This is a genomic window from Streptomyces sp. NPDC090994 (assembly GCF_044768905.1).
In the GTDB taxonomy this organism is placed as follows: domain Bacteria; phylum Actinomycetota; class Actinomycetes; order Streptomycetales; family Streptomycetaceae; genus Streptomyces.
In genome coordinates this window covers 57,009-113,184 of sequence record NZ_JBIVWS010000013.1, presented here as the reverse complement: position 1 = coordinate 113,184, position 56,176 = coordinate 57,009, and the positions used below count along the sequence as shown (strand labels likewise).

The following is a 56,176-nucleotide window of genomic DNA, read 5'->3' as shown; positions in this document are numbered from 1 at the left end:
ACCAGGTGCCGGACGGCGCGCAGCATGAAACGCCGGTTGGCGAGGGCGCCCGCCCGCACCTCCGGCGCCGCCTTCATGAACTCCTCGGCGGCTTCCTGGTCGACCTCGTAGTTGTTCTTCCCGCCGAGGAAGTAGTCGTACATCCGCGCCGGGTGCGGCCTGCTGGTGTCGATCCGGTGGGCGGGGGTGTCACTCCGGCCGTCACTGCCGAGGGAGGTCATGATGCCAGGCTCCGTCCTGAACTCGCGTGCCGCAGCCGCGTGTTGCCGGGGGTGAGCGGCGTCGGCTGCCGGTACGCATCTTGGCATGCTCCGGGGCCCGGTCGAACACATGACGGGCCGGAACCCGTACACCGCGCTTTGTACGGGCGCCGACGGCGTTGCGCGCGTATCCCGCCCGGAGGCCTGGCCGTTGTACCCGCCACAACGTGTGCCACACGGCGGAGAAGGGGGTCGGCGGTCATGGCGAACAGTGGGGCGGTCGAGACGTCCGACAGTCTCAAGGCGTTCGGAGCGGCGTTGAAGGCGTTCCGGGAACGGGCGCGGCTGACACAGGAGCGACTCGCGGAAATCATCGAGTACTCGGTCGCCACCGTCGCCTCGGTCGAGCAGGGGCGGCGGCTGCCGTCGCCCTCGTTCATCGACCGGGTGGAGGAGGTGCTGGACGCGTTCGGTGTGCTGCGGGCCATGGCCCGGCACATCGGACGGGTGCGGGGGCTGGCGGTCTGGTTCCGGGAGTGGGCCCAGCTGGAGGAGACCGCGGTCATCCTGTGCACCTACGAATGCCGGGTCGTACCGGGGCTGTTGCAGACGGAGGCGTACACCCGCGCGGTCATGCTCAATGTGCCGCCACCGCCCAGCGAGGAGCAGTTGGAGGAGCGGATCGCCGCGCGGCGGGCCCGGCAGGAACTGCTGCGGCGCACTCCGCCGATCGCGTTCAGCTTCATCGTCGAGGAGGCGGTGCTGCTGCGGCACATCGGAGGGGAGGAGGTCACCCGTGAGCTGATCGACCACCTCCTCGCGTGTATGGAGTTGTGGAACGTCGAGTTGCAGATCATGCCGCTGCGGCAGCCTCATCACGCGGGTACGGATGGGCCCATGCGGCTGCTGGAGACTCCCGAGCGGCAGTGGGTGGGGTATTCGGAGGGGCAGAAGACCGGGCAGCTCGTCACCGACCGAGAAGCGGTCAGTGTCATGCAGATGCGCTATGCGAAAATGCGTTCACAGGCCCTGTCTCCCGCGGACTCGGCCGAGTTGCTGCGACGGATGCGAGGAGCGCCATGAGCGAGCTTGACTGGTTCAAGAGCAGCTACAGCGGGTCCGAGGGCGATGACTGCGTGGAGATAGCGCACGCCTCCGGTGGTGTGCGGGTCCGTGACTCCAAGGCGGCGGACGGGCCGTCCTTCGCCGTCACCCCCGCCGCCTGGGGGGATTTCATCGGGTTCGTCGGCGACTGACCGGGGCGGGAGCCGTCACCCGACGCTCGCCGTCCTCACTTCACCCGCAGGGGGGTTGTCGTGCACCGCACCGGCGCACCGCTCATCGAAGAGTTCTCCGTGGCCGGCAAGGAGGCCGGGCCCTACGGGATCGCGGCCGGGCCCGACGGCGCCCTGTGGCTCACCTTCGTGCACGCCGGTCGCGTCGCGCGTCTCACGCCCGACGGGGGAGTCACGGAGTATCCGCTGGACTCTCCCTCGTGCCGGCCCACCGTGATCACCGCCGGGCCGGACCGGGCGCTGTGGTTCACCCGGTCCCAGGACCACCGCGTCGGCCGCCTCACCCCGGACGGGGAGCAGGAGTCGTTCGCCTTGCCGACGCCCGACAGCGGGCCTTACGGGATCGCGGCGGGTCCGGACGGCGCGTTGTGGTTCACGGAGATGAACACCAGCCGTGTCGGCCGTATCACCACCGGGGGAGAGGTGACCGAGTTCGGCCTTCCGGTCACCGGCGCCTTCCCTGCGGCGATCACGGCGGGCCCGGACGGCGCCCTGTGGTGCGCGCTCAACCAGGCCAACGCCATCGGGCGCGTCACCACCGGCGGGAACGTCACCGTCCACCCGCTGCCCACCGCGGACGCCGCGCCCGTGGGGATCACCAGTGACGGCACGGCCCTGTGGTTCGTCGAGATCGGGGCGGGCCAGGTCGGCAGGATCTCGGTGGACGGCGACATCACGGAGTTCCCGCTGCCCGACCGCACGGCCCGGCCGCACGCCATCACGGCCGTCGCGGCCGGGGACTGCTGGTTCACCGAGTGGGGTGCGGGCCGCGTCGGGCACCTCACCGCCAGCGGCGACGGGACGGCGGAGATCACCGCGTACGACCTGCCGTCGCCGTCGTCCGAACCGCACGGCATCACCCTCGGGCCCGACGGCGCGCTGTGGGTGGCCCTGGAGACAGGGGCGGTCGCACGGGTGGTGCCGTAGCCGGTCTTCAGCGCTCGCGTACGCGGCGGACGGCGCCGAAGGCGACGAGGGCCAGGGAGACGGCCGCGGCGGCCCATCCGGCGCCGTCGTCCGGATCGGCGTCCGCCAGGATGCCCGCGGCGAGCAGGGCGAAGAAGGCGCCCGCGGTCAGCGGGCCGGTGCCGGGCGGCAGGGGCGCCGCCGTACGCCGGCGTCTGCGCGGGAGCCAGAGGCGGAGGAGTTCCACAGCGGCCGCCAGGGCGACGAGCCGTGTGCCGGCCCTGAACCACGCGGGTGCCGTGGCGTCCGGCTCGCCCACGCCCAGGAGCGCGGTGAGGCCGAGGAAGACGATCGGGATCAGCCAGAGGAGGGTCGGGCGGGGGTGAGGGTGCGGGTGGGGGCCGGGGGCCGGTGCGTACTGGTCTGCTCTGTCCGTCTGATCCGTCTGATCCGTCTGGTCCGTCTGGTCCGTCTGGTCCGTCTGGTCCGTCTGGTCGTCCGCTGACGGAACCGGCGTACCGGCAGGCGGCCCCTCCGGTGCCGGGCGCAGGGCCCGTGTCTGTGCGCGGCGGATGCGGCGGCCGATGCCGGCGTCGCCGTACCGGTCGCGGTGGGCCGCCAGCTGCGCCTGGAGGGCGCGCAGCTGTTCGGCCATCGCGTCGAACTCCGCGCGCCGCTCGGCCGCCCGGTCCGCCGCCGCGCGGTGGCCGCCGCCGAGCCGGTCCAGCGTCGCGGCGTAGTCCTGTCCGGCCTCGGCGCGGGCGGCCTCGGCGGTGCGCGGCACCTCGGCGAGTTCCGCGCGCAGACGGGCGCGTCCGGCCTCGATGATCTCGGCGATGCGGTGCCGCTCGTCCGGCGGCAGGGTGCGGGGCGCCCGGGCCTCGGCGCGGGCCACCGCTGCCTCGCGCCACGCCATCAGCGGCCGGCCGCGGTGCTCGCCGATGCCGTTGATGTGGACCCGGCCGCCCTGGGTGCGGTGGATGTACAGCACCTGGCCGCCCCGGCCGCCCGGCGCCTTGCCCCAGCTGACGCGGTCGAAGTCCGCCGCCGTCCGGATGCCGTGGGCGGCCAGGTCGCGGACCAGTCCGGTGCCGATGCCGTTGATCTCGCGGGCGTCGAGGCGGGTGCCGCCGAGCGCGCGGGCGACGGACTCCCGGCGCAGTACCGCGAGGGCGCGCTGCTCCTGGCTCTGCTGCTTGCCGTCGAGCCCGGCGAGCTGCCGGGTCAGGGAGCCTTCCTGGCGTGCCCGCCGGGCCTCGGCGCGGCGCACTGCCTTGGCGTGCGCGGCGGCGGCGCGGTCCAGGTCGCGTTTCTCACGGTTGAGGCGACGCCGGTCGGCGATCTCGAAGGCGGGGCGCTTGCCGAGGAGGCGGCGCAGGGCGCGGACGGACTCGACGAGACGGCGGCGCTCGGCACGTACCTCGGCGGGGGAGGGGGCGGGGCCGTCCCGCCGGGTGGTGGTGCTGTGGGTCAACGGGGTCTCTCAGCGGATGGTGAGCCGGGAGCCGTGACCCCGGGCGGAGCGCGGGCTGCCCAGGGACTGCATGGACGCGCACAGATCGACTCGAAAGCAGGTGAAAAGGTTGTACGCGGGGCCGAAAGGTCTTCAGGGGGCCACTGATCAGGGCATACAGGTTTAATGCATATGATGCGCAAGTGCGCGAACACCACTACAGCATCCGTCCGGCGACCCCTGGCGACCTCGACGCCGCCCGAGCCGTCATGCTCGACACCGTCTACCGCGACTTCGGCAGCGGGTACGTGCCCCGGTGGCACCGCGACATCATCGATCTGGACGGCGCCTATCTCACGCCCGCGCGGCACACGCTCCTCGTCGCCGTGGACGAGGCGGGCGAGGTCGTCGCGACCGGGGCGCTCGACAGCCGTGGGCCCGCGCACCCGCCGAACCCCGCGCACGTCGCCGAGAAGTACCCCTCGGGCGTGACGGCGCAGCTGCGGCGCGTCTACGTGCGGCCCGAGCACCGGCGGCGCGGACTGGCGCGGCGGCTCGTCGACGAACTGCTCGCCTTCGCCGCCGCCGACGGCGGATACCGGGCCGTCTACCTGCACACCGACCCCGCCGTCACCGGTGCCGAGCCCTTCTGGAGGTCGCTCGCCAAGGTGGTCCACGACGAGCGGGAGGACGCCGGCGGGGGACAGGGGATCGTGCACTTCGACGTCCCCATGCCCTGACCATGCCCTGACCATGTCCTGACCATGGGGTGACCATGGGGTGACTGTGTTCGTGGAAATGGTTTCCACGTAGGCTTGACCCCGCACCACCGCCACCCGCCGCCACCCGCTGCCACCTGTCCGACCTGCCCGAATCCGATCGAACCGAGGACCATGCGTTCCCACCGCCGCCTTCGGCTGCTCGCCCCCTTCCTGCTCCTTCCGCTGATAGCCGGCTGCTTCTCCTCGGGCGGCGGCTCGGACTCCGGGTCCGACGACGGTGACGGCTCCCGGCTGCGGGTCGCACTCGCCTTCCCGCCCGCCGAGAACCTCTCGCCGTACGGTGCCGACGCCACCCTCCTCAGCCGGCTCGGCGTCACCGAGGGGCTGACCTCGCTGGACGCCAACGGCAGCGCCGCCCCCGCGCTCGCCGCGTCCTGGCAGCAGAAGAACAGCACGACGTGGACGTTCACGCTGCGGGAGGCCACCTTCCAGGACGGCACGGAGGTCACCCCGGCCGCCGTCGCCGACTCCCTCGCGCACGCCGTCGCGGCGGAGCCCGCGCCGGCCGCCCTGTCCGGCGTCGGCCTCACCGCGAAGGCCGGCGGCGACCGGACGGTCACCATCACCACCGACGAGCCCGACCCCGTACTCCCGCTCCGGCTCTCCAGCCCCTCCCTCGCCATCCTCTCCGCGAAGGCGTACCGGAAGAGCGACAAGGCCGACCCGGTCGGGACCGCCACCGGGCCCTTCGAGATCACCAAGGTGAACGGGACCACCTCCGCAGCCCTCGACCGGTTCGACGACTACTGGGGCGGCCGGGCCCAGGCGTCCGGCATCGACGCCCGGTTCATCGCCGACGGCACCGCCCGCGCCAACGCCCTGCGCACGGGCGAACTGGACATCGCCGAGGCCGTGCCCGTCTCCCAGGCCGCCACCCTGGACAAGGGAACCCGGCGCGACACCGCCACCACCCGCACCACCAGCCTCCTCCTCAACGCCTCCTCCGGCCCCCTCAAGGACGCCGGACTGCGCGCCACCGCCCGCGCCGCGATCGACACTTCCGTCTTCGCCAAGGACGTGTACGAGGGGTACGGGGACGCCGGAGCCGGTATCTACGGGCCCGCCGTCACCTGGGCCGAGGGCAAGCGCCAGAAGCCGGTCGGGCGCGTCACCGCCGAGAAGGCCGACGGGCAGACCATCACCCTCGCCACCTACGACAACCGGCCCGAACTGCCCGAGGTCGCCCAGGTGGTGAAGGAGCAGCTGGAGAAGGCCGGGTTCACGGTGAAGCTCACCGTGCGCGAGTACTCGCGGCTGGAGAGCGACGCCCTGGACGGGAAGTTCGACGCGTTCGTCCTCGCCCGCAACACCCTCCTCGACACCGGCGACCCGGTCTCCATCCTCGCCAGCGACTACACCTGCGACGGCGACTTCAACATCGCCCAGCTCTGCGACAAGGACGTCGACCAGGCGGTCGCGAAGGCCGAGCAGGTCACCGACACCGACAAGCGGCGCGACGCCGCCATGGCCGCCGAGGCCCGCGTCCTCGGGACCGACGCGGTGGTGCCGCTCGTCCACCAGCGGATCATCACCGGTGTCGCCGACGGCGTGCAGGGTGTCGTCCTCGACCCCTACGAGCGCACCCTCGTCGGCACGGGAACGCGGCGCTGAGCCGTGCGGCAGCAGGTGACGGCCGCCGCGTGGCGGGTACTGCTCGCGGCCGGACTGGTGTGCGGGATCGGGCTGCTGCCCTGGCTCACCCGCACCGACCCCGCGCTGACCGTCCTCAAGGCACGGTCGGCCGAGCGGGACCCCACCCCCGAGGTGCTGGACGCCGTCCGCGAGCAGCTCGGGCTCGGTGACGGCCCGCTGCCGCTGCTCGGGAAGTGGCTCGGCGGACTGCTGCGCGGGGACGCCGGGCAGTCCTGGATCTCCGGCTCCGACGTGCTGCCCGGCGTGCTCCAGGCGCTGGGCGTGTCGGTGCTGCTGATGGCGGTGGCGCTGGTCGTCGCCGTCCTCACCGCCGGCGCGGTCTGCGCCCGTACGCTCCGGCTGGGCGCCCGGCGGCGGCTCGACGGCCGGCGGTCCCGCGGCACGGTCTCCGCGATGGTCGCCGCGCTCCCCGAGTTCCTCCTCGCCTCCGTGCTCGCCACCGTCGTCGGCGTCCAGCTCGGCTGGCTGCCCGCGCTCGGCTGGTACGGACCGCAGTACACGCTGCTGCCCGCGCTCGCCCTCGGCCTGCCCGCCGGGGCGGTCCTCGGCCGGCTCCTCGACGACCTGCTGCCCGGCGCCTTCGCCGAGCCGTGGGCGCTGGCCGCCGCCGCCCGCGGACTGACCGGCCGGCGCGTCGCCCGCCACGCCGTACGCCGCTGCGTGCCCGCGCTGCTGCCCAACTTCGGCCTGTTCGTCGTCGGCCTGACCGGCGGGGCCGTCGCCGTCGAGCAGATCTTCGACATCCCCGGCCTCGGCCGCACCACCCTCCAGGCCGCCCTCGCCCAGGACCTGCCCGTCCTCCAGGCCGGCACCCTCGCCCTGGTGCTGCTCGCCGCCGTCGCCACCGGCGGCGCCCGGCTCGCCGCCCACCTGCTCACCGGGCCCGCCCTGCGCGACGGCGCCCTGTCCACCCTGCACCGGCCCACCCCGCCCGCCCGGGGCCTGCTGCCGCTGGGCCTGGCCGCCGTCCTGCTCGCCGTCGTCGCGCTCGGCCTGCCCCGCGACCCCCTCGCCGTCGAGACCGGCGCCCGGCTCAGCCCGCCCTCCCTCGCCCATCCCTTCGGCACCGACTCCCTCGGCCGCGACCTGCTCGCCCGGGTCGGCCACGGCGCCCTGTCCACCCTGCTGCTCGCCCTCACCATCAGCGCCGCCGCCCTGGTCGCGGGCGTCCTGCTCGGCCTCGTCCCCCGGATCTCCGGGCCGCTGGTGGACACCGTCAACGCCGTCCCGCCGGTCCTGCTCGCCCTCCTCGTCACCGCCGTCGCCGGCAGCGGCACCGCCACCCCCGTCCTCGCCGTCACCGCCGTCGCCTGGGCCCCGCTGGCCGCGCACACCGCCGCCCTGCTCCAGCAGGAACGCGCCACCCTGCACGTCCTGGCCACCCGGGGGATCGGCGCGGGCCGCTGGCACCTGCTGCGCCGCGAACTCCTGCCCGCCGTCCTGCCGCCCGTGCTCCGGCACGCCCTGATCCGGCTGCCCGGCGTCGCCCTCGCCCTCGCCTCGCTCGGCTTCCTCGGCCTCGGCGCCCAGCCGCCGTCCCCCGAGTGGGGCCTGCTGCTCTCCGAGAACCAGCCCTACGCCGAACGCGCCCCCTGGGCCGTCCTCGCCCCCGCCGTCGTCCTCGCCCTGCTCGGGGCGCTGGCCGTCACCGCCGCCGGGGGAGTACGCCTGCCCCGCCGACGCCGTACGCACCGTACGGACACCTCGGAGACCGCCACCCCGGAGACGGCCAAGGAACTGGTGGGGGCGAGGTGACCGCGACCCCCGCCGGCGCGCTCCGCACGGCCTCCGGCCGCACCCGGCTCTCCCCGCTCCTGCGCCTGCTCGTCCTCACCCAGCTCGCCTTCAACGTCGGCTTCTACGCCGTGCTGCCCTTCCTCGCCGAACACCTCGGTCAGGGCATCGGCATGGCGGGGTGGCTGGTCGGGTTCGTGCTGGGGCTGCGCACCTTCAGCCAGCAGGGACTGTTCGTGGTCGGCGGGGCGCTCGCCGACCGGTACGGCATCCGGCCCGTCGTCCTCGCCGGGTGCGTGCTGCGGATCGCCGGGTTCGCCTGGCTCGGGTACGCCGACGCCACCTGGGCGGTCGTCGGCGCGGTGCTGCTCATCGGGTTCGCCGCCGCGCTGTTCTCGCCCGCCGTCGAGTCGGAGGTGGCCCGGCAGGCCGTGCTGTGGGAGGAGGAGAGCGGCGAGGACCGCACCCGGGTGCTCGCGCTGTTCACGGTCGCCGGGCAGGCCGGGGCGTTCGTGGGACCGCTGCTCGGCGCGCTGCTGCTCGCCGTCGACTTCCGCACCGCCTGCCTGGCCGGCGCCGGGATCTTCGTCCTCGTCCTCGCCGGGCACGCCTGGCTGCTCCCGCAGCGCGTCCCCGGCCGGGCCCGCGTCCGCGCCACGGGCGGCGCGCGGCTGCTGCTGCGCAACCGGCCCTTCCTGGCCCTGTGCTGCGCGTACGGCGCCTACCTCCTCGCCTACAACCAGTTCTACCTGGCGCTGCCCGCCGAGGTGGAGCGGGCGGCCGGTTCCCAGTCGCCGCTGGCCTGGCTGTTCGCGCTGTCCTCGCTGCTGGTCGTCACCGCCCAACTGCCCGTCACCCGGTGGTCGGGCCGGCGGCTGACCCCGCGCCGGTCCATGACGGTGGGCCTGGCGCTGGTCGCGGCCGGGTTCGCGGCGGTGGCGGCGGCCCGCCCCGCCGACTGGACCGGCACGGCCGGGCTGCTGCCCGCCGCCGCCTTCGTCGTCCTGCTCACCCTCGGCCAGATGCTGGTCGCGCCCGTCGCCCGGGCCTGGGTCCCCGACCTCGCGGAGGACGGCCGGCTCGGCCTGTACACGGGCGCGCTGTCCTCGGTCTCCGGGCTGATCGTCCTGCTCGGCAGCTCCCTGACCGGCTCCCTGCTGGACAGCGGGCTGCCGGCGGCGGTGCCGTGGCTGGTGCTGGCCGCGGTGCCGGTGGCGGCGGCGGTGCTGCTGCCCCGCCCGCGGAGGGCGACCGGCGCCGGTACGGCCGCCTGAGCCGCACCGGCCCGGGAGGTGCGCCGCAGCCAGAGCACGTCCCGGCCGAACGACCACACCAGCAGAGCCAGCGCCGTCAGCACCAGTCCCGTGTTCACCGCGCGCGGCAGCAGCTCCGCGCCCGCCGCCAGCAGCAGGACGCCTTGCAGCGCGGCCACCGTCTTGCGGGCCCGGCTCGGCGGCAGGGGCGCCGACAGCCAGGGCCGGACGCGGGCGGCGCCGACGAAGACGTAGCGCATCGCGCCGATCAGCAGCACCCACGGGCCCAGTCGGACGGACACGTACACGCTGAGGACCAGGATCAGGAACGCGTCCACCTCCATGTCGAAGCGGGCGCCCAGGGGGGTGGAGGTGCCGGTGCGGCGGGCGACGTGGCCGTCGACGCCGTCCAGGAGCAGCGCCACGGCGGTCAGGCCGACCAGCAGGGAGACGGGCGGCGCGGCGCGGAAGGAGTCCGCGACCAGGGCCGTGACGGCACCGACCAGGCAGGCCCGGCCGAGGGTGACGCGGTTGGCCGGGCCGAAGACGGCCGGGCGGGTGCGGTGCAGGGCCCGGGAGAGCACCGCCCAGGTGGCGCCCGCGAAGACGAGCCCGGTCAGCCAGCCGGCCGGACCCATGCCGTGCGCCGCGCCGAGCAGCGCCAGCAGCAGGACCTGCGCGCCCGCGCCGGCGGCGGTCTCCCACCGCGCGGGACGGGCGTCGTACATGTCGTTCAGGGCCACCGAACATCCTCCGGCCGTGTGACAGAGTCGGTCAGCGCCGCCACCCAGCGGCCTGTGCCCCCTCGGTACGTGGGCCGCCCGCCGACCGTTCAGGAGGAACCCGATGACGCGCACCGCCGCCGCCTTCTGGCTCGACTCGCCGGGACAGGGCGCGATCCGCCCGGTGCACCTGCCCGAGCCCGGCCCCGGGGAGGTGCTGGTGCGCACGCTCTTCAGCGGGGTCAGCCGGGGCACCGAGACCCTCGTGTTCGACGGCCGGGTGCCCGCCGGCCAGTACGCGGCGATGCGGGCGCCGTTCCAGGAGGGGGAGTTCCCGGGCCCGGTGAAGTACGGCTACCTCAGCGTCGGGGTGGTGGAGGAGGGGCCCGCCGCGCTCGTCGGCCGTACCGTCTTCTGCCTGTACCCGCACCAGACCCGCTACGTGGTCCCGGCCGCCGCCGTCACCGAGGTGCCGCCGTCCGTGCCCGCCGGGCGGGCCGTGCTCGCCGGGACCGTGGAGACCGCCGTCAACGCGCTGTGGGACGCGGCCCCGCTGATCGGCGACCGGATCGCCGTGGTCGGCGGCGGCATGGTCGGCTGCTCGGTCGCCGCGCTGCTGGCCCGGTTCCCCGGCGTGGACGTCCAGCTGGTCGACGCCGACCCGGCACGAGAACAGGTGGCCGCCGCGCTCGGCGCAGGGTTCGCCCTGCCCGGGGACGCCCTCGGCGACCGCGACCTCGTGGTGCACGCCAGCGCCACCGAGGCGGGCCTGGCCCGCTCCCTCGAACTGCTCCGGCCCGAGGGCACGGTGCTCGAACTGAGCTGGTACGGCGACCGCGACGTCGCCCTGCCGCTCGGCGAGGCCTTCCACTCCCGCCGCCTGACCGTGCGCGGCAGCCAGGTCGGCACCGTCTCCCCGGCCCGGTCCGGCAGCCGCACCCACGCCGACCGGCTCGCCCTCGCCCTGGACCTGCTCGCCGACCCCGCGCTGGACGCCCTCGTCACCGGCGAGTGCGCCTTCGAGGAACTGCCGGACGTCCTGCCGCGGCTGGCCACCGGAGAACTGCCCGCGCTGTGCCACCGGGTGCGCTACGACCGCTGAACGGGAGGCGGGGGCGGGCCGTACTACCGGACGCACCGCACCCGAACCGCCGGGCGCACTGCACCCGAACCGCCGGGCGCACTGCACCCGAACCGCCGGGCGCACTGCACCCGAACCGCCGGGCGCACCGCACCCGGAGAACACATTCGGAGACGCACCACACCTGGAGGGTCGCCCGTTGTTCAGCATCACCGTCCGCGATCACATCATGGTCGCCCACAGCTTCCGCGGCGAGGTCTTCGGCCCCGCGCAGCGCCTGCACGGAGCGACGTTCCTGGTGGACGCCACGTTCCGGCGCGAGCACCTGGACGCGGACAACATCGTCGTCGACATCGGGCTGGCCACCCGGGAGCTGGGCGCGGTGGTCGCCGAGCTGAACTACCGCAACCTCGACAACGAACCCGACTTCGCCGGGATCAACACCTCGACCGAGTTCCTGGCCAAGGTCATCGCCGACCGGCTCGCCGACCGGGTCCACCGGGGCGCGCTCGGCGAGGGCGCCAGGGGCCTGGCCGGCCTCACCGTCACGCTGCACGAGTCGCACGTGGCGTGGGCGAGTTACGAGCGTGCGCTGTGACCGACACGACCGCCGCCGAGCGGGGCCGGCTGGCGCATGTGCCCGCGCAGCGGAACGTCCCGAGGAACGGGGAGACCGTCCCCATGTCCCTGCGCTCCGTCCACTTCGTCCTGCCCGGCGGCGTCGACGACCCGGCCGCGCCCAGCGGCGGCAACGCCTACGACCGGCGGACCGGACTGGACCTGCCCGGCTTCGGCTGGCGGGTGCGGCCGGTCGCCGTGGCCGGCGACTGGCCCCGGCCCGGCCCCGACGCCCGCGCCGAACTCGCCCGCGCGCTGCGGCGGTTGCCGGACGGCGCGGTGGTCCTGCTGGACGGGCTGGTCGCCTGTGGCGTACCGGAGATCGTCGTCCCCGAGGCCGCACGGCTGCGGACGGCCGTCCTCGTCCACCTCCCGCTCGCCGACGAGACGGGCCTGGACCCGGCCGTCGCCGCGGACCTCGACGCCCGGGAGCGGGCCGTCCTGCGGGCGGTGTCCGCGACCGTCGCCACCAGCGACTGGGCGGTGCGCCGCCTGGTCGCCCACCACGGCCTGGACCCCGGCCGCGTCCACCTCGCCGCCCCCGGCGCCGACATCGCGCCCCTCGCCCCCGGCACCGACGGCGTCTCCCGGCTGCTGTGCGTCGCCGCCGTCACCCCGCGCAAGGGCCAGCACCGGCTGGTGGAGGCCCTCGCCGAGGTGGCCGACCTGCCGTGGACCTGCGCGTGCGTCGGCGGACTCGGCCAGGACCCGGCCTACGTCGGCGGGCTGCGGGCGCGGATCGGCGCGCACGGGCTGGGCGACCGGATCGAACTGGCGGGACCGAGGACCGGCGCCGCCCTCGACGCCGCCTACGCCACCGCCGACCTCATGGTGCTCGCCTCGCACGCCGAGACCTACGGCATGGCGGTGACGGAGGCACTCGCGCGGGGTGTCCCGGTGCTGGCCACGGACGTCGGCGGACTCCCGGAGGCGGTCGGCCGGGCGCCCGACGGCACGGTGCCCGGCCTCCTCGTACCGCCCGAGGACCCCGCCGCCCTCGCCGCCGCGCTGCGCGGCTGGTTCGGTGAGCCCGGCCTGCGGCGCCGCCTCAAGGCCGCCGCCCGCGCCCGCCGTACGTCCCTGCACGGCTGGGCGTCGACCGCCCAGTCCCTGGCGACCGTACTGGGACGGCTGCCCGACCTGTCCGGGAGGCCGGCATGAGGCGGACGGAGACGGTGGCCGAGGCGGTCCGCTATCCCCCCGAGTGGCTGCGGCTGCGCGAGCCCGCCGACGCCGCCGCGCGCGCCCGGGACCTGCTGGAACCGCTCCGGGCCGCGCGGCCGGCCGGTCCGCCGGCCATCCACGACGTGGGCTGCGGCACCGGCTCGATGGGCCGCTGGCTCGCCCCGCTGCTCGACGGGCCCCAGCACTGGACCCTGCACGACCGCGACCCCTACCTGCTGCACTTCGCGTCCGCCGACCCTCCGCGCGCCGCCGCCGACGGCAGCCCGGTCACCGTCGAGACCCGGCGCGGTGACATCGGCCGGCTCACCCCGGACGCGCTGCGCGGCGCCTGGCTGGTCACCGCGTCCGCGCTCCTCGACGTCCTCACCGCCGACGAGGTCACCACCCTCGCCGCCGCCTGCGCCGGAGCCGGCTGCGCGGCGCTGCTGACCCTCTCGGTCGCCGGACGCGTCGAACTGGCCCCCGCGCACCCGCTGGACGCCGAGATCGCCGCGGCCTTCGACGCCCATCAGCGGCGCAGCGGCCTGCTCGGCCCGGACGCGGTGGCGGTCGCCACGGACGCCTTCGCGGCGCACGGCGCCACGGTCCACGTACGGCCGAGCCCCTGGCGGCTGGGCCCCGACGAGGCCGCGCTCACCGAACGGTGGCTGCGCGGCTGGGCCGGTGCGGCCATGGAACAGCGGCCCACGCTGCGCGGACCGGCCGCGCGGTACCTGGCCGAGCGCCTCGCGGCCTGCCGTGCCGGGGAGTTGGCGGTGACCGTCCATCACGACGACCTGCTGGCGCTGGGCCGGCCGGCGGGCGGTGACACGTGAGCACCCCCACCGGGCGGCTCCGCCGCCACCTCGGCTCCCTCGCCGGCGTCGCCGTCCTGGCGGTCCTGCTGGGGCGGACCGGCGGCGGTCCCTTCCTGGACGGGCTGCGCCGGGTCGACGGACCGGCGCTGCTGGCGGCGCTCGCCCTCGGCCTGGTCACCACCGTGTGCAGCGCGTGGCGCTGGACGCTGGTCGCCCGCGCCCTGCGCATCGCCCTGCCGCTGGGCCCCGCCGTCGCCGCCTACTACCGTTCCCTGTTCCTCAACGCCGCGCTGCCCGGCGGCGTCCTCGGCGACGTGCACCGGGCGGTACGGCACGGGCGCGGCGCCGGTGACCTGGGCCGGGGCGTGCGGGCGGTGGTCCTCGAACGCGCCGCCGGGCAGGTGGCGCTGGCCGTCGTCGGGGCGGTGGTGCTGGTGACGATGGAGTCGCCGGTGCGGGACGAGGCCCGGCAGCTGGCACCGCCGGCCGCCCTCGCGGCGCTGGGCGCGCTGGCGGTCCTCGCCGCGCTCCGGATGAACCGGAGGCCCGTCCGCCGCCCTGTCCGCCGCCCGGTCCCGCGCGACTGGACCGGCGTCGCGGTGTCGTCGGCGGTCGTGCTGGCCGGGCACCTGGCGCTGTTCGTGCTCGCGGCCCGCGTCGCCGGCAGCGCCGCGTCCGTCGCCGCGCTGCTGCCGCTGGCCGTGCTGGCGCTGCTCGCGATGAGCCTGCCGCTCAACGTGGGGGGCTGGGGGCCTCGGGAGGGCGTCACGGCCTGGTCGTTCGGCGCGGCCGGGCTGGGCGCGGAGCGCGGGCTCGCCGTCGCGGTGGTGTACGGGGTGCTCGTCCTCGCGGCGAGCCTGCCGGGCGCGGCGGTCCTGGCCGTCCGTGGGCGGCGGCCCGCCCCGTCCGGGCGCGGGCCCGACGCCGGGGCCGTGTCCACCGGGCGCCTCCCGGCCCGTGCCCGTCTCGGCACCGCCGGCCGGCCCGCACTTGACCGCGGCCCGCACACGCCCCCGCGCTCACCCGGCGCGGCTGCGGCGACGGCGGCGGCTGCGGCGACCGTGGCGGCCGAGGCGATGGCGGCGGGTACGGCGACCGTGGCGGCCGAGGCGATGGCGGCGGGTACGGCGACCGTGGCGGCCGAAGCGACGGCGGCGGGTACGGCGACCGAGACCGCTGCGGCGACCGAGGCGACTACGGTGACCGAGGCGACCGAGGCGACCAAGGCGACCAAGGCGACTACGGCGATGGCTGCGGCGACCGCGGCGACGGCGACCGCGGCGGCTGCGGTCCGGGCCGGACGGAAGGCACCGGTGGCGTTCGTCGGCGGACCCGTCGGAAGAGGGCCGGCAGGTCCGCCGAAGCCCGGCGCCGAGGCGGCTGCCCTGCGCCGGCCCGTCCGGAGACGGCCGACGGCCGCGTACCCGGCGCGCCGCCCGCGTCAGGCGTCGCTCTCGCCCCCGGCCGGCCCGAGACCCCCGCCCCCGCCGGACGGAGCAGCCCCGTCCCCCGCCCCAGTGAGCAGCGAGAAATACGCCCCGAAGGACTCCGTGAGGCTCGCCAGCAGTGCCTCGCCCTTCGCCGCCGAACCCAGCGAAGGGCGGCCGATGACACCGGAGTCCGTGTAGGCGGCCATACCGAGGGAGAGCAGATGACGCCGGTCGTCCGCGACGAAGTCGGCGGTCTCGTAACCGGGCCGTACGTACTCCGGATGGGCGTGCAGCAGCACGGACGTCTCGATCTCCCCGGCGTGCATGTCGGTGAGCAGCGAGGTCGCCACGCCCGCCCGCAGCCGTGCCGTCTCCCAGTCCTCCGGGGCCGGGAACAGCGCCATCCGCTCACCGCGCGCCGTGGCCTCCTGGACGACGTTGCCCAGGACGTAGTTCCCGCCGTGCCCGTTGACCACGGCCAGGGCGTCCACGCCCGACCGGCGCAGCGACGCCGCGATGTCCCGCACCACCGCGTGCAGGGTCACCGCGGAGATGCTGACGGTGCCGGGCCACGCCGCGTGCTCGTGCGAGCAGGAGACCGTCACCGGGGGCAGGACGTGCACCGGATACGCGGCGCCCAGTTCCCCGGCGACGGCACAGGCCACCAGTGTGTCGGTGGCCAGCGGCAGGTACCGCCCGTGCTGCTCGTAGCTGCCCACCGGCAGCACCGCCACCTGCCGCGCTACGCCGGCCCCCCGGGCCCGCACGTCCTGCGTGGTGTCCGCCGGTATCCCTGAACCACCCATGTCCGCAAGGCCCTTCGTCTCAGCTCGTGAAACTGTTGAGGAACCCGGGAATGATGACAGAACCGCATGGCGTACCAGGCGAGAAGACCGCGCACCGGCGCACGGACGTGGAACGCGTGACGGCCGTCCCGCTGCCCACGGTGTACGGGAACTTCCTCGCCGTCGGCTACCTCGACCACCAGCGCGGCGACGAACAAGTGGCCCTGGTGTACGGCGACATCGGCACCGAGGGCGTCCTCACCCGGCTGCACTCGGAGTGCCTCACCGGCGACGCCTTCGGCTCCCGGCACTGCGAGTGCGGCGACCAGCTCGCCTCCGCGCTGCGCGCCGTGGCCGCCGAGGGCGCCGGCGTCGTCGTCTACCTGCGCGGGCACGAGGGCCGGGGCATCGGCCTGCTCGCCAAGCTGCGCGCGATGGCCCTCCAGGCGGAGGGCCTGGACACCGTGGAGGCCAACCTCGCGCTGGGACTCCCGGTGGACGCCCGGGACTACGGGGCCGCCGCCCGCATCCTCGACGACCTGGGCGTCCGCTCGGTCCGCCTGATGTCCAACAACCCGCGCAAACAAGAGGCGTTGACCCGGCACGGCATCCGGGTCGCCGAGCAGGTGCCGCTGCTGATACCCCCGTGCGAGAGCAACATCACCTACCTGCGGACCAAACGGGAGCGCCTGGACCACCACCTGCCCCACCTGGACGCCGCGGCCCCGGTGCCGGTCGGTCCGTGAGCGCCTCGTGCACCAGCCGCTTCAGGTCCCGGAACACCGTGTGCGAGGACCTCGGCCGCACCTGGGTCAGGAACTGCACCGTCAGGTCCCGGCCCGGGTCCACCCAGAACGTCGTCGTCGCCACCCCGCTCCAGCCGTACGTCCCGAGCCCCGAGGGCGCCTGGGTGCGGGCCGGGTCGGTCACCACGGAGACCCCGAGCCCGAAGCCGACGCCGTCGTTGCCGGGCTCGTCGTGCGCCGGGCGGCTGCCGAAGGCGCGCAGGTCGGCGCCGCCGGGCAGGTGGTTGCGGGTCATCAGGTCCACGGTGTCCGGGGCGAGCAGCCGTACGCCGTCCAGTTCGCCGCGGCGCCGCAGCAGCTCGCTGAAGCGGTGGACGTCGTAGGCGGAGGCCACCAGGCCGCCGCTGCCGGACAGGAACCGCGGCCTGCCCCGCAGCGGCAGCCCGGGGACGGGTGCGATGCCGCCGCCGTCCTGCTCGCCGTACAACTCGGCCAGCCGGGTCGCCTGTTCGTCGGTGACCTCGAAGCCGGCGTCCGGCATGCCGAGCGGCCCGAAGATCCGCTCGGCGCAGAAGACGTCCAGCGGCCGGCCGCTCACCACCTCCACCAGCCGCCCGAGGACGTTGCTGGCGACGGAGTAGTTCCACTGGGTGCCCGGTTCGAACTGGAGCGGCAGGCTCGCGTACAGGTCGACCGTCTCGGCCAGGTCCGCGCCGGGCCGCACCGACGACTCCAGTCCCGCCGCCCGGTACAGGGCGTCCACGGGGTGGGCGTGGTAGAACGCGAAGGTCAGGCCCGCGGTGTGGGTCATCAGGTGCCGGACCAGGACCGGCCCGGCGGCCGGGCGGGTGGTGACGTCGGGCGCCTCGCCGCTCACGTACACCCGCGGCTCGGCGAACGCCGGCAGGTAGCGGGCCACCGGGTCGTCCAGCGACAGCCGGCCCTCCTCCACCAGCGTCAGCGCGGCGACCGCGGTGACCGGTTTGGTCATGGAGTAGATCCGGAACAGCGTGTCGGCCTCGACGGGCAGGCCGGCCGCCACGTCCCGCCGGCCGTACGCCGTGAGGTGGGCGACGCGTCCGCCGCGCGCGACGGCCACCAGGAAGCCCGGCAGCCGGCCCGCGTCCACCTCCCGGGCGAAGTGCGCGTCCAGCCGCTCCAGCGCGCCCCTGTCCAGCCCGGCCTCGTCCGGGTCGGTCTCCTGCCGCAGCCGTGCCATCGTCGTTCTCCCGTCGTGCTGGTCACTCGCCGAGGTGCGTCCGGTCTACCCGCCCCGGACCGCCTCAGACCTCGGGGCCGTCGGGAACCTCGGGGGAACACACCGCCGCGCCGGCCCGTTCACCCAGGCATGACCGATGACGACGACGCCACGCGGGACGCGCTGCTGAAGCTGTTCGCCGAGGGACACGCCGGGGTGCTGGTCACCCTCAAACGGGACGGACGGCCCCAGCTGTCGAACGTCAGCCACGCCTACGACCCCGCCGACCGCACGATCCGCGTGTCGGTCACCGACGACCGGGCCAAGACCCGCAACCTGCGCCGCGACCCCCGCGCCTCCTACCACGTGACCACCGGTGACCGGTGGGCCTACGCGGTCGCCGAGGGCACCGCCGACCTGACCCCGGTCGCCGCCGACCCGCACGACGACACGGTCGAGGAACTCATCCGCCTCTACCGCGACGTCCTGGGCGAACACCCGGACTGGGACGACTACCGCGCCGCGATGGTCCGCGACCGGCGGCTGGTGGTACGGCTGCGGGTGGACCGGGTGTACGGCGTGCCGCGCCGGGACTGACCGCACGAACCAACCGGACTGACCGCACGAACCAACCGGACTGACCACACGGACCGCACGAACAAACCACACGGACCGCACGGACACAGCGGACGGACCGGGCGGACGCGCCCGGTCCGTCCGGTCCGTGGCGGCCGGACGACGGCCTCCTCAGGCCGCCACCGTCTCCGGCCGGGCCGGCTCCTCGGCCGCCCGCTCGCCCAGCCGCTCCGTCGGGACCCGGTGGGTCTCCCGGGCCGTGAGCGCCGCGATGACCGGCGGGACGCACAGCGCCGCCGTGAACAGGGCCACCGCCGACCAGTCGTCCCCGTCCGGGCCGGCGATCCGCGCCGCGAACGTCACCGCGAACCCGGCCACCGCGAACCCGATCTGGGTGCCGATCGCCACGCCCGACAGCCGGACCCGGGTCGAGAACATCTCGCCGTAGAAGGCCGGCCACACGCCGTTGGCGGCGCTGTACACCACCCCGAAGCAGAGGACGCCGGCCACGAACGTGAGCGGGTAGGAGCCCGTCGAGATCGCCCACAGGTACAGGAACATCGTCACCGCGCTGCCCGCCGCGCCGATCAGGTACACCGGCCGCCGGCCGATCCGGTCGGACAGCGTCGCCCACAGCGGGATCGCGGCGAGGGCGACGACATTGGCCAGGGCGCCCACCCACAGCATGGCGGTACGGGACATCCCGACCGAGTCGCTGGTGGCGTACGCCAGCGCCCACACCGTGAAGATCGTGCTGACGGAGGCGATCAGCGCGCCCCCGATCACCCGCAGCACGTCCGCCCAGTGCTCACGCACCAGCACCACCAGCGGCAGCTTGACGACGCCCTGGGAGGCGGTCTGCTGCTCGAAGGCCGGGGTCTCGTCCAGGTTGCGGCGGATGAACCAGCCCACGACGGCGACCGCGACGCTCAGCCAGAACGGCACCCGCCAGCCCCAGGACAGCAGGTGCTCCTCGGGCAGCGCGGCGATGGGGATGAAGACCAGGGTGGCGAGCAGCTGCCCGCCCTGGGTGCCGCTGAGGGTGAAGCTGGTGAAGAAGCCGCGCCGGCCGGCGGGCGCGTGTTCCAGCGTCATGGAGTTGGCGCTGGCCTGCTCACCGGCCGCCGATATGCCCTGGAGGACGCGGCAGAGCACCAGCAGCACCGGGGCGAGCGTGCCGACCTGCTCACGGGTGGGCAGACAGCCGATGAGGAAGGTCGACAGACCCATCAGCAGCAGCGTGAACACCATGATCTTCTTGCGGCCCATGCGGTCGCCGACGTGCCCGAGGAAGAACGCGCCGACCGGGCGGGCGGCGTACGCGACCCCGAAGGTGGCCAGCGACAGCAGGGTGGCCGTCGCCGGGTCCGACTCGTCGAAGAAGATCTCCGGGAAGATCAGCGCGGCGGCGCTGCCGTAGATGAAGAAGTCGTAGTACTCCAGGGCGCTGCCGATCCAGGCGGCGGTCGCGGCCTTCTTCGGCTGCCCCGGCGGGGCCTCGGGGGCGGGGGTGGGGACGGACACGGCGGCTCCTTCGGCATCGTCGCCTAATTAACCCACTGGGTAGTTACTAGGGGTTGGGTTGGGATGTTGCGCCCAGGTGTCCCCGGTGTCAAGAGGTGATGACTCACAGGGTCCGCCCCTGTTCAGTCCGCCGCCCGCTCCGCCGTCAGGTAGGCGATCACCATGTCGCCGAGCATGGCCCGGTAGTGCTCCCGCTGTTCGGGAGCGACCAGGTCACGGCCGAACAGGGCGCCGAAGGTGGCCCGGTTGGCGACCCGGAAGAAGCAGAAGGAACTGATCATCGCGTGCAGGTCGACGGCGTCCACGTCCGCCGTGAACAGGCCCGACTCCTGGCCCGCCGCGAGGATGCGGCGGATCACGTCCAGCGCCGGCGAACCGATCTTGCCCAGCCGTTCGGAGGCGGCGATGTGCTCGGCGCCGTGGATGTTCTCGATGCTGACCAGGCGGATGAAGTCCGGGTGCCGCTCATGGTGGTCGAAGGTGACCTCGGCCAGGCGGCGGATGGCGGCGACCGGGTCCAGGTGCTCGACGTCGAGCTGCTGCTCGGCCTCCCGGATCACGCCGTACGCCCGCTCCAGGACGGCCGTGAACAGCTGTTCCTTGCCGCCGAAGTAGTAGTAGATCATCCGCTTGGTGGTGCGGGTGCGGGCGGCGATCTCGTCGACGCGGGCCCCGTCGTACCCGGCCCGGGCGAACTCCCGGGTGGCGACGTCGAGGATCTCGGCCCGGGTGCGGGCGGCGTCGCGGATGCGCCCGTTGGATCGTGCCGGTTCGTCGACGCTGGTCATCGGGTTCCTTCGGCCGGGGCATGGATCGGTGCGGTGATTGTAGAAGGTCGGGTCTTCCCCGCGCCGGGCCTTGCTGCTATGACTAACGTACTGGTTCGTACATTAGCTGGAGGTCCCTCGTGGCCAAGGACTCGTATCTCGTCGGACTGATCGGTTCCGGCATCGGCCCGTCGCTCACCCCGGCCCTGCACGAGCGGGAGGCCGACCGGCAGGGCCTGCGCTACCTGTACCGGCTGATCGACATCGACGTCCTCGGCGCCCCGCCCGAGAAGGTGGGCGACCTGCTGCGGGCCGCCCGCGACCTGGGCTTCGACGGGCTGAACATCACCCACCCGTGCAAACAGCTCGTCATCGAACACCTCGACGCGCTCGCCCCGCAGGCGCAGGCGCTCGGCGCGGTCAACACCGTCGTCTTCGAGGACGACGGCCGGGCCGTCGGCCACAACACCGACGTCACCGGCTTCGCCGCCTCCTTCGCCCGGGGCCTGCCCGACGTACCGCTGGAGCGGATCGTGCAGCTCGGCGCGGGCGGGGCGGGCGCCGCCGTCGCCCACGCCACGCTCACCCTGGGCGCCGGACGGGTGACCGTCGTCGACGCGCTGCCCGAGCGGGCCGCCGCCCTCGCCGAGTCCCTGAACCGGCACTTCGGCACCGGCCGCGCCCACCCCGCCGCCCCGGACGACCTCCCCGGCCTGCTGGCCCGCGCCGACGGCATCGTCCACGCCACCCCCACCGGCATGGCCGCCCACCCCGGACTCCCGCTGCCCGCCGCGCTGCTCCACCGGGACCTGTGGGTCGCCGAGGTCGTCTACCGGCCGCTGGAGACCGAGCTGCTGCGTACCGCCCGCGCGCTCGGCTGCGCCGCCCTCGACGGCGGCGGCATGGCGGTCTTCCAGGCGGTGGACGCGTTCCGGCTGTTCACCGGACGGGAACCCGACAGCACGGCCATGCTCGCCGACCTCCGGGACCTGGCCGGCGCCGTCGCCACGCCCCGATAGACCCAGGAAGAGGTACCGACGTGCGTACGTCCATCGCCACCGTCTCCCTCAGCGGCTCCCTCACCGAGAAGCTGACCGCCGCCTCCCTGGCCGGGTTCGACGGCGTGGAGATCTTCGAGAACGACCTGCGGGCCAGCCCCCTCACCCCCGAGGAGATCCGCGCCCGCTGCGCCGACCTCGGCCTCACCATCGACCTCTACCAGCCGATGCGGGACCTGGAGGCGCTGCCCGAGGAGGAGTTCGCCCGGAGCCTGCGGCGCGCCCGGCACAAGTTCGAGCTGATGCGCAGGCTCGGCGCCGACACCGTCCTGGTCTGCTCCAGCGTCCGCCCGGACGCGATCGACGACGACGCCCTCGCCGCCGAGCAGCTCGCCCGGGTCGCCTCGCTCGCCGCCGACCACGGCATCCGCGTCGCCTACGAGGCGCTCGCCTGGGGCCGGCACATCAGCACCTACGACCACGCCTGGCGCGTCGTCGAGGCCGCCGGCCACCCCGCGCTCGGCACCTGCCTGGACAGCTTCCACATCCTCTCCCGGAACAGCGAGCCCGAGGCGCTCGACGGGATCGCGGACATCCCCGGCGACAAGATCTTCTTCCTCCAGCTCGCGGACGCGCCCCGGCTCGCCATGGACGTCCTCCAATGGAGCCGCCACTACCGCTGCTTCCCGGGCCAGGGCGGCTTCGACGTCGCGGGACTGGTCCGGCGCGTCCTGCGCACCGGCTACGCCGGCCCGCTCTCCCTGGAGGTCTTCAACGACGTCTTCCGGCAGTCCGAGGCCGCCCCGACCGCCGTGGACGCCCAGCGCTCCCTGCGCCTGCTCCAGGAGGAGGTCGGCACCGCCTCGCCGCCCCCGCCCGTCGTCCCCACCGGCGTCGCCTTCGCCGAGCTGGTCACACCGGACGACCGGCCGGTCACCGCGCTGCTCGGCGCCCTCGGCTTCACCCGCGTCGCCCGGCACCGCGGCAAGCCCGTCGCCTTGTGGCAGCAGGGCGAGGCCCGCATCCTGGTCAACACCGGCCCCGCCGAGCGCCGCGACGGCACCCGGCTCGCCGCCGTCGGCCTGACCACCCCCGACCCCGCCGGGGCGGCCCGCCGCGCCGAGGCCCTGCTGGCCCCGGTCCTGCCGCGCCGCCGCGCCCCCGAGGACGCGCCGCTGGACGCGGTCGCCGCCCCCGACGGCACGGAACTCTTCTTCTGCGCCGCCCCCGGCGCCGACGGCCCCGACTGGCGCGCCGACTTCGCGGACGACACCCCGGCGCCCGAGGCCGACGAGGCGTGCTGCGTCGACCACCTCGCCCTGACCCAGCCCTGGCACCACTTCGACGAGGCGGCGCTCTTCCACCGCGGCGTCCTCGGACTGAGCCCGCAGCAGAGCGTGGACGTCGCCGACCCCTACGGGCTGCTGCGCAGCCGCGCCGTCAGCAGCGCCGACGGCGCCGTCCGCATCGTGCTGACGGTGGGCGCCGCCCCCACCGACGACACCGCGCACGCCCAGCACATCGCGCTCGCCACCGACGACGTGGTCGCGGCGGCCCGCCGCTTCCGCGCGGCCGGCGGCCGCCTGCTGCCCGTCCCGGCCAACTACTACGACGACCTGGCGGCCCGCTACGAGTTCGCCGACGGCGAGCTGGAGACGTACCGCGAACTCGGCATCCTCTACGACCGGGACGCGCACGGCGCTTTCCGGCACTGCTACACGCGCACGGTGGGCCGGGTCTTCTTCGAACTCCTCCAGCGCGACGACGGCTACCGCGGCTACGGCGCCCCCAACGCGGCCGTCCGCCTGGCCGCGCAGCACACCGCCCAGGGGGTCACTGGCGGCTGACGGCGCGGGTCACGCCCGCGATCACCGTCGAGGCGAGGATCCAGCCCATGAGGACCAGGACGTAAGCGAGCCACTGGTACCCGCCGCGCGGGGCGAACGCCGTCTCCTGCCCGAAGGAGATGATCGGCAGCAGCAGGTCGAGGGTGTAGAACACCGGGTTGAACTCCGGGGACTCGGACGGCTTCAGCGCCTCGGGGCGGTGCAGCCCGTAGGTCAGGGAGCCGACGGCGAGCAGGGACAGCAGCCAGGCGCCGGCCCGCAGCGGGCGGAAGCCGTACCCGACGGCCACGTCCTGGAGCCGGCCCCACAGGCGGCCGTGCCAACGCAGGGTGCGGCGGTGCCGGCGCAGCTTGGCCAGTTGCACCAGCCGGGCCGCGTCGTCGTCGCCGATGCGCCGGTAGGCGGCCGTCAACTGCTCGTAGGAGTGCGGGACGTAGCCGTCGCCGTCGCGCTCCAGCATGGGCAGGCGGCGCGCGGCGGGATGGTGCGGGACGAGCGCCGTGTAGGTGAGGTCGCTGAGGTACACCTCGTCCGGCACCATCGCCGGGTCGAGGCGGAGGCTGTCCAGCCGTGCGCGGCGCAGCCGGAGCGCGCCCTCGACGCGCTCGCCGTCGAACAGCCACAGCTCCCCGATGACCGCACTGGTGATCTGCAGCGCGGTACCGCCGGGCCGGGACAGGCTCGCCCCGGACAGGTCGAGGGCTCCGGCGACGCGGGCGCCCCGGAAGTCCATGCGGCCCCGGCTGCGCAGGCAGGTGGCCGACACACTCGCCCCGACGGTGAGGTACGGCGCCTCCAGGACGGTTCCGCCGGGGGCCTCCAGGACGGCCTCACGGAGGTTGACCGTGCCGGCGACCGACGCGCCGGTGAGCCGGACCGTCCCGCGCGTGCGCAGTCCGGGTGCCCACAGGTCGGCGCCGACGGCGGCCTGGTTCAGCTGGAGCACCGGCCCCTCGGCGTCCGGCGCGTCGATCCGCGCGCTCTCCAGGTACAGGCTCCCGGCGATCTCCGCCCCGGCCAGCCGGACCATGCCGTGGAACCGGGCGCGGGTCATCCGCAGCACGCCGTCCACCCGTACCGCGTGCGAGACCAGCCCGGGCAGTACGGACTCGCTGAGGTTCAGCTCGCGCAGCCGGCCGCCGTAGAACCGGGGCGTCTCCTCGAAGTGGCAGTGCCGCAGCCGCACCGGGTGGTCGACGGTCGCGTACTGGAGGTCGAGGCTCCCGGTGATCCGCGCGCCCGCGAGGGTGAGCGAGGGGACCTCGCCGTTCTCCCGGGGGCCGTCCAGCAGCAGCGCGCGCAGCACCCCGGCCCGTACGGTCCGCTCCGCACCCCAGGAGCCGCCGTCGGCGGGATCGTCGTCGGGGTCGGGGCGGAAGTCGACGTGCTCGCCCCGGGCGAAGGCCCGCCACACCCGCGCCTCGGCCGGCGTCAGTTCGTTGATCTCCATCGGCGGGGACTCTGACGCGGCGGCCGGGGCCTGTCAACCAGGCCCCGGCCGCCGGGAGTTCACGCCCGGGTGTTCCACTCCGCGAGCACGGGGTGCCCGTGCTCGGTGGACAGCCGGCTCAGGGTCGCCGTCGCCAGTTGGAACAACCGGCCCTCGGACGCCGGCAGCCCGAGCCGGCGCGCGGTCACCATCCGCAGGAAGTGACCGTGCGCCACCAGCACCACATCGCCCTCGGCGAGCGCCGGCTCCACCCGGGACAGCAGCCGGTCGGCCCGCAGACCGACCTGCTCCGGGGACTCGCCCGGACTCTCGGCGCCGGGCGGCACCCCGTCGCTCCACAGGTCCCAGCCGGGCCGGACCCGGTGGATGTCGCGGGTGGTCACGCCCTCGTAGCCGCCGTAGTCCCACTCGTGCAGGTCGGCGTCGGTCTCCGCGCCCACCAGGTCCGCCAGTTCCGCGGTGCGCACGGCCCGGCCGAGGGGGCTGGTCAGCACCCGGGCGAAGGGCCGCCCGGACAGCAGCGGCGCCAGGGACTTGGCCCGCTCCTCACCGCGCGGGGTGAGGAGCAGGTCGGTGTGGCTGGTGTGCTGTCCCGACCGGCTCCACTCCGTCTCGCCGATGGGGGTACCCCCACGCCTTCAGGCAGTGGGGGAGGACGAGCAGCAGATCTCCCTCGCCGGGCTACTTCGAGGACTCGACGGCGTGGCCGCCGAACTGGTTGCGCAGCGCGGCGATCATCTTCATCTGCGGCGAGTCGTCCTGCCGGGAGGAGAACCGGGCGAACAGCGACGCGGTGATCGCGGGCAGCGGCACGGCGTTGTCGATGGCCGCCTCGACGGTCCACCGGCCCTCGCCGGAGTCGGCGGCCCGGCCGCGCAGCTTCTCCAGGTGCGGGTCGTCGTCGAGGGCGTTGACGGCGAGGTCGAGCAGCCAGGAGCGGATGACGGTGCCCTCCTGCCAGGAGCGGAAGACCTCGCGGACGTTGTCCACGGAGTCGACCTTCTCCAGCAGTTCCCAGCCCTCGGCGTACGCCTGCATCATGGCGTACTCGATGCCGTTGTGGACCATCTTCGCGAAGTGCCCGGCGCCGACCTTGCCCGCGTGGACGTAGCCGTAGGGGCCCTCCGGCTTGAGCGCGTCGAAGATGGGCTTGAGGTGCTCGACGCACTCCTTCTCGCCGCCGACCATCAGCGCGTAGCCGTTCTTCAGGCCCCACACGCCGCCGGAGACACCGGCGTCGACGAAGCCGATGCCGCGCTTGGCGAGTTCCTCGGCGTGCTTCTCGTCGTCCGTCCAGCGGGAGTTGCCGCCGTCGATGACGATGTCGCGGGGCTTGAGGATGCCACCGAGCTGGTCGATGACGGCCTGGGTGGGGCCGCCGGCCGGGACCATCACCCACACCGCGCGCGGCGCTTCGAGCTGGTCGACCAGGTCGACGAGGCTGTCGACGTCGGAGAGTTCGGGGTTGGTGTCGTAGCCGACGACGGTGTGGCCGGCGTTGCGCAGACGCTCGCGCATGTTGCCGCCCATCTTGCCGAGACCGATGAGACCGATCTGCATGTCAGTGCACTTCCTTCAGTTCGCGGTAGGCGGCCACCAGGGCCTGGGTGGACGGGTCGAGGCCGGGGACGTCCGCGCCCTCGGTGAGGGCGGGTTCGACGCGCTTGGCGAGGACCTTGCCGAGTTCGACGCCCCACTGGTCGAAGGAGTCGATGTTCCACACGGCGCCCTGGACGAACACCTTGTGCTCGTAGAGGGCGATGAGCTGGCCGAGGACGGACGGCGTCAGCTCGCGCGCGAGGATGGTGGTGGTGGGGTGGTTGCCCTGGAACGTCCTGTGCGCGACCAGTTCCTCCGCGACGCCCTCCGCCCGGACCTCGTCGGGGGTCTTGCCGAAGGCGAGGGCCTGGGTCTGGGCGAAGAAGTTGGCCATCAGCAGGTCGTGCTGGGCCGCCAGCCGGTCGTCCAGTTCGGCGACCGGGCGGGCGAAGCCGATGAAGTCCGCCGGGATCAGCTTGGTGCCCTGGTGGATCAGCTGGTAGTAGGCGTGCTGCCCGTTGGTGCCGGGCGTGCCCCACACCACCGGACCGGTCTGCCACTTGACCCGCTGCCCGTCACGGGTGACGGACTTGCCGTTGGACTCCATGTCCAGCTGCTGGAGGTAGGCGGTGAACTTGGACAGGTAGTGGGAGTACGGCAGCACCGCGTGCGACTGGGCGTCCATGAAGTTGCCGTACCAGACGCCCAGCAGGCCGAGGATCAGCGGGGCGTTGGCCTCCGCCGGGGCCGTGCGGAAGTGGTCGTCGACGATCCGGAAGCCGTCGAGCAGTTCCCGGAAGCGGTCCGGGCCGATCGCGATCATCAGGGAGAGGCCGATCGCGGAGTCGAAGGAGTAGCGTCCGCCGACCCAGTCCCAGAACTCGAACATGTTGGCCGTGTCGATGCCGAAGTCCGCGACCTTCTCGGCGTTGGTCGACAGCGCCACGAAGTGCTTGGCGACGGCGGAGTCGTCCTTGAGCGAGTCGAGCAGCCAGGCGCGGGCGGAGGTGGCGTTGGTGATCGTCTCGATCGTGGTGAACGTCTTCGAGGCGATGATGAACAGCGTCTCGGCCGGGTCCAGGTCGCGGATCGCCTCGTGCAGGTCCGCGCCGTCCACGTTGGAGACGAAGCGTACCGTCAGGTCGCGGTCGGTGAACGCGCGCAGCGCCTCGTAGGCCATCGCGGGGCCGAGGTCGGAGCCGCCGATGCCGACGTTGACCACGTTGCGGATGCGCTTGCCGGTGTGGCCGGTCCACTCGCCGGACCGCACCCGGCCGGCGAAGCCGGCCATCTTGTCCAGCACCGTGTGCACACCGGGGACGACGTTCTCCCCGTCGACCAGGATCGTCGCGTCCGCGGGGGCGCGCAGCGCGGTGTGCAGCACCGCGCGGTCCTCGGTGAGGTTGATCTTCTCGCCGCGGAACATGGCGTCCCGCAGGCCGAAGACACCGGTGGCGGCGGCCAGCTCCCGCAGCAGGGCGAGGGTCTCGTCGGTGACCAGGTGCTTGGAGTAGTCGATGCGCAGGTCACCCACGCGTACGACGTACCGCTCGGCGCGCGAGGGGTCGGCGGCGAACAGCTCACGCAGGTCCGGACGGAGCAGCGCCTCGGCGCGGTGGTCCTCCAGGGCCGTCCACTCGGGACGGCGGGTGAGCTCGGGGGAGTCAGACATGGACAGGGGTCTCCTCGGTGCCCTCGCCGCGCAGGGCGATGGCGTACATCTCGTCCGCGTCGAGGCGCCTGAGCTCCTCGGCGATCAGTTCGGCGGTGGAGCGGACCTTCAGCGCCAGGGTGCGCGGCGGCTGGTCGGGCAGGGTCAGCGTGGCGACGGGGCCCTCGGGCCGGTCGATGACGATCTCGCCGGCCGCGGTGCCCAGGCGGACGGTCGTGACGGCCGGGCCGTCGCTGACCACCCGGTCGGCCGTGACGCCGAGACGGGCCTCCAGCCAGCGGGCCAGCAGCTCGGCGGCCGGGTTGTCCGCCTCGGCCTCCACGGCCGCGGAGGTGACCTTCATCCGGGCCTGGTCCAGGGCGGCGGCCAGCATGGAGCGCCACAGGGTCAGCCGGGTCCAGGCGAGGTCGGTGTCGCCGGGGGCGTAGGTGCGCACCCGTTTGTTCAGGGTCTCCATCGGGTTCTCGACCGCGTACAGGTCGGTGATCCGGCGCTGGGCGAGCGCGCCCAGCGGGTCCTTGGCGGGGTTGTCCGGGGCGTCCACCGGCCACCACACGACCACCGGGGCGTCGGGCAGCAGCAGCGGCAGGACGACGGAGTCGGCGTGCTGCGACACCTCGCCGTACATGCGCAGCACGACGGTCTCGCCGGTGCCGGCCTCGGAGCCGACCCGCACCTCGGCGTCGAGGTGGGACTTGGTGCGCTCGCGCGGGTTGCGGGTGTGCCGCTTGATGACGACCAGGGTGCGCGAGGGGTGCTCGTGCGAGGCCTCCTCGGCCGCCTTGATCGCGTCGTAGGCGTTCTCCTCGTCCGTGACGATGACCATCGTCAGGACCATGCCCACGGCCGGGGTGCCGATGGCCCGGCGGCCCTGGACCAGCGCCTTGTTGACCTTGCTTGCCGTGGTGTCGGTCAGGTCGATCCTCATGGCCTGCGCCAGCTCCGTCCGTCTCGTGCGAGCATCTCGTCGGCTTCCTCGGGGCCCCAGCTGCCGGAGGCGTACTGGGCGGGCTTGCCGTGGGTGGCCCAGTACTCCTCGACCGGGTCGAGGATCCGCCAGGACTCTTCCACCTCCTGGTGACGCGGGAACAGGTTGGCGTCACCCAGGAGGACGTCCAGGATCAGGCGTTCGTACGCCTCGGGGCTGGACTCGGTGAAGGACTCGCCGTAGGCGAAGTCCATGGACACGTCCCGGATCTCCATCGACGTGCCGGGCACCTTGGAGCCGAACCGGACCGTCATGCCCTCGTCCGGCTGGACGCGGATGACGATCGCGTTGGCGCCGAGTTCCTCGGTGGCCGTCTGGTCGAAGGGGGAGTGCGGGGCGCGCTGGAAGACGACCGCGATCTCCGTGACCCGGCGGCCCAGACGCTTGCCGGTGCGCAGGTAGAACGGGACGCCCGCCCAGCGGCGGTTGTCGATCGCCAGCTTCATCGCGGCGTAGGTGTCGGTGGTGGAGGCCGGGTCGATGCCGTCCTCCTCCAGGTAGCCGCGCACCTGCTCGCCGCCCTGCCAGCCGCCCGCGTACTGGCCGCGCACGGTGTGCTCGCCCAGGTCGTCCGGGAGCCGCACGGCCCGGAACACCTTCAGCTTCTCGGTGAGCAGCGACGCCGCGTCGAAGGAGGCGGGCTCCTCCATCGCGGTGAGCGCCATCAGCTGGAGCAGGTGGTTCTGGATGACGTCGCGGGCGGCGCCGATGCCGTCGTAGTACCCGGCCCGGCCGCCGATGCCGATGTCCTCGGCCATGGTGATCTGGACGTGGTCGACGTAGGACCGGTTCCAGATCGGCTCGTACATCTGGTTGGCGAAGCGCAGCGCCAGGATGTTCTGGACGGTCTCCTTGCCCAGGTAGTGGTCGATGCGGAAGACCTGGTCCGGCTCGAACACGTCGTGCACGAGGGCGTTCAGCTCCTGCGCGCTCCGCAGGTCGTGCCCGAACGGTTTCTCGATGACGGCGCGGCGCCAGGAGCCCTCCGGGGCGTCCGCCAGGCCGTGCTTCTTCAGCTGCTGGACGACCTTGGGGAAGAACTTCGGCGGCACCGAGAGGTAGAAGGCGTAGTTGCCGCTGGTGCCGCGCGAGGCGTCCAGCTCGTCGACGGCCCTGCGCAGCTCCTCGAAGGCGTTGTCGTCGTCGAAGTCGCCGGGGATGAACCGCATGCCCTCGGAGAGCTGCTGCCAGACCTCCTCGCGGAACTCGGTCCGCGCGTGCTCCTTGACGGCCTGGTGCACGACCTCGGCGAAGTCCTGGTCCTCCCAGTCCCGGCGGGCGAAGCCCACCAGGGAGAAGCCCGGCGGCAGCAGGCCGCGGTTGGCCAGGTCGTAGACGGCCGGCATCAGCTTCTTGCGGGACAGGTCGCCGGTGACACCGAAGATGACCAGACCGGACGGGCCCGCGATACGGGGCAGCCGGCGGTCCTGCGGGTCACGCAGGGGGTTGCTCCAGTCGTGGACCGGGATCTGCGCTGAAGCCTTCCCGCCACGGGCCTGCTCCGGGCCCTGGTCCGGGTTCTGCTGCTCCCGGATCTGCTTCAGGGTCCGCTCCCGCTGCTGCGCCGGGGTCTCGGCGGGGGACGCGGCGTCCGTGACGCCCGCCGCCTCCCGGGCGTCCCGGACCTCCTTGGCCTCCTTCGTCGCCTTGGTCTCGCCCGCGTCCGGGTCGGGAAGCTTCTTGCTCATTCCCCGTCAACTCCCTTGTCGTCGACCTTGCTGTCGAGGGACTTCGTCACGGCGTCGAGCAGGTCCTGCCAGGCCGCCTCGAACTTGGTCACGCCCTCGCGCTCCAGCTGCTCCACCACCTCGTCGTACGAGATGCCGAGCCGCTCCACGGCGGCGAGGTCGGCCCTCGCCTGGGCGTAGCCGCCGGTGACCGTGTCGCCCTGGACGTCACCGTGGTCGGCGGTGGCCTCCAGAGTGGCCTCCGGCATGGTGTTCACGGTGCCGGGAGCGACCAGCTCCTCCACGTACAGGGTGTCCCGGTATGCCGGATCCTTCACCCCGGTGGACGCCCACAGGGGGCGCTGCCGGTGGGCGCCGGTCCCCGCCAGGGCGGTGAAGCGGTCGCCGGCGAAGACCTCCTCGTACGCCTCGTAGGCCAGCCGCGCGTTGGCCAGGGCCGCCTTCCCCTTCAGGGCGAGGGCCTCGTCCGTGCCGAGCACGGTCAGCCGCTTGTCGATCTCGCTGTCGACGCGGGAGACGAAGAAGGAGGCGACGGAGTGGACCGTGGCCAGGTCGTGCCCGGCGGCCCGCGCCCGCTCCAGGCCGGCGAGGTAGGCGTCCATGACCTCGCGGTAGCGCTCCAGGGAGAAGATCAGCGTGACGTTGACGCTGATGCCCGCGCCGATGACCTCGGTGATCGCCGGGAGACCGGCCTTGGTCGCCGGGATCTTGATCATGACGTTGGGGCGGTCCACCAGCCAGAACAGCTGCCGGGCCTCGGCGATCGTGGCCGCCGTGTCGTGGGCCAGGCGCGGGTCGACCTCGATGGAGACCCGGCCGTCCCGGCCGCCGCTCGCCTCGTACACCGGACGCAGCACGTCGGCGGCGGCGCGGACGTCGGCGGTGGTCATCATCCGCACCGCCTCGTCCACGGTCACGCCGCGCACCGCGAGGTCGGCGAGCTGCTCCTCGTAGCCGGCGCCGGAGCCGATGGCCGCCTGGAAGATGGACGGGTTGGTGGTGACGCCGACGACCCCGCCGGTGGCGACCAGCCGGGCCAGGTCCCCCGACTCGATCCGGGTGCGGGACAGGTCGTCCAGCCAGACGGAGACACCCTCGTCGGCCAGGCGCGTGAGCGCCTTCGGGGTCCCGGTTGCTTCGGTCACAGTGATCATCATCTTCTTTCTGGCGTTGCGATCAAGCAGGAACGTCGCGGTCAGGGGCGGGCGGCGGCGAGGGACTCCCGGGCCGCGGCGGCGACGTTCTCGGCGGTGAAGCCGTACTCGGTGAACAGGGTCTTGGCGTCGGCGGAGGCGCCGTAGTGCTCCAGCGAGACGATGCGTCCCGCGTCGCCGACGAAGCGGTACCAGGTCAGGGCGATCCCGGCCTCCACGGCCACCCGGGCCTTCACGGCCGGCGGCAGCACGCTCTCGCGGTACGCCCGCGGCTGCTCGTCGAACCACTCCACGGACGGCATCGACACCACCCGGGCGGGGGTCCCCCCGGCCTCCAGCAGCTCCCGGGCCGCGACGGCGACCTGGACCTCGGAGCCGGTGGCGATGAGGATCACCTCCGGGGTCCCGGTGGAGGCGTCCCGCAGGACGTAGCCGCCCTTGGCCGCGTCCGGGTTCGCCTCGTAGGTCGGCAGGCCCTGGCGGCTGAGGGCGAGGCCGTGCGGGGCGGGGGCGGTGGAGTGGCGGCGCAGGATCTCCGCCCAGGCGGTGGCCGTCTCGTTGGCGTCGGCCGGGCGGACGACGTTCAGGCCGGGGATGGCGCGCAGCGCGGCGAGGTGCTCGACCGGCTGGTGGGTCGGGCCGTCCTCGCCCAGGCCGACGGAGTCGTGCGTCCACACGTACGTCACCGGCAGCTGCATCAGCGCCGACATGCGCACGGCGTTGCGCATGTAGTCGGAGAAGGTCAGGAAGGTGCCGCCGTAGATCCGGGTGTTGCCGTGCAGCGCGATGCCGTTCATCTCGGCCGCCATCGAGAACTCGCGGATGCCGAAGTGGACGGTACGGCCGTACGGGTCGGCCTCGGGCAGCGGGTTGCCCTCGGGGAGGAAGGAGGAGGTCTTGTCGATGGTGGTGTTGTTGGAGCCGGCGAGGTCGGCGGAGCCGCCCCACAGCTCGGGCAGGACCGGGCCGAGCGCCTGGAGCACCTTGCCGGACGCGGCCCGGGTGGCGACCGCCTGGCCCGGCTCGAACACCGGCAGCGCGTCCTCCCAGCCCTCGGGGAGCCGGCCGGCCACCACGCGGTCGAACAGCGCCGCGCGCTCCGGCTGGGCGCCGCGCCACTTGTCGATCCGCTTGTCCCAGGCGGCGTGCGCCTCGGCGCCCCGGTCCAGCGCCTTCCGGGTGTGGGCGAGGACCTCGTCCGCGACCTCGAAGGACCGCTCCGGGTCGAAGCCGAGGACGCGCTTGGTGGCGGCGACCTCGTCCGCGCCGAGCGCGGAGCCGTGCGAGGCCTCGGTGTTCTGGGCGTTCGGCGCCGGCCAGGCGATGATCGTGCGCATGGCGATGATGGAGGGGCGGCCGGTCTCCGCCTTGGCGGCGGTGAGGGCCGCGTACAGGGCGTGCACGTCGACGTCGCCGTTCTCGGCGGGCTCGATGCGCTGGGTGTGCCAGCCGTACGCCTCGTACCGCTTCAGCACGTCCTCGGAGAAGGCAGTGGCGGTGTCGCCCTCGATGGAGATGTGGTTGTCGTCGTAGAGGAAGACCAGGTTGCCGAGCTTCTGGTGCCCGGCCAGCGACGACGCCTCGGCGGAGACGCCCTCCTGGAGGTCGCCGTCGGAGACGATCGCCCAGATCGTGTGGTCGAAGGGGGACTCGCCCTCGGGCGCCTCGGGGTCGAACAGGCCGCGCTCGTAGCGGGCGGCCATCGCCATGCCCACCGCGTTGGCCACGCCCTGGCCCAGCGGGCCGGTGGTCGTCTCGACGCCGGCGGTGTGCCCGTACTCGGGGTGACCGGGCGTCTTCGACCCCTGCGTCCGGAACGCCTTCAGGTCGTCCAGCTCCAGCTCGTACCCGGCGAGGTAGAGCTGCGTGTAGAGGGTCAGCGAGGTGTGTCCGGGGGAGAGGACGAAGCGGTCACGGCCGGTCCACTCGGGATCGGCGGGGTCGTGACGCATCACCTTCTGAAAGATCGTGTAGGCGGCCGGGGCGAGGGCCATCGCCGTCCCCGGGTGCCCGTTCCCGACCTTCTGCACGGCATCGGCCGCGAGAACGCGGGCGGTGTCGACGGCACGCCGGTCGAGTTCGGTCCATTCGAAGCGGTCCGCTGTGTGCGTGCTCATCTTCAAGAAATCCTCGATTGGAGCGGAGTGACTGGTCTGACGTGTTCAAACTTAAAAGTCTGACTTTTTGGAGTGAAGGTCATCGTGTGCCAGCCTGTGGTGAAACTGGGACACGCCTCGGGCGCTCGCGCGCGCGAGGGGACGGTACGAGAAGGACATGGCGGACGAACAGCACAAAGGCGCCGGCGGCGACGGGATCAAGACGTTCCCCTTCCCGGTCGATCTCAGCCTCCTCGGCGTCGGCATGCAGGTCGGCCCGATGGGCACCGGCCGTGCCTGGCACGCGCAGGCCCCGCTGCACCGCGTGCACCGCATCGACTTCCACGTCGTCATGCTCTTCACCGGCGGCCCGGTCCGCCACATGATCGACTTCACCGAGTACGAGGCGACCGCCGGCGACCTGCTGTGGATCCGCCCCGGACAGGTCCACCGCTTCTCGCAGACCAGCGAGTACCGCGGAACCGCGCTGACCATGCAGCCCGGCTTCCTGCCCCGCGCCACCGTCGAGGCCACCGGCCTCTACCGCTACGACCTGCCGCCCCTGCTGCACCCCGACCCGGCCCGGTACGACGCCCTGACGGCCTCCCTGGAACAGCTGCGGCGCGAGTACGAGGACGCCACCACCCTGCCGCTGAGCCTGCACACGGCGGTGCTGCGGCACACGCTCACCGCCTTCCTGCTGCGCCTCGCGCACCTCGCGGCCAGCTCGGCCGAGGCGGCGCGCACCCAGCAGGCCGACACCACGTTCACCCTGTTCCGGGACGCGGTGGAGCGCGGCTTCGCCACCAACCACAGCGTCAGCGCCTACGCCGACGCGCTCGGCTACTCCCGCCGCACCCTGGTCCGCGCGGTGCGCGCCGCGACCGGCGAGACGCCCAAGGCGTTCATCGACAAACGGGTCGTCCTGGAGGCCAAACGGCTCCTCGCCCACACCGACATGCCGATCGGCCGCGTCGGCGCGGCGGTCGGCTTCCCCGACGCGGCGAACTTCTCCAAGTTCTTCCACCAGCACACGGAGCTGACGCCGGCGGCGTTCCGGGCGGAGCTGAGCTGAGCACGCCGAAGGGGGCCGCGCGGTGCCGCGCGGCCCCCTTCTCGCGTGGGGTGCTCAGTGCCCGAAGCTGAACCAGTTCACGTTGACGAAGTCGGCCGGCTGGCCGCTGGTGAACGTCAGGTACACGTCGTGGGTGCCGGTCACCGAGGAGATGTTCGCCGGGATCGTCCGCCACGACTGCCAGCCGCCCGTGCTGCCCACCGCGAAGCTGCCGACGGGCGTGGCGGTACGGCTGTCCAGACGGACCTCCACCAGCCCGCTGACGCCGCTCGCCGCCCCGCTGGCCACCCGGGCGTTGAACTGGGTGGCCGCGCCGGAACCGAAGTTCACGCCCTTGTACTGGACCCAGTCGCCGTTGGCGAGCGCGCCGATGTTCTGCCCGCCGCCCGAGTCGGTGGTGGTCTCGCTGATGGTGCCGGACTGGGCGTCGTAGGACTCGGCCTGGATGGCGGTGTAGGCGTCCCGGTTGGTGGGCGGCGTGGTGGAGCCCCCGCCGGACGACAGCACCTGGACGTAGTCGACCAGCATCGGGTGGCCGGGGACGGTGCCGCTGTCCGGGCCGCCGCCGAAGGCGCCCGGGAAGCCGCCGCCCATCGCCACGTTGAGGATGATGAAGAAGCCGTGGTTCGTGGCGTTGGACCAGGTGGTGGCGTCCATCTGGTCGGCGCGCACGGTGTGGTAGTTGACGCCGTCGACGTAGAAGCGGATCTGCTCGACGCTGGTCGAGCGGTCCCACTCCATGCGGTAGGTGTGGAAGCCGGACTGGCAGGTGGCGCCGGGACAGGCGGTCGAACCGCCGATGCCGGTGGTCTCGTTGCAGGGGCCGCCCGGGTTGGTCCCGCAGTGCATGGTCGACCAGACGGTGTTGAGGCCCTGGACGTTCTCCATGATGTCCAGCTCGCCCACGCTCGGCCAGTTCCAGTAGTTGCCCCGGAACGGCGCCCCCAGCATCCAGAAGGCGGGCCAGTAGCCCTTGGCCGCGGCGCCGGTGACGTTCGGCATCTGGATGCGCGACTCGACGCTCAGCTTGCCGCCGGCCGGGGGCTGGAAGTCGGTGCGGTTGGTCTCGACGCGGCCCGAGGTCCAGTTGCCGTTCGCGTCCCGCAGCGGCGTGATGCGCAGGTTGCCGCTGCCGTCGAGGGAGACGTTGTTCGTGCTGGACGTCATCGTCTCGACCTCGCCGGTGCCCCAGTTGGCGGCGCCGCCGGGATACGAAGTACCGGTCGCGTACTGCCAGTTGGACGTGTTCACGCCGGAGCCGGCCGCGCCGTCGAAGTCGTCCAGGAAGACCTGCGTCCAGCCGGACGGGGGCGTGGGCGCGGAGGCGTCCGCGGGCGGGGCGGCGAGGGTGGCGCCGGCCACGGCCAGCCCGAGCGCTCCCAGGGCGGCGACGAGCGCGCGCCGCAGGGGACGACGTCTGTGCGGGGTGCCGGAGGGTTCGCGCATGGGGGTGCCTCTCGGTACGGGGTGGGAGGATGCCGGGCACTGCGACTCCGCGAGCGCGTTCTGAGAGCGCTCTCAGAGTGCGGCCAATGTGCTCCCCGGGCCCCCGGCCGTCAAGAGGTGAAGCCGAGAAAGTCCTTGCCCCGTGGGGGAGTTCAGCACCCGAAGGGCACGAAAAAGCGCCCTTCGGACCCGCCGTCCGCCCCGCGCGCCGACGGGTGGTCAGCTCAGCGCGCTGCCCGCCTTCCACTTCTTCCAGGACAGGTTCCAGCCGTTGAGCCCGTTGGCCGGGTCGACGGTCTTGTCGCCCGAGTTCTTCACGATCACCACGTCCCCCAGCAGCGAACCGTCGTAGAACTCGTACCCCGCCGTGTCCTCGTCCGCCCCGCCCTTGGCGTCGTGCAGGCCGATGCAGCCGTGCGTGCCGTTGGTGTGGCCGAAGGCGGAGGCGGCGGTCCAGTAGTTGCCGTGGACGAACGTGCCGGAGGTGGTCAGCCGCTGCGCGTGCGGCACGTCCGCGATGTCGTACTCGTCGCCGAGCCCGACCGTCGAGGACTGCATCCGGGTCTCCTTCAGCCGCTCGCTGATCACCATGATCCCGGCCCAGGTGGTGTGCTCGGAGTCGCCGCCGGTGACGGGGTAGGTGGCGGTCTTCTCGCCGTCCCGGACGACCGTCATCTGCTCGGACTTCAGGTCGACGGTGCTGATCTGGGACCGGCCGATGCGGAAGGTGAAGTTCTTCGTCTGGGTGCCGTAGAGGTCGTCGGCGGCGCGGACGCCGGCCAGCCGCAGGTCGACGGTGACGGTGGTGTCCTTCGCCCAGTACTTCTTCGGCCGGAAGTCCAGCCGGGTGTCGCCGAACCAGTGGCCGACCACCTCGACCCCGGAGTCGGCGCTCACCGTGATCGCCGACTCCACCGCCGCCTTGCGGGTCACCGCGTGCGAGAAGGTGATCGACACCGGCATGCCGACGCCGTAGGTGCCGCCCGCCTCGGGGGTCACGGTCGCGGTGAGGGAGCGGGCCTCGGCGGTGCCGCTCGCCGGGACGGTCCCCTCGGCGGCCCGCGCGGTGCCGGTGCCCGCGCCCGCCAGTGCCGCCGCGACCGGCACGGCGCCGAGCACGGCGAGCACCCCGCGCCGCGACCACCGTCCCGGCTGGGCGTCCTGCTGGTCGGATATGGGGTGGCTGCTCACGGGACGGGCCTTTCGGGGGGTGGGCGGGGATCGGGTGCAGTCTGCACCTTATAGCTGGGTCGGAGCTGTGCGGTGCTGTTCGTCCCCTGGGGCGGCTGTGAGAAATGTGGCAGACGGGAACAGGCTCCCGGCCCGCGCGTCCGGTCCTCGTCAGGGGCGGGACGGCCCGCCCGGCCGCCACCCCAGCCCCCGTGAGATCCCGCGCGCCGCCAGCCGTACCGCCGGTGACAGCGCCGGGACGCGGACGGCGTCGTGCGGGACGACGACCGAGACCGCCGCGGTCACCGTCCCGTCCGGCCCGCGCACCGGGGCGGCCACCGAGATGGCGTCCTCGGTGACCTGCCGGTCGCTGACCGCCACCCCCGTGCGCCGCACCTCCGCCAGCACCCCGCGCAGCCGGACCGGGTCGGTGACGGTGTACGGGGTGAAGGCGGCCAGCGGACCCGCGCAGTACGCCTCCTGGACCTCCGGTGTCCCGTGCGCCAGCAGGGCGAGGCCGACACCCGTGGCGTGCAGCGGCCAGCGGCCGCCCACCCGGATGTGCACGCCGACCGCCGACCGCCCCGACAGCCACTCGACGTAGACCACCTCGCCGCCGTCCCGCACCGCGAGCTGCACGTTCTCGTGCGTCGCCTCGTACAGGTCCTCCAGATGGGGCAGGGCGACCTGCCGCAGTCCCAGACCGCGCGGCGCGAGCGCGGCGACCTCCCACAGCCGCAGCCCCACGTGGTAGCGCCCCGACCCGTCGCGCTCCAGGGCACCCCAGGCCGTCAGGGCGCCCACCAGCCGGTGCGCGGTGGTCAGGGTGAGCCCGGCCCGGCGGCTGATGTCCGTGAGGCACAGCGCGGCGTGCTCGTGGTCGAAGGCGGCGAGCACCGACAGCAGCCGGTCGGTCGCGGAACGGCCGGGGACGGAGGAGCCGGTGACGGAACGGGCTGTCATGGCGCTGGGTCTCCTTCCGTCAGGGGGCCGGTGCCGGCCCCGGTGCGGTCGCGCACCGGGCGCGCGGCGGTCCCAGGTGAAGGTAGGCACCGGACGCACCCCGGTCAATGCGCCGGTACCCCGTCCGCCGGACGGCCCGCGTGCCATGATCGGCGGCAGCGGGGGCCGGCGGCGGGCCGGCCGTGCGGAAAGGACGCGGGTGTGAGGCTGACGATTCTGGGCGGCGGCGGATTCCGGGTGCCGCTGGTGTACGGGGCACTGCTCGGGGACCGCGGCGAGCGGCGGGTGAGCGAGGTGGTGCTGCACGACCTCGACGCGGACCGGCTGACCGCGGTGACCCGGGTCCTGGCCGAACAGGCCGCCGGCGTCCCCGACGCGCCCCGCGTCACGGCCACCACCGACCTGGACGAGGCGCTCACCGGCGCCGACTTCGTCTTCTCCGCGATCCGGGTCGGCGGCCTGGCGGGCCGCGCGGACGACGAACGGGTCGCGCTCGCCGAGGGTGTCCTCGGCCAGGAGACGGTCGGCGCGGGCGGCATCGCCTACGGCCTGCGGACCGTCCCCGTCGCCGTCGACATCGCCCGCCGGGTGGCCCGCCTGGCCCCCGACGCCTGGGTCATCAACTTCACCAACCCCGCCGGACTGGTCACCGAGGCGATGTCCCGGCACCTCGGCGACCGCGTCATCGGCATCTGCGACTCGCCGGTCGGCCTCGGCCGCCGTATCGCCCGGGTGCTCGGCGCCGACCCGCGCGAGGCGTTCGTCGACTACGTCGGCCTCAACCACCTCGGCTGGGTGCGCGCGCTGCGCGTCGCCGGCCGCGACGAACTGCCCCGGCTGCTCGCCGACCCCGCCCTGCTCGGCTCCTTCGAGGAGGGCCGCCTCTTCGGCCCCGACTGGCTCCGCTCGCTCGGCGCCGTCCCCAACGAGTACCTGCACTACTACTACTTCAACCGGGAGGCCGTACACGCCTACCAGCAGGCCGAGCGCACCCGCGGCGCCTTCCTGCGCGACCAGCAGGCCGGGTTCTACGCCGAGGCCCGCGACCCCGGTGTCTCCGCCCTGGAACTGTGGGAACGCACCCGCGCCGAGCGCGAGGCCACCTACATGGCGGAGAACCGGGAGGCGGCCGGCGCCGGCGAACGCGAGGCCGAGGACCTCTCCGGCGGCTACGAGGAGGTCGCCCTCGCCCTGATGCGGGCCGTCGCCCGCGGCGAGCGCACCACCCTGATCCTCAACGTCCGCAACGGCTCCACGCTCGCCGCCCTCGACGCCGACGCCGTCATCGAGGTGCCCTGCCTGGTCGACGCGAGCGGCGCGCGCCCCCTGGCCGCCGCGCCGCTGCCGGACCACGCCACCGGCCTCGTCTGCTCGGTCAAGGCCGTCGAACGCGAGATCCTCGCGGCGGCCGAGTCCGGCTCCCGCGCCCGGGCCGTGACGGCCTTCGCGCTGCACCCGCTCGTCGACTCCGTCAACGTGGCACACCGCCTCGTCGACGGCTACACCGCCGTCCATCCCGGCCTCGCCTATCTCCGGTAGGCGGGGCCGCACTCCGGCCGGAACGTTCCCATGAAGAATTAAGGAACGGGCAGAACACCTGGTCAGCCGCGCCGTACGGCGAAAATCGGCCCCGGCGCGTCGCCTGTCGTACACCTCCGGTTCGCCTGCCGCCCCTGGGATGCGGCCAGTACGACGAAGAGAGAGGTGGCACGGTGCGAGAGCCGCGACTGTCCGCGATCGGCAAAGGACTGAAGCGCCGGGGGAGGCTGATGGCCCAGGCCGTCAGCCCGCCGCGCCGGGGCCTCGACGCGGTGCCCGCGCCCCGCAAGGCGGCGGACGACCGCGGCGGCTACACCGCCCCGCCCGCGCCGCGCCTGGTGGAGTCCCCGGTGTTCGTCCTGTCCTCGGTGCGCTCCGGGTCGACCCTGCTGCGGGTCCTGCTGAACAGCCACAGCCGCATCCGCGCCCCGCACGAGATGCATCTGCGCACCCTGCGCGTCCAGCTCTCCCGGCCGTTCACCCCCAAGGCCATGCAGGCGCTGGAACTCGACCGGGAGGAACTGGAGCACGTCCTGTGGGACCGGGTGCTCCACCTCGAACTCGTCCGCAGCGGCAAGGACGTCATCGTCGACAAGACCCCGGCCAACGTCCACGTCCTGCCCCGGCTGAACCGATGTTGGCCCAAGGCCCGCCGGATCGTCCTGCTGCGCCACCCGGGCGCGGTCGTGGCCTCCCTCACCGCCCGCCGCAGCGACCCGGACCACACCGCCATCCGCGCCGAGGTCCTCGGTTACGCCGAGAAGCTGGAGGAGGCGCGGCACGACCCCGCCGCCCACGTGATCACGTACGAGGACCTCACCGCCGAGCCGGAACGGGTCACCCGGGGCATCTGCGCGTACCTCGGCGTCCCCTGGGAGCCCGGCATGCTCGACTACGGCAGCAAGGACCACGGCGACTTCCGGCCCCAGCTGGGCGACTGGTCCGAGACCCTCAAGTCCGGCCGCATCCGCGCCGCCCGCTCCGCCGCCCCCGGCACCGACCTGCCGCCCCGGCTGCGGGACCTGGCACGGGCCTGGGGGTACCGGGACTGACCGCCCGCTGCCGGTACCCCCCCGCTGCCGGTACCCCCCCGCGCGTGCGTCAGGGACGGCGCGGCCGGGTCGGGGCGGGGCGCCGGTCCGGGTAGGTGACGTCCGGTATCCCGATGCCCAGGGCGGTCAGGCGGCGGGCCGTCTCGGCGGGGCTCAGGCCCAGCCTGCCGACGACGGTCAGCACCTCCTCCAGGTTCAGCGGCCCGTTGGGCTTCGGCAGCGCCAGGGCCACCTCCAGGTCGTCGGCGTCGGCCGTGGCCGGCAGCTCGACGGCGTGGCCGAGGCGGGTCAGCCGCTCGGCGATCGCGACGGGGGAGTGGCCCGTGGCCCGCGCCGCGCGCAGCACGTGCTCCACCGCCGGTGTCCTCCGCCAGGGCAGCCAGGGCGCCCGCCCGTCGAGGCCCTGACTGAGCACGAGGACGTCCACGTCGTCGAAGCCGTCGAGTTCCGGCAGGGTGTGCCGGGTGTAGGCGTACTCGCTGAGCCGCTCGTCGATCTCGGCCGGGGCACGGCCGAGCACCCGCGCGGCGCGCAGGACGTGACCGAGACCGGCGTCGCCGGAGCCGACCCAGGGGGCGTCGCCGTCCGCGTTCTGGCTGAGGACCAGGGCGTCCTCGGGCAGCGGCACGAACGGCAGGCGGTGCCCCAGGGCGACCAGCCGGGACGCGACCTCGTAGGCGCTGATCCCCAGCCGGTGGGCGACGTCCCGGGGGTGGGCCCGGTCCACGGGCAGGCCGGGGTCGAGGAAGTCCTTGCCCAGGCCGTGCCGGCTGATGATCTCCAGGTCGTGGGGGTGCGACTCCTCCGGCAGTGCGCCGGGCAGGTGCCGGTACCCCAGGGCCCGCAGCCGGCGCCCGATCCCTGCCGGGCCGGTGCCTTCGGCCCGCGCCCGCCGGATGATGTGCCGGGGCGGCACGAGCGCGTCCGGGTCCAGCCAGCCGGTGTCGGTCCTGACCAGCGCGGCGGCGCCGGCACCGACCGGCCCGGCCGGCGGACCGTCCGGCAGGACGACGTCGGTGTAGCCCAGCTCCCGGTACCGCCGGGCGGCCTCCAGGACGCCGGTGCCCGCCTCCTCGGCGGCCCGCACGACCCGTCCGTAGGGCACCGTGTCCGGCAGCGGGGCCGCACCGCCCTCCCTCTGATCGGTGATGAGCCGGAGGTCGTCGTCGGTGACGACCCGGTCGGGCAGCTCGGGCACCCGGTCGTGGCCCAGCTCCCGCAGCCGGGCCACCACGGCCGCCACGTTCATGCCCTCGGAGTGCGCGCGGTACAGCACGTGCCCGACCGGCACCGGCTCGGCCCAGGAGATCCAGGGCGCGGCGTCGTCGGGCACCGGCGGGCTGATGAGCCGCAGGTCGCTCTCCCGTGCCTCGGCGGGGACGCCCCGCGCGGGCAGGGCGTAGCCGAGCCGGCGGAGCCGGTCGGCGGCCTCGGCGGGGGCCCGTCCGGTGCGGACGCAGACGACGAGGAGGTGGGGCAGCAGGCCGGGGCCGTGCTGCCCGGGCCGGGTGGTGCGCCCCTGCCAGACGCCCTCGATCAGGTCGAGGTCCTCGGCGGTCACCGAGTCGGCCGGCGGGCCGTCGGGCAGCCGCCGGTGGCCCAGGTCGCGGAGCCGGGCGAGGACCTCGTCCGGGTTCCGGCCGTGTGCCTGGGCGAAACGCAGGACGTGGTGCAGCGGCACCGGCTGCCCGGCGTCGAGCCAGGGAGCCTGGCCGTCCAGCCCCTCACTGACCAGGACCAGGTCGTCCGGGCCGGTCTCCGCCAGGCCGGGTTCGACGCGGAAGCCGAGGGCGGTGAACCGCTCGCCCAGCGCGGCCACCGCGGCGGCCGGCTCCCGCGGGGTCTCCGGCGCGTCCGTGCGGTGCCGCAGGCTGGGCAGCACCCGCAGGACGTGGCCGAGCGGCACGGGTTCGGTGTCGGCCAGCAGGAAGCCGGATTCCCTGACCACCAGATGCCGGTCGTCGTCCTCGACCCGGTCGGGGAAGGTGCCGGGGGAGGGCGCCCGGTAGCCCAGTTCGGCGAGGCGGTCGGCGAGTTCGACGGGCGGCCGCTTCAGCCGGACGGCGGCGAGGATCGCGAGGGACCGCAGCCGGGGCGCGTCCTCCTCACGCAGCCAGGGCCGGCCGTTCAGCCGTGGGCTGATCAGTTTCAGGTCGTCGTCGTCCACCGACTCCGGGAGCCGGTCGGAACCCGGCAGGACCAGGCCGAGCACGGCCAAGCGGTCCGCCGGCTCGGCGGGCGGCCGTCTCAGCTTGCGGGCGGCCCGCAGGACATGGGCCCGCAGGTACGGGAAGTCCGCCGTGGTCAGCCAGGGCGGGCGGCCGTCGAGGTCACGGGTGAGCAGCCTGGCGTCGTCGTCGCCGAGCGAGGCGAGCAGTTCGGGCGGCGGCACCCGGTACCCCAGCTCGGTGAGCCGGGCGGCCACGTCGGCGCGGTCCAGGCGCCGTTGCCCCGCCGCGCGCACGACATGGTGCGCCGGCACCGGCCGGTCCGGGTCCAGCCAGGGGGCCTCGCCGGTCAGGTCGGCGCTGACCAGGACACGCGAGGCGGGGTCGTCGGGGAGCGGGATCTTCGGCATGGGGGCCTTTCTGCGGTGGGTGGGCGAGGACGCGGCGGGTGTCACTCGGCGACGGCCGTGTAACGGACGGGCTCGCCGTCCCAGTCGTCCTCCTCCTGCCGGCCGGACAGGTCCACGCGCACGCCCGCCGGTTCCAGCGCGTCCCACACGCGCAGCATCATGGCGTCACTGAGGTAGTGGTGGTGCAGGTCGAGGTAGCGCAGATGGGTGAGCGGCTGGCCGCGCAGCAGCGCCTCGGCGCCCTCGTCGCCCAGCGAGCCCATGGACAGGCGCAGCGAGTCCAGCCGCGCCACCACCGGCGCCTGGGCCACCGCGGCGGCTATCTCGTCCTGGAAGAGGCTGTTCTGCAGACCCAGGTGGCGCAGCGCGGGCAGCCGGTCGCCGTCCAGCAGCGGCCGCAGGTCAGCCACGGTCACGTCACAGCCGTAGTCCTCGACGCCCAGCCACAGCTCCAGGCAGTCCAGGTTCGGCAGGTCGGAGGCGGCGACGCCGCGCACGACCTCGGCGGGCAGCCCGCCGGCCTCGAAGCGCAGGGTGCGCAGCCCCTCGTGGCGGAGGGCGGGGAACTCCAGGCCGTTGCTGCCGCGCACGCCCAGCTCCCGCAGACCGGGATAGGCCCGCAGGCAGGCGCCGACGTCGGACTGCTCGATCCAGGAGACCTCGCTCTCCTCCATCTCGACATCGCCGAGGAAGAGCGCCTCCAGGGAGGTCAGCCGGTCGCTCAGCGCCTCGATGTCCTCGCCCATGGGGCCCCCGTCGAAGCCGTACCACGGGCTGCCGACGAGCAGCGCGCGGATCGAGCCCAGCGGCGCGGTGGCCACGAACCGGTTCCAGTAGTCGCCGGGGTTCTCGTTCTCGGCCCGCTCGCCGCACCGCAGGCGCCACGCCACGGACCCCGGGTCGTCCGGCAGCGGCCGGTCCTCACCGGCCTCGGGGAAGTCGAACACCGGCAGCCCGTGGAAGTGGCTCAGATGGTAGGGGCTGCGCGGATGCAGGGGCACGTCGGCCGGGAGTTCCATGGCGGTCCTAGAGATGACGGTCGGTCAGGGCACGACTGTTCTAGCAGCGGCCACTGACAACCCGTCACCTCGGGGCGCCCACTCCTTCTACACGGAACGCCCGGACACCCCGGTGACGTGGCCCGCGGCCGGGGCGGGCCGGGGCTCCACGGGGCGGGCCTGGACCGCCACCGCAGGCGCCGGGGCCTCCGGGGGCCGCTGCGGCAGCGGCACCGGCAGCAGCGGACGCGGCCCGGACACCACCGTGTAGTCCTGGCCGAGGAACGGCGGCACGATCTCGCCCGGGTCGTCACCGAGCGCGAGCCGCACCGCGGCCCACGGGGCGTTGATCCCGCACAGCGACAACTGGTGCAGCCCGCCCGCCGGACGGGTGTTGACGTCCATCAGCACCGGACGTTCGCCGTACATCCGGAACTGGATGTTGGACAGGTGGTGCAGCCCGAAGCCCTCCGCGACCCGCCGCGCGGGCTCCAGCCAGCGTTCGTCGAGCGTGAACCCGCGACGGCGGCCGTTCTTGGTGCGGCCCACCACCATGCGCACCCGGTTGTCGGTGCCGGTGAGGCAGTCCACCGACACCTCCGGCTCCTCCAGGCGCGGCATCACCAGCCAGTCGACCGGCTCGTCCGCCGCCCGCACCGCCGCCACCGCCAGGTCCAGCGGCACGTAGGGGGACGGGAAACCGCTCAGGTGCACCAGCGAGAAGGGGTTGCGGGTGATCACCCGGAAGCCCACCCCGCCCGCGCCGGACGCCGGTTTGAAGCACGCGCGGTGCCCCTGCTCCTCCAGCTCCTCCACCGCCGCGACCAGTTCGTCGGCCGTCCGCACCCGCCACCAGGGCGGTACCGGAACGCCGACCGCCTGGGCCGCCTCGTAGCCGATCACCTTGTCCCGGAAGACGGCCACCGCCTCGGGCGGCGGGGCGAGCAGCGCCGTACCGGCCGCCTCGAACTCGGCGCGGTGCGCCACGATCGCCGTCTGGTGCAGCCGGGGCACGAACACGTCGATGCCGCGCCGCCGGCACTGGTCCAGCGCGAACTCCACGTACGCCGCCGGGGACAGGTTCTCCGGCTCCAGTTCGGCGGTGTCGGCGGCGGCCAGGACGGGGGAGTCGGGGTCGCCGTGCGTGGCATGGATCTCGACGGCCCGGTCGCCGGGATTTCTCCGCAGCTGATCCATGAAGAACACGTTCTCCGCGTACGTGCGGTTGAGCCAGACGCGTACGCGAGAGACCATGCAGGCCGCCTTCCACGGTAAGCGGGCAGGGCACAGCCGGCCGTGCCCGGCCAAGGGAGAAAAGGGACACCGAGCCGCTCCGCGTGAAGGGGGAGTCAGGGGCGGTGGTGTTGGGGCGATCATAGGGGTTCGGGGGCGGCCCCGTGCAACGCGCGTGTTAAGGATCGACGGCGGCCCAGCCACGAGCGCGTGGCCGGACCGGCCGGTCTTGTCGCCCCGGCCCGCCGTGTGATCTCGTGGGGTCGACCGGCCGGGTCCGCGGGGGCGGGCGTACGGCGCCGGAGCGTACGGAGGGGCGAGAGGTGACGTCGACGGCCGGTGGCGCCGGACAACTGTGGGCCGTCAGCGACCTGCACATCGGATACGAGGAGAACCGGGCCCTGGTCGAGGCCATGCGCCCCGCCTCGGACGACGACTGGCTGCTGGTCGCCGGTGACGTCGCGGAGACCGTCGAGGACATCCGCTGGGCGCTCGGCACGCTCGCCGGCCGCTTCCGCCGTGTCGTGTGGGCCCCCGGCAACCACGAACTGTGGACCCACCCCAAGGACTCCGTCACCCTGCGCGGCACCGAGCGCTACGCGCACCTCGTCGAGGTCTGCCGCGGACTCGGCGTGACGACACCCGAGGACCCCTACCCCGTCTGGGACGGCCCGGGCGGCCCGGTGGCCGTCGCTCCGCTCTTCCTCCTGTACGACTACTCCTTCCTGCCGGACGGCTGCGCCACCAAGGACGAGGGGCTGGCCTACGCGCACGGCACCGGCATCGTCTGCGCCGACGAATACCTGCTGCACCCCGACCCCTACCCGAGCCGCGAGGCCTGGTGCCGGGCCCGGGTCGCCGAGACCGAGGCACGGCTCGCCGCGCTGCCGGACGGCCTGCCCGTCATCCCGGTCAACCACTATCCGCTGGACCGGCACCCCACCGAGGTCCTGTGGCACCCCGAGTTCGCCATGTGGTGCGGCACCCGGCTGACCGCCGACTGGCACCGCCGCTTCCGTGTCGACACCATGGTCTACGGCCACCTCCACATCCCCCGCACCACCTGGCACGAGGGCGTCCGCTTCGAGGAGGTCTCGGTGGGCTACCCCCGGGAGTGGCGCAGACGGTCGGGACCGCCCGGGCAGCTGCGGCTGATCCGGCCGTACGAGAACACGGGTGCGGGCGGCGCGGACGGCGGCCACGGCACGGGCACGAAGGGCGGGTTCCGGTGATCGAGGAGGTGCTCCCCGAGACGGTGGCCGCCGAGGAGGCGCACGGCCACGACACCGCCGGACACACGCCGCTGCACCCCGAGGAGGAGCCGCTCGTGGCCCGCGCGGTGCCCAAGCGCCGCCGGGAGTTCACCGTCGTACGCTCCTGCGCCCGCCGGGCCATGGCCCGCCTCGGCGTGCCGCCCCAGCCGATTCTGAACGGCGAACGCGGCGCGCCGCGCTGGCCGTCCGGCCTGGTCGGCAGCATGACCCACTGCGACGGCTACTGCGCCGCCGCGCTGGTCCGCGCCACCGACCTGGCCTCCGTCGGCATCGACGCCGAACCGGACGGGCCGCTCCCGGAGGGGGTGCTGTCCGCCGTGGCGCTGCCCGCGGAGGCCGCGCGGCTGGACCGGCTGGCCGCCGAGCGGCCCCATGTGCACTGGGACCGGCTGCTGTTCAGCGCCAAGGAGTCCGTCTACAAGGCGTGGTTCCCCCTCACCGGCACGTGGCTGGACTTCTCCGAGGCCGACATCGAGTTCACCGAGGACCCCGGCGGCAAGGGCCGCGGCGCCTTCCGTGCGGCGCTGCTGGTGCCGGGGCCCCGGGTGGGGGAGCGGCGGCTGGACCGCTTCGACGGCCGCTGGGCCGCGCGGGACGGCCTGCTCGTCACCGCCGTCACCGTACCGCCGCCCGTCTGACGGACGTCAGGGCTCGGAACACCAGCTCGCCAGCAGCCGGAAGAACTCCTCCTCGCTCCCGGTCAGCCCCGCGTCGCGCAGCGCCCGTTCGGCCTCCGCGAGGACGCCGGGCGGGACGATCGGGGGACCCGGCGTGCCCGAGGGGTGCGTGTCGAAGGCGGCCCGTACGGTGTGCAGCAGGCGCAGATAGGCCTGGACGGCGGCGCGTTCCCGGTCGGTCAGCACGGCGGTGGTCATCGGTCGGCTCTCCCCACATCGGCGTCGGACGCGCCGCCCCGCCGGGCGGCACCCCACCAGCTTGCCGCCGCCCACTGACAATCCGGCCGAACGGCGCACGGCGCCGGCGCACGGCTCGGCCCGCGCCGCCCCCGGGACACCCCGACGACCCCTCGATCCGCCCCGTTCGGACGGTTCCGCCGTACCGGCCCCCGCGACGGCGAACCCGCCGGCCGGCTGCGGCACTTGCCGGCCGGCAGCAGGCCGGAGCCCGCCGCCTCGCGGTCGGCGGAAACAGCACCGGGCGGCCCCGGCGCCGGCTCATCGCCCGCACAGTTGCGCGTACCGGCCGGCGGGGGCACCGGCGGGGTCAGCTCCGCCACCAGCCGGCCGCACCGGCGGCGCATCCGCCGCCCGGTGCCCAGTCCGCTCCCGGTCTCACGCCTCGGGCCGCTTGACGCTCTCCAGGAGCATGTCCAGCCACTCGGCGACCTTGTCCCGGTGCTGGTCGGTGGGCAACTGTGCGGCCCGCCAGGCGATTCCGCGCACGCCGTGGTCCTGTAACAGCCGCTCCAGCGGGTCGTCCGCCGCCTCGGTCGCCGCCCGCTCCCGGTCGGCGAGCTGCTGCAACAGCTCCTGCTCGGTGCGCTGCAGGGCACCGGCCAGTGCCTCCGGGTCCTCGGCCGTCAGGAACCCGGCGTGCACCCGGAAGAAGCGCTGGAGGGCGTCGCAGTGCTCCATGGTGGGCCGCCGGTCGCCGTTGATGAGCGCGCCCGCCTGCTGGCGTGACATCCCGGCGCCGTCGGCGATCTCCTGCTGGGTGTACCTGCGGCCGTTGGGTTTGAGCCGGGTGCGCCGCAACAGGTCGAGGCGTTGCACGAACCGGGCCTGCACATCGGGCTCCCCGGCCGCCCGGCCGCCCAGCAGGGCCTTGACCACGGACTCGGGCACCCCGGAGGCGGCGGACAGCCGGGCGGTGTCGAAGACCTCGGCGTGCGGTACGCCGAGCCGGTCGGCGAGCGCGGCGACGCGGGAGAGCACGGACGGCAGTGCTGCCGTCTGCGTGGTGCCCGGACCCTCGAAGTCACCCGCCACCGACAGATCTCCTACGTCTCTCACCGGACCCACAGGCCACGCACAAGCGGTTGCCGTGAACTTCCCGGAGAGTAGCCCTCGTTCGAACTGACATCCAGACGTCGCCACAACTGTGGCCAATTTCGGCCGTCAACGGTCATGAAATGCCACGATAGTTGACATGCCTTGCGTCCGAGCAGCAGGATCGGGGCGCCGCGTGAAGGCCGCATAGGCAAGAGGGGTGACCTCCCGATGGCATTTCAGGCAGGCGGACAGCGGTCGGCACCGCGGCCCGCCCCCGTGACTCCCGAGGCCCAGGCGTACCTGGACGACTACGCCGCGCTTCTGGACGCCGTCCCGCATCCCTCGTTCGTCGTCGACCACCGCTGGGACGTGGTCCTGGCCAACGGCGCGTTCCGGACACTTTTCCGCGAGGCCGGACCCCACCCGACGGCGATGCCCGACGACAACTTCCTCCGCTACGTGCTCTTCCACCCGGACGCGCCCGCGGTCCTCGGCGAGGCCGAGCACGAGTCGCGCTGGTGCCTGCCGATGCTGGCCCACTTCGCCTCGGCCATCGAGTGCCACGGCCACGACCACGTGCTCCAGGCGATCCGCCGCGACATCGCCCAGGACCCGATCATGGAGGCCGCCTACCGGCAGGGCCTGCCGCACTGGATCCGCGCGGTCGGCGAGGAGGCCGTGGAGCACGACGGCACGGTACGGCCGCTGCGCCACCCCGACGCCCGCCGGACCGCCGCCGAGTGCCGCGTCGTCGTGGAGACCTCCCGTTCGCTGGAGGAACTCGGTTACCGGCGGCTGACCCTGGTGCCGCGTCAGGCCCGGCGCACCCCGTCCCGCGAGCGCCGCGCCCGGGCCGGCGCCACCCACCTCAGGGTGGTCCCGGCCGCGGACTGACCGCCGGCCTCACGCCGATGCTCCGGCACCGGGGGCGACGCCCCGGCACCGCTTTACGCAAACCGCTTGCATTACTTGCGCTATTCTTGCGCGCATGACGCGACGACTTGCTGAGGTGGCGAAGAAGGTCGGGGTCAGTGAGGCCACGGTCAGCCGGGTGCTCAACGGCAAGCCCGGGGTCTCCGAGGCCACCCGGCAGGCGGTCCTGTCCGCCCTGGACGTGCTCGGCTACGAGCGGCCCACCCAGCTGCGCGGCGAGCGCGCCCGGCTCGTCGGCCTGGTCCTGCCCGAGCTGCAGAACCCGATCTTCCCGGCGTTCGCCGAGGTCATCGGCGGTGCCCTGGCGCAGCTCGGCCTCACCCCGGTGCTGTGCACGCAGACCAAGGGCGGCGTCTCCGAGGCCGACTACGTGGACCTGCTGCTGCAACAGCAGGTCTCCGGCGTCGTCTTCGCCGGCGGCCTGTACGCCCAGGCCGACGCGCCGCACGGCCACTACGAGCGGCTCGCCGACCGCAAGATCCCGGTGGTGCTGGTCAACGCGGCCATCGAACACCTCGGGTTCCCCGGCGTCTCCTGCGACGACGCCGTGGCCCTGGAACAGGCCTGGCGGCACCTGGCCTCGCTCGGCCACGAGCGGATCGGCCTCGTGCTCGGCCCCGCCGACCACCTCCCCTCGGGGCGCAAGCTGGCCGCAGCCCGGGCCGTCGGCGAGGTGCGTGACGAGTACGTGGCCCACGCGATGTTCTCCATCGAGGGCGGCCACGCGGCGGCCTCCCGGCTGATCGACCGCGGTGTCACCGGCTTCATCTGCGCCAGCGACATCCTCGCCCTCGGTGTCGTGCGGGCCGCCCGGCGCAAGGGGCTGGACGTGCCGTCACGGATCTCCGTCGTGGGCTACGACGACTCCGCGCTGATGAACTGCACCGAACCCCCGCTGACCACCGTCCGGCAGCCCATCGAGGCGATGGGCCGGGCCGTCGTGGAGCTGCTCAGCGCGCAGATCAACGGCCGGTCCGTGGCCGCCGAGGAACTGCTGTTCGAACCGGAACTGGTGGTGCGCGGCTCCACCGCGCAGGCTCTCCGCGTCTGACATGCCGGCGCGAGTCCCGGAGATCCACCTCCTTGTCGAATAATTGCAAATCCTGCGTGACATCTTGCACCGTGCTGGTGCGGGTGCTTGAGTGTGCGGCGCCCACCGCTCCTGTCCTGAGGGGTCACCGATGTCACGCACCGGGTTCCGCCGTACCTTTGCCGCGCTGAGCGTCTGTTCGCTCGCCCTCACCGTCTCCGCCTGCGGGTCCGGCGACGACGAGTCCGCGAGCGGCAAGACCCGCATCACGGTCAACTGCATGCCGCCCAAGAGCGCCAAGGTCGACCGGGCCTTCTTCGAGGAGGACGTCGCCGCCTTCGAGAAGGCCAACCCGGACATCGACGTCGTCCCGCACGACGCCTTCCCCTGCCAGGACCCCAAGACGTTCGACGCCAAGCTCGCCGGCGGCCAGATGGAGGACGTCTTCTACACGTACTTCACCGACGCCCGGCACGTCGTCGACATCGGCCAGGCGGCCGATCTCACCCCGTACGTCGAGGAACTGAAGAGCTACGACACCCTCCAGCAGCAGCTGCGCGACATCTACACCGTCGACGGCAAGGTCTACGGCATCCCGCGCACCGGCTACTCGATGGGCCTGATCTACAACAAGGCACTCTTCGAGAAGGCCGGCCTCGACCCGGACCAGCCGCCGGTCACCTGGGACGAGGTCCGCGCCGCCGCCAAGAAGATCGCCGCCCTCGGCGACGGCACCGTCGGCTACGCCGACTACAGCGCCCAGAACCAGGGCGGCTGGCACTTCACCGCCGAGCTGTACTCGCGCGGCGGCGACGTCGTCGGCGCCGACGGCAAGAAGGCCACCGTCGACACCCCCGAGGGGCACGCCGTCCTCCAGACGCTGCACGACATGCGCTGGAAGGACGACTCGATGGGCAGCAAGCAGCTGCTGGTCATCAACGACGTCCAGCAGATGATGGGCTCCGGCAAGCTCGGCATGTACCTCGCCGCCCCCGACAACATCCCGATCCTGGTCAAGGAGAAGGGCGGCGACTACGAGGACCTGGCCCTCGCGCCCATGCCCGGCGGCCAGGGCACCCTGATCGGCGGCGACGGCTACATGTTCAACAAGAAGGCCAGCCCCGAGCAGATCCGGGCCGGCCTCAAGTGGCTCGACCACATGTTCCTCACCCCCGGGGACGGCTTCCTCGGCGACTACGCCCGCGCGAAGGCGAAGGACGCCCCGGTCGGCCTGCCCGAACCCCGGCTGTTCACCGGCGCCGCCGACGCCGAGGACCAGCGGGTCAAGCAGGCCAACGCCAACGTCCCGGTGGAGAACTACCAGTCCTTCCTCGACGGCAACCAGAAGCTGGAGATGAAGATCGAGCCGCCCAGCGCCCAGCAGATCTACTCCGTCCTCGACGGCGTCGTCTCCGCCGTCCTCACCAAGGAGGACGCCGACATCGACCAGCTGCTCGACGACGCCTCCGGGAAGATCGACAGCATCCTGGCCCGGAGCTGACCGGTGACGAAGACGGCTGAACGACCGACCGGGGCCGTGCCGGTCCGCCCGGTACCGGCGTCACCCGTGCGCACGGACCGCGGGCGGCGCCGCCTCGCCGACCAGGGCCGCGCCTACGGCTTCCTCCTCGGCGGACTGATCTGCTTCGCGCTCTTCTCCTGGTACCCGGCGATCCGCGCGGTCGTCATCGCCTTCCAGACGTACACGCCGGGCGCGGAGGCCGAGTGGGTCGGCACCGCCAACTTCACCCGGGTCTTCCAGGACCCCGAGTTCGCCGACGCCTGGCGCAACACCCTCACCTTCACCGCGCTGGCCCTCCTCATCGGCTTCGCGGTCCCCTTCGTCCTCGCCCTGGTCCTCAACGAACTCCGGCACGCCAAGGCGTTCTTCCGGGTCGTGGTCTACCTGCCGGTGATGATCCCGCCGGTGGTCAGCGCCCTGCTGTGGAAGTGGTTCTACGACCCGGGCGCCGGCCTCGCCAACGAGGCCCTGCGCTTCCTGCACCTGCCCACCTCGAACTGGTCCAACGGCGCCGACACCGCCCTGGTCTCGCTGGTCGTCGTCGCCACCTGGGCCAACCTCGGCGGCACCGTCCTGATCTACCTCGCCGCCCTCCAGTCCATCCCCGGCGAGCTGTACGAGGCCGCCGAGCTGGACGGCGCGAACCTGCTGCAACGCGTCCGGCACGTCACGGTACCGCAGACCCGGTTCGTGATCCTGATGCTGATGCTGCTCCAGATCATCGCGACGATGCAGGTCTTCACCGAACCGTTCGTGATCACGGGAGGCGGCCCGGAGAACTCCACGGTCACCGTCCTCTACCTCATCTACAAGTACGCCTTCCTCTACAACGACTTCGGCGGCGCCTGCGCGCTGAGCGTCATGCTCCTGCTGCTGCTCGGCGTCTTCTCCGCCGGCTACCTCCGGCTCACCCGCTCCGACGGGGAGGACGCATGAGTTCCGCCCGTACCCTCGTCTCCCCGGCCGTCCTGGCCCGCCCGCGCGGCAGGGCCGTCTACTGGACCGTCTTCACCGGTACCGTCCTGCTCTTCGCGCTCGCCTTCCTCTTCCCCGTCTACTGGATGGTGACCGGCGCGCTGAAGCCGCCGGACGAGGTGGCCCGTACGCCACCCACCCTGGTGCCGGAGAAGTGGCGGACCAGCGGCTACACGGACGCCTGGGAGCTGATGCAGCTGCCGACCCACCTGTGGAACACGGTGGTGCAGGCGGCCGGAGCCTGGATCTTCCAGCTCGTGCTGTGCACGGCCGCCGCCTACGCCCTGTCCAAGCTGAAGCCCGTCTTCGGCAAGGTGATCCTCGGCGGTATCCTCGCCACCCTGATGGTGCCGACCCAGGCCCTGGTCGTCCCGAAGTACCTGACCGTCGCCGACCTCGGGCTGCTCAACGACCCCCTCGCCATCTGGCTGCCGGCCGTCGCCAACGCCTTCAACCTCTACCTGCTCAAACGCTTCTTCGACCAGATACCCCGCGATGTGCTGGAGGCCGCCGAGATCGACGGCGCCGGGAAGCTGCGGGTGCTGTGGTCGATCGTGCTGCCCATGTCGCGTCCGGTGCTCGGCGTGGTGTCGATCTTCGCGCTGGTCGCCGTCTGGCAGGACTTCCTGTGGCCGCTGATGGTCTTCTCCGACACCGGGAAGCAGCCGATCAGCGTGGCGCTCGTCCAGCTCTCGCAGAACATCCCGCTCACCGTGCTCATCGCCGCGATGGTGATCGCCAGCATCCCCATGGTCGCCATGTTCCTGGTCTTCCAGCGGCACATCATCGCCGGCATCAGCGCCGGCAGCACCAAGGGCTGACGCCCTCCCGCACCCTCGTAGAAAGGCACGCACCGTGGGACAGCCCACCCCTGCCCCGAACACCTCCGACTGGTGGCGCCGCGGCGTCATCTACCAGGTGTACGTCCGCAGCTTCGCCGACGGTGACGGCGACGGCACCGGCGACCTGGCCGGTGTCCGGGCCCGCCTGCCCTATCTCGCCGGACTCGGCGTGGACGCCCTGTGGTTCACCCCCTGGTACCTCTCCCCGATGAAGGACGGCGGCTACGACGTCGCCGACTACCGTGCCGTCGACCCGTCCTTCGGCACCCTCGCGGAGGCGGAGAAGCTGATCGCCGAGGCCCGTGAGCTGGGCATCCGCACCATCGTCGACATCGTGCCCAACCACGTCTCCGACCAGCACCCCTGGTTCCGGGCGGCGCTGGACGGCGGCCCCGAGCGGGAGCTGTTCCACTTCCGTCCGGGGCGGGGCGAGAGCGGTGAACTGCCGCCCAACGACTGGCAGTCGGAGTTCGGCGGGCCCGCGTGGACCCGGCTCCCCGACGGCGACTGGTACCTCCACCTCTTCGCCCCCGAACAGCCCGACCTCAACTGGGCCCACCCGGCCGTCCGCCAGGAACACGAGGACATCCTGCGGTTCTGGTTCGAACGCGGGGTCGCCGGCGTCCGCATCGACTCCGCCGCACTGCTGGTCAAGGACCCCGGCCTGCCCGACTTCACCGACGGCCGCGACCCGCACCCGTACGTCGACCGCGACGAACTCCACGACGTCTACCGCGCCTGGCGGGCCGTCGCCGACGAGTACGGCGGGATCTTCGTCGGGGAGGTGTGGCTGCCGGACACGGAGCGCTTCGCGCGCTATCTGCGCCCCGACGAGTTGCACACCGCGTTCAACTTCTCCTTCATGACCTGCCCCTGGGACGCGGACCGGCTGCGCGCCTCCATCGACACCACGCTCGCGGAGCACGCGCCGGTCGGGGCGCCCGCGACGTGGGTGCTGTGCAATCACGACGTCACGCGTACGGTCACCCGGTACGGGCGGGCCGGGGACACCGGGTTCGACTTCGCCGCGAAGGTCTTCGGTACGCCCACGGATCCGGTGCTCGGCACCCGACGGGCGCGGGCCGCGGCTCTGCTGTCGATGGCGCTGCCCGGCGCGGTCTACGTCTACCAGGGCGAGGAACTCGGGCTGCCCGAGGCCGACATCCCGCTCGACCGCATCCAGGACCCCATGCACGCGCGCTCGGGCGGGGTGGACCCGGGGCGGGACGGGTGCCGGGTGCCGTTGCCCTGGGTGGCGGACGCGGCGCACGCCGGGTTCGGCGGCGACCCCTGGCTGCCGCAGCCGGCCGGGTGGGGGGCGTACGCGGCGGACAGGCAGGACGGTGATCCCGGCTCCATGCTCGCCCTGTACCGGGAGGCGATCCGGGTCCGGTCGGTTTTCGGGGACGCGGCGCTGAGCTGGCTGCCCGGACCCGAGGGGGTCCTCTCCTTTCGCC

General features: G+C 73.6%; 48 protein-coding genes and 2 pseudogenes (2 of these 50 only partly in view). 27 read left to right on the top strand and 23 right to left on the bottom strand.

Going from position 1 to position 56,176, the window contains the following annotated elements:
• A protein-coding gene (locus ACIQR3_RS25050; protein WP_403542635.1) for an SAM-dependent methyltransferase crosses the window boundary here: on the bottom strand, positions 1-221 show its 5' portion. The gene continues 601 nt to the left of window position 1, outside the view; only the first 221 of its 822 coding nucleotides appear in the window; its start codon is at positions 219-221; its stop codon lies off the left edge, out of view.
• 240 nt (positions 222-461) lie between these two features.
• Between ACIQR3_RS25050 and ACIQR3_RS25045 the strand changes: the two genes are divergently transcribed.
• From ACIQR3_RS25045 to ACIQR3_RS25035, 3 genes are read left to right on the top strand one after another with little or no spacing between them, the layout of a single operon-like run.
• A complete protein-coding gene (locus tag ACIQR3_RS25045; protein ID WP_403542633.1) occupies positions 462-1,283 on the top strand; it encodes a Scr1 family TA system antitoxin-like transcriptional regulator in 822 nt (273 codons plus the stop codon).
• The gene (locus tag ACIQR3_RS25040; RefSeq protein WP_403542632.1) at positions 1,280-1,456 is read left to right on the top strand and encodes a DUF397 domain-containing protein; all 177 of its coding nucleotides are present in this window, start codon (positions 1,280-1,282) and stop codon (positions 1,454-1,456) included. Before ACIQR3_RS25045 ends, ACIQR3_RS25040 begins: the two co-directional genes overlap by 4 nt.
• Positions 1,457-1,516: 60 nt before the next feature.
• A complete protein-coding gene (locus ACIQR3_RS25035; protein WP_403542631.1) occupies positions 1,517-2,422 on the top strand; it encodes a virginiamycin B lyase in 906 nt (301 codons plus the stop codon).
• A 7-nt stretch (positions 2,423-2,429) separates the two neighbouring features.
• Here the strand turns inward: ACIQR3_RS25035 and ACIQR3_RS25030 are convergent, their stop codons facing one another.
• Positions 2,430-3,875, bottom strand: coding sequence for a hypothetical protein (locus ACIQR3_RS25030; RefSeq protein WP_403542629.1), 1,446 nt, complete (start codon positions 3,873-3,875; stop codon positions 2,430-2,432).
• Positions 3,876-4,123: 248 nt separating this feature from the next.
• Between ACIQR3_RS25030 and ACIQR3_RS25025 the strand changes: the two genes are divergently transcribed.
• From ACIQR3_RS25025 to ACIQR3_RS25010, 4 genes are all read left to right on the top strand, one after another.
• Positions 4,124-4,594: a GNAT family N-acetyltransferase gene (locus tag ACIQR3_RS25025; protein ID WP_403542777.1), complete on the top strand. Its 471-nt coding sequence runs from the start codon at positions 4,124-4,126 to the stop codon at positions 4,592-4,594.
• A gap of 153 nt (positions 4,595-4,747) precedes the next feature.
• The gene (locus ACIQR3_RS25020) at positions 4,748-6,247 is read left to right on the top strand and encodes an ABC transporter substrate-binding protein (RefSeq protein ID WP_403542628.1); all 1,500 of its coding nucleotides are present in this window, start codon (positions 4,748-4,750) and stop codon (positions 6,245-6,247) included.
• A 3-nt stretch (positions 6,248-6,250) separates the two neighbouring features.
• Positions 6,251-8,044, top strand: coding sequence for an ABC transporter permease subunit (locus ACIQR3_RS25015; RefSeq protein ID WP_403542626.1), 1,794 nt, complete (start codon positions 6,251-6,253; stop codon positions 8,042-8,044).
• Entirely contained in the window at positions 8,041-9,297 is a 1,257-nt protein-coding gene (locus ACIQR3_RS25010; protein ID WP_403542625.1) for an MDR family MFS transporter, read from the top strand. The genes ACIQR3_RS25015 and ACIQR3_RS25010 overlap by 4 nt, the downstream gene beginning before the upstream one ends.
• On the opposite strand, the pseudogene ACIQR3_RS25005 reads toward ACIQR3_RS25010, so the two are convergent.
• Positions 9,288-10,019, bottom strand: a pseudogene (locus ACIQR3_RS25005) (CDP-alcohol phosphatidyltransferase family protein); the annotation flags it as partial. The gene ACIQR3_RS25010 and the pseudogene ACIQR3_RS25005 sit on opposite strands and share 10 nt — an antisense overlap.
• Before the next feature lie 103 nt (positions 10,020-10,122).
• Between ACIQR3_RS25005 and ACIQR3_RS25000 the strand changes: the two are divergent.
• The 5 genes and pseudogenes from ACIQR3_RS25000 to ACIQR3_RS24980 form a co-directional block, all read left to right on the top strand.
• Positions 10,123-11,100 carry a zinc-binding alcohol dehydrogenase gene (locus ACIQR3_RS25000; RefSeq protein ID WP_403542623.1) on the top strand — a complete coding sequence of 326 codons (978 nt, stop codon included), beginning with the start codon at positions 10,123-10,125 and terminating at the stop codon, positions 11,098-11,100.
• Between the two features lie 178 nt (positions 11,101-11,278).
• Entirely contained in the window at positions 11,279-11,677 is a 399-nt protein-coding gene (locus ACIQR3_RS24995; RefSeq protein ID WP_403542621.1) for a 6-pyruvoyl trahydropterin synthase family protein, read from the top strand.
• Complete coding sequence (locus ACIQR3_RS24990; RefSeq protein WP_403542619.1) at positions 11,674-12,858, top strand: glycosyltransferase family 4 protein; 1,185 nt, start codon at positions 11,674-11,676, stop codon at positions 12,856-12,858. Before ACIQR3_RS24995 ends, ACIQR3_RS24990 begins: the two co-directional genes overlap by 4 nt.
• Positions 12,786-13,697, top strand: coding sequence for a class I SAM-dependent methyltransferase (locus tag ACIQR3_RS24985; RefSeq protein WP_403542775.1), 912 nt, complete (start codon positions 12,786-12,788; stop codon positions 13,695-13,697). Before ACIQR3_RS24990 ends, ACIQR3_RS24985 begins: the two co-directional genes overlap by 73 nt.
• Positions 13,694-14,584, top strand: a pseudogene (locus ACIQR3_RS24980) (lysylphosphatidylglycerol synthase domain-containing protein); the annotation flags it as partial. The gene ACIQR3_RS24985 and the pseudogene ACIQR3_RS24980, both read left to right, overlap by 4 nt.
• A gap of 536 nt (positions 14,585-15,120) precedes the next feature.
• Here ACIQR3_RS24980 and ACIQR3_RS24975 read toward each other — a convergent pair.
• Positions 15,121-15,915 carry a creatininase family protein gene (locus ACIQR3_RS24975; RefSeq protein ID WP_403542618.1) on the bottom strand — a complete coding sequence of 265 codons (795 nt, stop codon included), beginning with the start codon at positions 15,913-15,915 and terminating at the stop codon, positions 15,121-15,123.
• 53 nt (positions 15,916-15,968) lie between these two features.
• Between ACIQR3_RS24975 and ribA the strand changes: the two genes are divergently transcribed.
• Positions 15,969-16,640 (top strand): GTP cyclohydrolase II, encoded by a 672-nt coding sequence (gene ribA / locus ACIQR3_RS24970; RefSeq protein WP_403542616.1) that lies wholly within the window; start codon positions 15,969-15,971, stop codon positions 16,638-16,640.
• On the opposite strand, the gene ACIQR3_RS24965 is transcribed toward ribA, so the two are convergent.
• The gene (locus ACIQR3_RS24965) at positions 16,555-17,859 is read right to left on the bottom strand and encodes a serine hydrolase domain-containing protein (RefSeq protein ID WP_403542614.1); all 1,305 of its coding nucleotides are present in this window, start codon (positions 17,857-17,859) and stop codon (positions 16,555-16,557) included. The genes ribA and ACIQR3_RS24965 overlap by 86 nt on opposite strands.
• 129 nt (positions 17,860-17,988) lie before the next feature.
• On the opposite strand from ACIQR3_RS24965, the gene ACIQR3_RS24960 reads away from it, so the two are divergent.
• Entirely contained in the window at positions 17,989-18,435 is a 447-nt protein-coding gene (locus ACIQR3_RS24960) for a PPOX class F420-dependent oxidoreductase (RefSeq protein ID WP_403542613.1), read from the top strand.
• Positions 18,436-18,585: 150 nt separating this feature from the next.
• On the opposite strand, the gene ACIQR3_RS24955 is transcribed toward ACIQR3_RS24960, so the two are convergent.
• Positions 18,586-19,938, bottom strand: a complete 1,353-nt coding sequence (locus tag ACIQR3_RS24955; RefSeq protein WP_403542611.1) for an MFS transporter — start codon at positions 19,936-19,938, stop codon at positions 18,586-18,588.
• Between the two features lie 122 nt (positions 19,939-20,060).
• Positions 20,061-20,726, bottom strand: a complete 666-nt coding sequence (locus ACIQR3_RS24950) for a TetR/AcrR family transcriptional regulator (RefSeq protein WP_215164870.1) — start codon at positions 20,724-20,726, stop codon at positions 20,061-20,063.
• 119 nt (positions 20,727-20,845) lie between these two features.
• Between ACIQR3_RS24950 and ACIQR3_RS24945 the strand changes: the two genes are divergently transcribed.
• Both ACIQR3_RS24945 and ACIQR3_RS24940 read left to right on the top strand, forming a co-directional pair.
• Complete coding sequence (locus tag ACIQR3_RS24945) at positions 20,846-21,724, top strand: shikimate dehydrogenase (RefSeq protein ID WP_403542609.1); 879 nt, start codon at positions 20,846-20,848, stop codon at positions 21,722-21,724.
• Between the two features lie 20 nt (positions 21,725-21,744).
• Positions 21,745-23,550: a bifunctional sugar phosphate isomerase/epimerase/4-hydroxyphenylpyruvate dioxygenase family protein gene (locus tag ACIQR3_RS24940; protein ID WP_403542607.1), complete on the top strand. Its 1,806-nt coding sequence runs from the start codon at positions 21,745-21,747 to the stop codon at positions 23,548-23,550.
• Here the strand turns inward: ACIQR3_RS24940 and ACIQR3_RS24935 are convergent.
• The 8 genes from ACIQR3_RS24935 to tkt form a co-directional block, all read right to left on the bottom strand.
• On the bottom strand, positions 23,537-25,000 hold the full coding sequence (locus ACIQR3_RS24935) for a membrane-associated oxidoreductase (protein ID WP_403542606.1): 1,464 nt from the start codon (positions 24,998-25,000) through the stop codon (positions 23,537-23,539). The two genes, ACIQR3_RS24940 and ACIQR3_RS24935, sit on opposite strands and share 14 nt — an antisense overlap.
• Before the next feature lie 59 nt (positions 25,001-25,059).
• Positions 25,060-25,620 carry a histidine phosphatase family protein gene (locus ACIQR3_RS24930; RefSeq protein ID WP_403542773.1) on the bottom strand — a complete coding sequence of 187 codons (561 nt, stop codon included), beginning with the start codon at positions 25,618-25,620 and terminating at the stop codon, positions 25,060-25,062.
• A 61-nt stretch (positions 25,621-25,681) separates the two neighbouring features.
• Complete coding sequence (gene gnd / locus ACIQR3_RS24925; protein WP_403542605.1) at positions 25,682-26,560, bottom strand: phosphogluconate dehydrogenase (NAD(+)-dependent, decarboxylating); 879 nt, start codon at positions 26,558-26,560, stop codon at positions 25,682-25,684.
• A gap of 1 nt (position 26,561) precedes the next feature.
• Entirely contained in the window at positions 26,562-28,211 is a 1,650-nt protein-coding gene (pgi, locus tag ACIQR3_RS24920; protein ID WP_403542603.1) for a glucose-6-phosphate isomerase, read from the bottom strand.
• The gene (gene opcA / locus ACIQR3_RS24915) at positions 28,204-29,139 is read right to left on the bottom strand and encodes a glucose-6-phosphate dehydrogenase assembly protein OpcA (RefSeq protein WP_403542601.1); all 936 of its coding nucleotides are present in this window, start codon (positions 29,137-29,139) and stop codon (positions 28,204-28,206) included. Before opcA ends, pgi begins: the two co-directional genes overlap by 8 nt.
• Complete coding sequence (zwf, locus tag ACIQR3_RS24910) at positions 29,136-30,887, bottom strand: glucose-6-phosphate dehydrogenase (RefSeq protein ID WP_403542600.1); 1,752 nt, start codon at positions 30,885-30,887, stop codon at positions 29,136-29,138. Before zwf ends, opcA begins: the two co-directional genes overlap by 4 nt.
• Positions 30,884-32,041: a transaldolase gene (gene tal / locus ACIQR3_RS24905; protein ID WP_403542598.1), complete on the bottom strand. Its 1,158-nt coding sequence runs from the start codon at positions 32,039-32,041 to the stop codon at positions 30,884-30,886. The genes zwf and tal overlap by 4 nt, the downstream gene beginning before the upstream one ends.
• Positions 32,042-32,082: 41 nt before the next feature.
• Entirely contained in the window at positions 32,083-34,158 is a 2,076-nt protein-coding gene (gene tkt, locus ACIQR3_RS24900; protein WP_403542596.1) for a transketolase, read from the bottom strand.
• Between the two features lie 157 nt (positions 34,159-34,315).
• Between tkt and ACIQR3_RS24895 the strand changes: the two genes are divergently transcribed.
• A complete protein-coding gene (locus ACIQR3_RS24895) occupies positions 34,316-35,212 on the top strand; it encodes a helix-turn-helix domain-containing protein (RefSeq protein ID WP_403542594.1) in 897 nt (298 codons plus the stop codon).
• A 54-nt stretch (positions 35,213-35,266) separates the two neighbouring features.
• Here ACIQR3_RS24895 and ACIQR3_RS24890 read toward each other — a convergent pair whose 3' ends face one another.
• The 3 genes from ACIQR3_RS24890 to ACIQR3_RS24880 all read right to left on the bottom strand — a co-directional run bounded on the left by ACIQR3_RS24890 (position 35,267) and on the right by ACIQR3_RS24880 (position 38,791).
• A complete protein-coding gene (locus ACIQR3_RS24890) occupies positions 35,267-36,658 on the bottom strand; it encodes a glycoside hydrolase family 16 protein (protein ID WP_403542592.1) in 1,392 nt (463 codons plus the stop codon).
• A gap of 219 nt (positions 36,659-36,877) precedes the next feature.
• Positions 36,878-37,849, bottom strand: a complete 972-nt coding sequence (locus tag ACIQR3_RS24885) for an Ig-like domain-containing protein (protein ID WP_403542590.1) — start codon at positions 37,847-37,849, stop codon at positions 36,878-36,880.
• Between the two features lie 150 nt (positions 37,850-37,999).
• Positions 38,000-38,791, bottom strand: a complete 792-nt coding sequence (locus tag ACIQR3_RS24880; protein ID WP_403542588.1) for an IclR family transcriptional regulator — start codon at positions 38,789-38,791, stop codon at positions 38,000-38,002.
• A gap of 201 nt (positions 38,792-38,992) precedes the next feature.
• Between ACIQR3_RS24880 and ACIQR3_RS24875 the strand changes: the two genes are divergently transcribed.
• Both ACIQR3_RS24875 and ACIQR3_RS24870 read left to right on the top strand, forming a co-directional pair.
• Entirely contained in the window at positions 38,993-40,330 is a 1,338-nt protein-coding gene (locus tag ACIQR3_RS24875; protein WP_403542586.1) for a 6-phospho-beta-glucosidase, read from the top strand.
• 173 nt (positions 40,331-40,503) lie between these two features.
• Positions 40,504-41,382 (top strand): sulfotransferase family protein, encoded by an 879-nt coding sequence (locus tag ACIQR3_RS24870; RefSeq protein WP_403542585.1) that lies wholly within the window; start codon positions 40,504-40,506, stop codon positions 41,380-41,382.
• 49 nt (positions 41,383-41,431) lie between these two features.
• On the opposite strand, the gene ACIQR3_RS24865 is transcribed toward ACIQR3_RS24870, so the two are convergent.
• The 3 genes from ACIQR3_RS24865 to ACIQR3_RS24855 all read right to left on the bottom strand — a co-directional run bounded on the left by ACIQR3_RS24865 (position 41,432) and on the right by ACIQR3_RS24855 (position 46,212).
• Positions 41,432-43,960 (bottom strand): hypothetical protein, encoded by a 2,529-nt coding sequence (locus ACIQR3_RS24865; RefSeq protein ID WP_403542583.1) that lies wholly within the window; start codon positions 43,958-43,960, stop codon positions 41,432-41,434.
• Positions 43,961-44,001: 41 nt separating this feature from the next.
• Positions 44,002-44,979 (bottom strand): STM4015 family protein, encoded by a 978-nt coding sequence (locus tag ACIQR3_RS24860; RefSeq protein WP_403542582.1) that lies wholly within the window; start codon positions 44,977-44,979, stop codon positions 44,002-44,004.
• 87 nt (positions 44,980-45,066) lie between these two features.
• On the bottom strand, positions 45,067-46,212 hold the full coding sequence (locus ACIQR3_RS24855; protein ID WP_403542580.1) for an ATP-grasp domain-containing protein: 1,146 nt from the start codon (positions 46,210-46,212) through the stop codon (positions 45,067-45,069).
• 302 nt (positions 46,213-46,514) lie between these two features.
• On the opposite strand from ACIQR3_RS24855, the gene ACIQR3_RS24850 reads away from it, so the two are divergent.
• On the top strand, positions 46,515-47,423 hold the full coding sequence (locus ACIQR3_RS24850) for a metallophosphoesterase family protein (protein ID WP_403542579.1): 909 nt from the start codon (positions 46,515-46,517) through the stop codon (positions 47,421-47,423).
• On the top strand, positions 47,420-48,103 hold the full coding sequence (locus ACIQR3_RS24845) for a 4'-phosphopantetheinyl transferase (protein ID WP_403542577.1): 684 nt from the start codon (positions 47,420-47,422) through the stop codon (positions 48,101-48,103). The genes ACIQR3_RS24850 and ACIQR3_RS24845 overlap by 4 nt, the downstream gene beginning before the upstream one ends.
• A gap of 6 nt (positions 48,104-48,109) precedes the next feature.
• On the opposite strand, the gene ACIQR3_RS24840 is transcribed toward ACIQR3_RS24845, so the two are convergent.
• Both ACIQR3_RS24840 and ACIQR3_RS24835 read right to left on the bottom strand, forming a co-directional pair.
• Positions 48,110-48,340 (bottom strand): hypothetical protein, encoded by a 231-nt coding sequence (locus tag ACIQR3_RS24840; protein ID WP_403542575.1) that lies wholly within the window; start codon positions 48,338-48,340, stop codon positions 48,110-48,112.
• Positions 48,341-48,757: 417 nt separating this feature from the next.
• Positions 48,758-49,414: a helix-turn-helix domain-containing protein gene (locus ACIQR3_RS24835; protein WP_403542573.1), complete on the bottom strand. Its 657-nt coding sequence runs from the start codon at positions 49,412-49,414 to the stop codon at positions 48,758-48,760.
• Positions 49,415-49,645: 231 nt separating this feature from the next.
• Here ACIQR3_RS24835 and ACIQR3_RS24830 point away from each other — a divergent pair, with 231 nt between their 5' ends.
• The 6 genes from ACIQR3_RS24830 to ACIQR3_RS24805 form a co-directional block, all read left to right on the top strand.
• The gene (locus ACIQR3_RS24830) at positions 49,646-50,311 is read left to right on the top strand and encodes a hypothetical protein (RefSeq protein ID WP_403542572.1); all 666 of its coding nucleotides are present in this window, start codon (positions 49,646-49,648) and stop codon (positions 50,309-50,311) included.
• A gap of 94 nt (positions 50,312-50,405) precedes the next feature.
• The gene (locus ACIQR3_RS24825; RefSeq protein ID WP_403542570.1) at positions 50,406-51,401 is read left to right on the top strand and encodes a LacI family DNA-binding transcriptional regulator; all 996 of its coding nucleotides are present in this window, start codon (positions 50,406-50,408) and stop codon (positions 51,399-51,401) included.
• Between the two features lie 130 nt (positions 51,402-51,531).
• Complete coding sequence (locus ACIQR3_RS24820; protein WP_403542569.1) at positions 51,532-52,881, top strand: ABC transporter substrate-binding protein; 1,350 nt, start codon at positions 51,532-51,534, stop codon at positions 52,879-52,881.
• 3 nt (positions 52,882-52,884) lie between these two features.
• Positions 52,885-53,838, top strand: a complete 954-nt coding sequence (locus ACIQR3_RS24815; protein WP_403542567.1) for a carbohydrate ABC transporter permease — start codon at positions 52,885-52,887, stop codon at positions 53,836-53,838.
• Positions 53,835-54,698, top strand: a complete 864-nt coding sequence (locus ACIQR3_RS24810; protein WP_403542565.1) for a carbohydrate ABC transporter permease — start codon at positions 53,835-53,837, stop codon at positions 54,696-54,698. The genes ACIQR3_RS24815 and ACIQR3_RS24810 overlap by 4 nt, the downstream gene beginning before the upstream one ends.
• Before the next feature lie 34 nt (positions 54,699-54,732).
• On the top strand, positions 54,733-56,176 hold the 5' portion of the coding sequence (locus ACIQR3_RS24805) for an alpha-amylase family glycosyl hydrolase (protein ID WP_403542563.1). It continues 137 nt past the right edge of the window; only the first 1,444 of its 1,581 coding nucleotides appear in the window; the start codon lies at positions 54,733-54,735; its stop codon lies off the right edge, out of view.

Excerpts from the sequence above, each read along its gene's own strand:
- ACIQR3_RS25045 (WP_403542633.1), top strand. The coding sequence starts at position 462 with ATGGCGAACAGTGGGGCGGTCGAGACGTCCGACAGTCTCAAGGCGTTC.
- ACIQR3_RS25040 (WP_403542632.1), top strand. The coding sequence starts at position 1,280 with ATGAGCGAGCTTGACTGGTTCAAGAGCAGCTACAGCGGGTCCGAGGGC.
- ACIQR3_RS25025 (WP_403542777.1), top strand. The coding sequence starts at position 4,124 with ATGCTCGACACCGTCTACCGCGACTTCGGCAGCGGGTACGTGCCCCGG.
- ACIQR3_RS25020 (WP_403542628.1), top strand. The coding sequence starts at position 4,748 with ATGCGTTCCCACCGCCGCCTTCGGCTGCTCGCCCCCTTCCTGCTCCTT.
- ACIQR3_RS25000 (WP_403542623.1), top strand. The coding sequence starts at position 10,123 with ATGACGCGCACCGCCGCCGCCTTCTGGCTCGACTCGCCGGGACAGGGC.
- ACIQR3_RS24975 (WP_403542618.1), bottom strand. The coding sequence starts at position 15,915 with ATGGGTGGTTCAGGGATACCGGCGGACACCACGCAGGACGTGCGGGCC.
- ribA (WP_403542616.1), top strand. The coding sequence starts at position 15,969 with ATGACAGAACCGCATGGCGTACCAGGCGAGAAGACCGCGCACCGGCGC.
- ACIQR3_RS24965 (WP_403542614.1), bottom strand. The coding sequence starts at position 17,859 with ATGGCACGGCTGCGGCAGGAGACCGACCCGGACGAGGCCGGGCTGGAC.
- ACIQR3_RS24960 (WP_403542613.1), top strand. The coding sequence starts at position 17,989 with ATGACCGATGACGACGACGCCACGCGGGACGCGCTGCTGAAGCTGTTC.
- ACIQR3_RS24950 (WP_215164870.1), bottom strand. The coding sequence starts at position 20,726 with ATGACCAGCGTCGACGAACCGGCACGATCCAACGGGCGCATCCGCGAC.
- ACIQR3_RS24935 (WP_403542606.1), bottom strand. The coding sequence starts at position 25,000 with ATGGAGATCAACGAACTGACGCCGGCCGAGGCGCGGGTGTGGCGGGCC.
- gnd (WP_403542605.1), bottom strand. The coding sequence starts at position 26,560 with ATGCAGATCGGTCTCATCGGTCTCGGCAAGATGGGCGGCAACATGCGC.
- pgi (WP_403542603.1), bottom strand. The coding sequence starts at position 28,211 with ATGTCTGACTCCCCCGAGCTCACCCGCCGTCCCGAGTGGACGGCCCTG.
- opcA (WP_403542601.1), bottom strand. The coding sequence starts at position 29,139 with ATGAGGATCGACCTGACCGACACCACGGCAAGCAAGGTCAACAAGGCG.
- zwf (WP_403542600.1), bottom strand. The coding sequence starts at position 30,887 with ATGAGCAAGAAGCTTCCCGACCCGGACGCGGGCGAGACCAAGGCGACG.
- tal (WP_403542598.1), bottom strand. The coding sequence starts at position 32,041 with ATGATCACTGTGACCGAAGCAACCGGGACCCCGAAGGCGCTCACGCGC.
- tkt (WP_403542596.1), bottom strand. The coding sequence starts at position 34,158 with ATGAGCACGCACACAGCGGACCGCTTCGAATGGACCGAACTCGACCGG.
- ACIQR3_RS24895 (WP_403542594.1), top strand. The coding sequence starts at position 34,316 with ATGGCGGACGAACAGCACAAAGGCGCCGGCGGCGACGGGATCAAGACG.
- ACIQR3_RS24890 (WP_403542592.1), bottom strand. The coding sequence starts at position 36,658 with ATGCGCGAACCCTCCGGCACCCCGCACAGACGTCGTCCCCTGCGGCGC.
- ACIQR3_RS24880 (WP_403542588.1), bottom strand. The coding sequence starts at position 38,791 with ATGACAGCCCGTTCCGTCACCGGCTCCTCCGTCCCCGGCCGTTCCGCG.
- ACIQR3_RS24865 (WP_403542583.1), bottom strand. The coding sequence starts at position 43,960 with ATGCCGAAGATCCCGCTCCCCGACGACCCCGCCTCGCGTGTCCTGGTC.
- ACIQR3_RS24860 (WP_403542582.1), bottom strand. The coding sequence starts at position 44,979 with ATGGAACTCCCGGCCGACGTGCCCCTGCATCCGCGCAGCCCCTACCAT.
- ACIQR3_RS24855 (WP_403542580.1), bottom strand. The coding sequence starts at position 46,212 with ATGGTCTCTCGCGTACGCGTCTGGCTCAACCGCACGTACGCGGAGAAC.
- ACIQR3_RS24840 (WP_403542575.1), bottom strand. The coding sequence starts at position 48,340 with ATGACCACCGCCGTGCTGACCGACCGGGAACGCGCCGCCGTCCAGGCC.
- ACIQR3_RS24830 (WP_403542572.1), top strand. The coding sequence starts at position 49,646 with ATGGCATTTCAGGCAGGCGGACAGCGGTCGGCACCGCGGCCCGCCCCC.
- ACIQR3_RS24825 (WP_403542570.1), top strand. The coding sequence starts at position 50,406 with ATGACGCGACGACTTGCTGAGGTGGCGAAGAAGGTCGGGGTCAGTGAG.
- ACIQR3_RS24820 (WP_403542569.1), top strand. The coding sequence starts at position 51,532 with ATGTCACGCACCGGGTTCCGCCGTACCTTTGCCGCGCTGAGCGTCTGT.
- ACIQR3_RS24810 (WP_403542565.1), top strand. The coding sequence starts at position 53,835 with ATGAGTTCCGCCCGTACCCTCGTCTCCCCGGCCGTCCTGGCCCGCCCG.